The sequence below is a fragment of the Streptomyces cyslabdanicus genome, assembly GCF_052663305.1.
In genome coordinates this window covers 1-56200 of sequence record NZ_JBQRUW010000030.1, presented here as the reverse complement: position 1 = coordinate 56200, position 56200 = coordinate 1, and the positions used below count along the sequence as shown (strand labels likewise).

Below are 56200 nucleotides of genomic sequence, written 5' to 3'. Positions count from 1 at the left end.
GCGGCTCGGGCGTCTTCGGCAACGTCAACACCAGCCACGGCTGTGTGGGCCTGCAGGACGCGAAGGGCGCGAACGACCCGAACACCCCGGGCGCGTGGTTCTTCAACAACTCGATCGTCGGCGACGTCGTCGTCGTGCAGAACACCGGCGACAAGACCGTCGCCCCGGACAACGGCCTCAACGGCTGGAACATGAGCTGGGCGCAGTGGAAGGCCGGTTCGTCCTCCTGACTACCGCTCGGCCGTGAAGACCGGTGCCGTCCTTCGGGGCGGCACCGGTCTTCTCATGGTTCTCTCAGGACGGCCTCAAGACCTCATCAGGCTGCGCGTCTACCGTCGGCGCATGTTCTTCACCTACCTGAGGCGCGAGCTGCGCCGCCGCCGGAAGGCGGCCCTCGTCGTCGCCTCCGGCCTCGCGCTGGGCATCGCGCTGGTCATCGTGGTCAACTCCGTGTCCAACGGCATGGGCGCGGCGCAGGAGAAGGTCCTGCAGTCGCTGTACGGGTTGGGCACGGACATGACTGTCACCAAGGCGGCAACCCCGCCCTCCGGTGACGGTGGCTCCGAGCGCCCGCGCTTCCGGTTCGACGCCAAGGACAACGGGTCCGAGGACACCCAGAGCAGTGACCGGGTCATGGTGCAGGGCTTCACCACCCTGTCCGCCTCCACGGTCACCAAGGTGGCGGACCAGAAGGGCGTCTCCTCCGCGGTCGGCGGGCTCAGCCTCAACGTGGTGAAGGTCAGCGGCCAGTTCACCCGCGGCCAGTTCCAGCAGCAGGACGGAGGCGGCCGGATGGGCGGCGGCCCCGGCTCCCAGCCGCAGGGCCGGGTCCAGGGCGGCGGCGCCGACTTCGACGTCAACCAGTACTCGGTCTACGGCACCGACGTCACCAAGCCGGAGCTCGGCCCGCTGACCTCCTCGGAGATCACCAGCGGCCGCACCTTCAAGACCACCGAGACGGACGCGAAGGTCGTCGTCGCCGACTCGGCGTACGCCAAGGAGAAGAAGCTCAAGGTCGGGAGCACCGTCACCGTCAAGGGCGTCAAGTACGAGGTGATCGGCATCGCCACCGCCAGCAGCGGGGACGCGGCGGCCAACCTCTACATCCCGCTGAAGCAGGCGCAGACTCTCAGCGACAACAAGGACAAGGTCACCACGATCTACGTCAAGGCGACCGACTCCCAGCAGATCGACGCCGTCAAGAGCGCTGTCCAGAAGAACGTCTCGGGTACCACGGTCACCACCTCCGCCGACCTGGCCAAGACCGTCTCCGGCTCGCTGTCCACCGCCTCCAGCCTGGCCACCAACGTCGGCAAGTGGCTGTCCATCGCGGTGCTCGTGGCCGCGTTCCTGGTCGCCGGCCTGCTCACCTCCTCCGCCGTCTCCCGGCGGGTGCGCGAGTTCGGCACGCTCAAGGCGCTGGGCTGGAAGTCCGGCCGGGTGACCCGGCAGGTGGTCGGCGAGGCCGTCGTCAACGGCCTGGTCGGTGGCATCCTCGGCATCGCGCTCGGTCTGGCGGGCGCGTACGCGGTGACGGCGATCAGCCCGACGCTCCAGGCCGACCTCGGCGGCTCCGGCGGCGGGATGGCCGGTGGCGGTCCCGGTGGCGGCGGCTTCATGGGCGGCGGGGGCATGGGCGGTCCGGGCCGGCAGGCCGCGAAGTCCCTGGAGGTCGCGCTCACCGCGCCGGTCAGCCTCACCACCATCGTCCTCGCGGTCGGCCTCGCCGTGGCCGGCGGCCTGATCGCCGGCGCGTTCGGCGGCTGGCGCGCCTCCCGCCTGCGTCCGGCGGACGCGCTACGGCGGGTCGAGTAGCGCCCGCCCGGGACCGCGCGGTCCTCCCCTGACCGCGCGGCCCTGCCGCCCACCAGCGGGCCGTCGGCCCAACTCCCGCACGCATTCCAGGAGCTGCTTCACCCATGTACGAACTCACCGGCGTCACCAAGCGCTACACCCGGGGCAAGGGGGTCGTCCAGGCCCTCGACGGGATCGACCTGACCATCGCCGACGGCGACCGCCTGGTCATCCAGGGCCCCACCGGCGGCGGCAAGTCGACGCTGCTGCAGATGCTGGGCGGTCTGGACCGGCCCACCTCCGGCCAGGTCGTCCTCGACGGCACCGACCTGGCGAAGCTGCCCGAGGCCCGGCTCACCCGGGTGCGCAGCGAGAGCATCGGCTTCGTCTTCCAGTCCTTCAACCTGATCCCCACCCTGACCGCGCAGGAGAACGTCGAGACCGCCCTCGTCCCGCTCGGCATCAAGGCCGCCGCACGGCGGGAACGGGCAGCCGAGGCACTGGAGTCGGTCGGGCTCGGCGAACGGCTCGGGCACCTGCCGTCGGAGATGTCCGGCGGCCAGCAGCAGCGCGTCGCCATCGCCCGCGCCCTGGTCAAGCAGCCGAAGGTGCTGCTCGCCGACGAACCCACCGGAAACCTCGACGAGTCCATGCGCGACGAGATCATGGACGTGCTCGAACGGATGTGGAAGGAGCACGGGTTGACGTTCGTCATGGTCACCCACGACTCCGCCATCGCGAAGAAGGCCCCGCGCCTGGCGACCATCCGCAAGGGCCGCATCACAGTGAAGGAGAACGCCGGCGCCTGACACCACCTGGTTGTTGAGCGTGCGTGGCCGCGGCCGCCGCTGCGGCGGCGGCCGCCCGCGTTGCCGCTGCTCTCGCCGGGCGGATGTGCGAGACGGCCATCGCTGGATAGAGTCGTCCCGTTACAACTGGTTGTGGGGACAACCAGAGCGCCTTGGGGAGGGCCCGCAGCACATGAGTCGTCGCTCTAACGGTCTGGTCGGTGTCTGGGCTGAGGCGCAGAGGCAGCAGCAGCGCCGGACGGAGGCCGAAGCCCGGCGGCGGCGACAGGAGGAGCAGCAAGCACGGGCCCAGCAGCGGCGAGCCGCGCAGAGCCACCGCGAGTACCGGCAGGCAGAGGCCCGACGCCGTACCGAGGAACTGGACGCGCAGGTCGAGTCCCTGCGGGGTCTTCTCGCCTCGGGCTGCCGGGCTCCGGCCTTCAGGGCCTCCTCTCTCACGCGCCGTGAGGAGATCGAGCCCTTCGCTCCGGGCCCACTGGCGCAGCCCGTGCCCATGCCGAACTCCGATCACTACCAGGCGCAGGGCGGCTGGACCGCCGGCCGCCGAGCGCAGGCGCAGGCCGAAGCCCGGGCGCGCTTCGAGCGGGACCGGCACGCGGCCCAGACGGCGGAGGCACGGCGGCAGCAGCAACTGGCGTCGTACCAGCGGGAGTACCAGCAGTGGGCCGATGCCCAACGGGCCGAGGTGCGGCGGCACAACGCCGGGATCGCCGAGCTGACCGAGGGAGTGAGGCGCCGCGATCCCGACGCCGTGGTCGAGTACTTCTCCGCCGCTCTCTACGCGTCGACCGCTTGGCCGGAGGATTTCCCACGCCAGGTGGCAGCGGCCTACGACGCGGCGGCCGGGCAGCTGGTGCTGGACTGGGAACTACCCGCCTACAGCGTCGTCCCCGAGTTCAAGTCCGTTCGGTACGTGTCCGCGACGGACGAGGACAAGGAGACCGCCCGGCCGGTGACACAGCGAAGGGCCCTGTACCGGGAGGTCCTGGCGCAGTGCGCGCTGCTCGTCCTGCACGAACTCTTCGCCGCGGACGAGCTGGGCGCGCTGGAATCAGTGACCCTGAACGGGTTCGTGGACGGGCACGACCCGACGACGGGCCGACCGGGCCACATCCACCTGGTCACCGTCATGGCCCCGCGCTCGACCTTCGGCGACCTGCACTTGGCGCAGGTGGACGCCGGAAGCTGCCTGGCCGACGCACTGCACGGACAGCTCTCGGCGCGTCCCGACCAGCTCACCGCGGTGCGGCCCGGTCGCCGGCCGCAGGAGGTGGGGAACCGTGTCGTCACGCATGGCAGCGACGAGGAACCCGACCTGTACGAGATGGACCCGATCGCCTTCGAGGAGCTCGTCGCCGAACTCTTCCGGGCCATGGGGATGCAGGCGGTCACCACCCAGCGCTCGAACGACGGCGGAGTGGACGTCGACGCGCTGGATCCGACACCGATCCGCGGCGGCAAGATCGTCGTGCAGGTCAAGCGCTACCGCAACACGGTGCCGCCCACCGCGGTGCGCGACCTGTACGGGACCGTGCAGGACGTCGGCGCCAACAAGGGCGTGCTCGTGACGACGTCGAGGTTCGGCCCCGGCTCGCACACCTTCGCCAACGGCAAGCCGCTGGAACTGATCCCGGGAACCGAACTCGTCGACCTGCTGCACCGCCACGGGCTGAGCGGACGACTCGGCGACGGCGCCCGCCGGTCCGCGGCTCAGCCGGCACCGACGGTCGCGGACCCCCGGCTGCCCGCCGACCACAACGTCCTGGGCATGTCGTGGGCCGGAGGTGTCGCCCTGGACGTGTGCGCCCTGGTCTGCCGCGGCAACCGCGTCCTCAGCGACGACCACTTCGTCTTCTTCAACAACCCGCGGACCCCGGACGGCTCCGTGCGCGCCCTTCCCGGCAACGCCCCCGACAAAGCCGCCGTCTGCGTCTCCTTCGACGCGCTGCCGGACGAGGCCGACCGGCTCGTCCTCGTGGCCGCCGTCGATCCGGAGGTCAACCCGGACGCCGACCTCTCGGGCTTCACGGACGCCCGCATCCGCCTGCTCGACCCGAGGCTGGCCGAACTGGGACGGCTGGAGGTCTCCGACGGCCGGCCGCACGAGACCGCCTTGGTGCTCGGCTCCTTCCGCCGCAGGCCGAACGGGGACTGGGACTTCGTCCTGGGCGGCAGGGGCTACACGGGCGGCCTGGAAGAGCTCGTCCAGGATTTCGGTATCGAGGTGGAGTAGACGTGATCCACGTCAGTCCGTGCTCCCAGCCCCAGCCCCAGCCCCGGCCCTAGTCGTAGTCCTGGTCCTGGCCGGTGCGCCGGTCCGTGGAGAGCAGCCACCGCCAGCGGTGGCGTTCCGTCACGAGGGTGGCGGCCACGAGGAGAGACACGAGCACGGCCGCGTATCCGGGCCATACCGACCATGCGGCGATCACGGCGGCGGCGAGCTGGAGCAGCACGAGCAGGATCGTGACCGCACCGGGGACGGGGATGACCACCTGCGCCTTGTCCCCCGGAGTGGAGAAGACGGCCGGCAGCCCGATCAGCACCACCACGGCCAGGACGGCGAGCAGCCACGAGTACCTGGACAAGGCCCACGGGGTGGCCACCCAGGCGACGAGTTCCGAGGCGAAGCGCAGCGCGGATGCGATGCGGTCGTCCGGTTTTTCCATGTTCGCCCCCCACAGGCCGTGTGGACCGCCGGCGGAAGATTTTACGACGCATCACGCGAGACCGGGAGCTCGGACGCGACACCGGGAGCTCGGCGGGACGCCGGGATGCGGCATCACCCTGATGGACCAGAGCAGGACGTTCCGTCGAAACCCCCGACATGCTTCCCCCCGCCCGCGGACGCGTGCGACCAGGGGGCCGACAACGCCGTGACCGCGGGGCGCCGGCGCGTTCCATGGCGGCCGGCGGCCGCCATGCGCGTCCACCCGGGCGATGCGACGATCGCCGGTAACCGGCGGCCGACCGCACGGGCCCGAGCCCGCCGAGGGTCCCGGCTGGGAGGCCACTGGTGCCGTGCTCCGATGACCTGAGCCGAGGTGAGAAGCCCAGTGATCAGCAGGAGGCTCGTCCTTCAGGCCACTCTGGCAGGCGGAACGTCACTCGTTTCCGCTGCCGGTACGGCGACGCCGCGGGCTTCGCCGACGGAAGCAGAAGTCCTTGATCCGGCGACGATACGGAAGTACGTGGCCGAACTCGAGATACCGCCCGTCATGCCACTGGACAGCGGGGCCGACCGGGACGTCTACACGATCGGGGTCCGCCGGTTCCGCCAGCAGGTGCTCCCCCCGGGCATGCCGGCCACAACGGTGTTCGGATACGGCGCGACCGGCCACCCCGAGACGTTCCACTACCCCGCCTGCACCGTCGAAGCCCGGTACGGACGGGCGGTCCAGGTCAGGTGGGTCAACCAACTGGTCGACACGAACGGCGGATATCTGCCGCACCTGCTGCCGGTCGATCCCACGCTCCACTGGGCGAACCCACCGGGCGGGACCGAGCGGCGGGACTCCCACCCCATGTTCACCTCGACACCCGGGCCGTACGACGGACCGGTTCCCATCGTCACCCACCTGCACGGCGCGGCGAACACGGAGGAGAACGACGGATACGCCGAGGCCTGGTACCTGCCCGACGCGAAGGACATCCCCCGCGGCTACGCCCGAGTCGGCTCCTTCTACGAGGAGTTCGCGAAGAAGTCCGCGGCGACGGGCGGGGTGTCCGGGGGCCCGGGCGAGGCCGTCTACCACTACGCCAACCGCGACCGGGCGGCCACCCTGTGGTTCCACGACCACACCCTGGGCATCACCCGGCTGAACGTGTACGCCGGAATGGCCGGCTTCTACCTGCTGCGCGGCGGACCGTCGGACCTGGGGGAAGGCGTCCTGCCCGGACCCGCGCCGAGGCTCGGCGACCCGCCCGGCACGCGGTACCACGAGATTCCGGTCCTCGTCCAGGACCGCTCGTTCCGCAGCGACGGGACCCTGTACTACCCGGCGAGCCGGGCGCTCTCCGACGGTTTCAAGGGCCCGTACGTGCCCGGCAGCGACATCCCGCCGATCTGGAACCCGGAGTACTTCGGCAACGTGATGCTCGCCAACGGCAGGGCCTGGCCTGTGCTGCCCGTCGAGCCGCGCCGCTACCGGTTCAGGTTCCTCAACGGCTGCAACGCACGTGCCCTGATCATGAAGATCGTCGCCGACCCGCTGGCCCGCAGGCCGGTACCGGCACGACTCGCCCTGTGGCAGGTCGGGAGCGACGGAGGCTTCCTGCCCGCCCCCGTTCGGCGCGACCAACTGCTGCTCGCGCCGGCCGAACGCGCCGATGTCGTCGTCGACTTCTCCTCGGTCCCGGTCGGCACGGAGCTGTACCTGATCAACGAGGGACCGGACGCCGTGTTCGCGGGGGGAACGGTCGGCACAAGCTTCCCCGCGGCGAACCCGAGAACCACCGGGCAGGTCATGAAGTTCGTGATCGAACCGCTCGTCGCGCCGGACACGTCGACGCCTCCCGCACGGCTCACGCTGCCCCCCTTCGAGCCCCTGGGCGCGGCGGACCGCACCCGGCAGCTCAGTCTCGGCGAGGAGGCCTCGGCCCGCGTACCGGGCGTGAGTCCCCGCGAAGTCCTGCTCGGCGTCATCGGCCCGAACGGCAAGCCGAGACTACTGAGATGGGCTGATCCCGTCACGGAGAACCCCACTGTGGGGTCGACGGAGATCTGGGAGATCCACAACCTGACGAATGACGCCCACCCCATTCACATCCACGAAGTGCAGTTCCAGGTCGTCGACCGGCAATCGCTCCCGGCCGGCGCCCCACGCCTCCCGGAGGCGTGGGAACGCGGCTTCAAGGACACGGTCCTCGCCTATCCGCAGGAGACGACCCGGGTCAAGGTGCGCTTCGGCCAGGCAGGCCGGTACATGTGGCACTGCCACCTCCTGGAACACGAGGACAACGAAATGATGCGCCCCCTGCACGTCGGCCCGGCCTGACACGCTTGGCTCGCGGCCTCGGCGAGCGGCATCGTCAGGCAGGACTGATACTGGGGAATATGCCCAAAATGGATAAGTCGTCTCGTGGTCCTTCGGAGGAGCACGAGACCGCGGTGGATGTCCTGGTGGTCGGAGCCGGCCCGACCGGGCTCCTGCTCGCCGGCGATCTCGCCAGGTCCGACGTGGCTGTCACCGTGTTGGAGCGACGCGATCACGCATCCAACCTGAGCCGCGCGTTCAGCGTTCACGCGCGAACCATGGAGGAGCTCGACGCCCGAGGTGTGGCCGACGAACTGCTCAGGACCGGCGCACCGGTCAGGTCGTTGCATCCGTTCGGCGGTGTCACCATCGACTTCTCCGGACTCCGTACGCGCTTTCCCTTCATGCTCATCACCCCCCAGTGGCAGGTCGAGCGGCTTCTGCTGCGCCGGGCCGAGAAGGAGGGGGCCACGATGGTGCGGGGCGCGCGGGTCACAGGGATACGGCAGGACCCGAGCGGTGTCGACGTGGATGTGGCCTGTACGGACGGTGCCACGGACACGCTTCGGGCCCGCTACGTGGTCGGTACCGACGGGGTGCGCAGCATCGTCCGGCGGAGCCTGGGCATGCCGTTCCCCGGCAGGTCGGCCATCAGCTCCCTGATGCTGGCCGACGTGCTGCTCGACCGCGCGCCCGACGAGCCTCTCAACTTCGCCTCCAACGAACACGGCTTCACGTTCTTCGCGCCCTTCGGGGACGGCTGGTACCGGATCATCGCCTGGGACCGGCGGCGTCAGCTGCCCGACGACGCACCGGTCACACTGGAGGAAGTCCGGGACCTCACGAGGCGCACCGTCGGTGATGACCTCGGGATGCACGACGCGCGTTGGGTCTCCCGCTTCCACAGTGACGAACGGCAGGTACCCCACTACCGGCAGGGACGGGTCTTCCTCGCGGGCGACGCCGCACACGTCCACTCGCCGGCCGGCGGCATGGGGATGAACACCGGGATGCAGGACGCCGCCAACCTCGGCTGGAAACTGGCAGCCGTTGTGCACGGTTGGGCCTCCGACGCACTGCTGGACAGCTATGACACCGAACGCCACCCGGTGGGGCGAAGGGTGCTGCGTGTCAGTCACGCACTCCTCACGGCCATCATCACCGAGTCGCCTGTGGCCCGGGCGTTGCGGGGCTCGATGGCCACGGTCGCTCATCGGCTGGGTGTGCCGGAGACGCGTGCGGCACGCGGCATATCCGGCATCGCGATCAGCTACCGCGCGCCCTGGGGCTCTCATCCGCTCACCGGGCGCCGCGTGCCGGACCTCCGTCTGGCAGGGCAGCCGTCTCGGCTGTACGAGGCCCTGCGTGAGGGCAAGTTCGTGCTGGTGGGCCAGGACGTCGCCGCGGTCGCCGCGCCTTGGGCGGGGCGAGTGGTGACCGTCTCCCCGGCGACCGGTCTGCGCTCGACACTGCTGGTCCGGCCCGACGGTTACGCCGCTTGGGCGGCCGAGGAGCCCGACCCGGACGAGCTGGGCAAGGCCCTGACGCGATGGTTGGGCGGGGCGAGCCACCGCGCGGCGTGAGATCCCCCGCCTTCGTGCCCCGGCCGCAGCGGTGCATCGTCCACAGGAACGACGGCTTGATCCACGTCAGGCCTCACTCACAGCCCTTTCTCGGACGCCCGCAGTGGGCATCCCGTGCCGACGCGCGCGGCCAGGTCGGTCCGTAGGGCGGCGAGTTCGGCGATACGGGTGTCGATGACGTGGATCTTCTCCTCGAAGAGCGCGGACAGCGCCATCGCGGTGTCCGGTGCCTCTCGCAGTCTCTCGCCGTTCCGTGCGATCTCCGACAGGGAGAATCCGAGCGCCTGCGCGGTGCGGACGTATTGCAGCCAGACCACCGTTTCTGGCGGGAAGTCGCGATATCCGTTGGGCAGACGCCGGCCTTCGACGAGGCCGACCTTCTCGTAGAACCGGATCGTGTCTCTGGTCATGCCTGCCTGCGCGGCAAGCTCCCCGATGCGCATGCCCCTCCATCGGATGCCGGGCTTGACCTTGGAGCGTACTCCACTGTTTAGCGTGAGGCATCGCTGCCGCCGGACCAGCAGGAGCCTCGTCGTGAGTCGTCTTCGCACCCCCGCGCATCCCACCTACCTCCGCGTCGTACGCGCGAGCGCCTGGTACGACCTGGCCGTCACGACGGGATTCGCAACTCCGTGGACCTACGCGCTGGTACACGACGCGCTGTCATCGTGCGGCAGGGCTCTCGGGCTTGGCGCTCTGCCGGAACTCGACCTGTGGCAGACCCTGTTCGCCAACCTGATGGGCTCGGTGGTGGTCGTCTGGGCCGTTCTGCGCATCGTCAGGCCACTGCCGGAGCACGGGTTGCTCGACGGCATCGCCCGGACCCTGTTCGCGACGTGGCAGGCGTACGCACTGGTCCACGGCGCGTCGCGGCTCCTGTGGCTGTTCTTCGGCGTCGAGGTGGCGTTCGGCATTCTCCAGCTTGCGCCGTGGCGGTGGGGCCGGAACGTAGACCTCGTAGGCAACGACGCAGGCACGGCCGACGCACGCCGATGAGCGAGGTGAGCCTCGGCAAGAATCATGAGATGAACCATCGATTCGCCGGTGTCCCGGAGTTGACGGACACACCGCGTGTAGCAGTCGTCATCGATGTGATGCGGGCCTTCACTGTGGCCGCTTGGGCGTTCGCGCGAGGCGCCGAGAGGATTGTGCTGGCCTCGTCGGAGGATGAGGCGTTGGCCTTGAAAGGAAGCCGTTCGGGATGGCTTGCTCTGAAGGACGGCGCTCCAGTCCCCGGCTTTGACGCGGTGAACTCACCAGGTCTGGTCAGATCGTCCGATCTGGCCGGTCGCACGCTGGTGCAGAAGACGACGGCGGGAACCGTGGGCGCGCTGGCCGTCGCGAGCGCGTCGCTGGTCCTGTGCGCGAGCTTCGTGGTGGCGGGCGCAACAGCGCGGTTTCTGCAACCCAACGGTTCCGGTCCGGTGACGTTCGTCGTCACCGGCGAGGGAGGCCGAGCTGTGGAGGACCTGGCCTGCGCCGAATACATCGGCCGACGTGTCGGCGGAGGCGATGCCGAGGCTGCCCCGTATCTCCACCGAGCGAGGACTTCCCGGGCAGCCGCCGACCTCGCCGAAGGGCTGCGACGCGGATACCGAGGAGTGCATCGGGACGACGTCGATCTCTGTCTGGAGGTGGACCGGTTCTCCTTCGCGATGGTGGCCCGCCAGGAAGACCGTTTGACGGTGCTGCGTCCTGTGCCGGTGCCTGACGACACAGCCGACGCCCGATGACCAGCTGGGTCGTGGTCCGTCACGCGTGTCCACAAGGAGACGTCAGGAAATCAATGGCCGACGGAGATCCGTCGGCCTCACCCTGTACGCCATGGAAGAACCGCACCACAGAATCCGCGCGCTCCACACGGCATCCACGGTCACCGTCTATCAGGCGTACTCCCCTGAGATCGGTATTCCCGCGATGCGCGAGGGCCGTTTCCCCGCCGCGTGGAAGCGGGACCGGATGACGTGGATCAAGCCGTCGTTCACATGGATGATGTACCGCTGCGGCTGGGGCACGAAGCCGGGACAAGAGACCGTCCTGGCTGTCGAGATCACCCGCGACGGCTTCGAGTGGGCGCTGCGCAACGCGTGCCTGTCCAGTTACGTACGGGGACTGCACCCCGACCGCAGCACCTGGCAACGTGAGGTGAAGCGTGCACCGGCCCGCGTCCAGTGGGACCCCGAGCGCGATCTGCACCTCCAACCCCTGCCGTACCGCTCGCTGCAACTCGGGCTCTCCGGTGAGGCGGTACGACGCTACGCGGACGAGTGGACGGTCTCCATCAGCGACGTGACGCCGCTCGCCCACGAGATCCACGCACTCGTGAGCAGCGGTGACCTGGACTCAGCGATTCGGCTGCTGCCCAAGGAACGGCCCTATCGGGCCGAAGGCGAACTCCTGGCACACCTGCGCGCCTGACCGAGCACGCTCTCGGACGGTCACCGGACTGGCGAGGGCGGCCTGGGTCCGCGCCCGTCAGTCGACCGAGTCCATGAAACCCAGCATCCGGCGGTTGACCTCGTCCGCGTGGTCGATCTGCGGTCCGTGACCGGTGTTCGAGACGATCTCGGCCCGTGCACCCGGTATCAGCCGCGGAACGCGCTCCACTTGCCGCTTCGGATGCACGAGGAGGCTTCGCTTGCCGAGCACCAGATAGAGCGGGGTGCGGACAGTGGACAGTTCCTCCTCGGACAAGGGCAGGGGAGCCGGGCGGCGAATGCGGAACGCGCGCACGCCCGTTCTGATCATCGTGCGCAGTCGCGGCACGACGAGGACCGGCTGCTCCAGCCAGGCCGCCAGCCGAGGGCGCAGCGCCTTGGGCGCGAAGGTGGCGAAGAGGCCGGCGAAGATCCAGACGAAGAAGCGCAGGCCGACCTTCTCCAGGCCGCCGGGGTCGAGCAGGGTGACCGAGGCGATGCGTCCGGGCCTGCGGTGCGCCTGGTTCAGAGTGAGCCATCCTCCGTAGGAGGAGCCCACCAGGTGGACGCGGTCGAGGTCGAGTCCGGCGAGTGTCTCGTCCAGCCACTGAGCGGCACGTTCTGGCTGGTGAATCGGTTCACGCTGAACACTGCGGCCGGGGTCTCCGGGTGTGTCGATCGCGTAGACGGGGCGCTCCGCACTGAGCGCCGGAGTGTTGGGGTACCACATGGCGGAGCAACTACCGGCGCCATGCACCAGGACCACCGGCGTTCGAGAGGCGCCGGCCGGGTCGTCGGGGCCGTATCGGTAGACGTGCGTCGTCCCGGAGCTGGTCTCCACCTCCTCCTGCGCGACAGCCGACGCACCCATGGCGTAGACGGAGTCACATGCGGAGAAGTAGCGCTCACGCAGGGCGTCGCTCACATATCGCCCTACGTCGGGCCGAGTTCGTTCGCGGGTCGTGGGCTCAGACACGGAAGGCCACCTCCAGATGCAATGACTCGTTCGTGGTACGACCGTACCATCAACTTGATACAGCTGTACCATGAACAGGGTTCGGGGCGGGACCGAGCAACCAGTACGGACGGTGGACGAGAGGCGTGACCGATGCCGAAGCGCGTGGACCACGCACAACGACGAACCGAGATCGCCGAGGCACTCGTCAGGGCTGCGGGGCAGCGCGGGCTGCATGCCGTGGGGATGCGCGATGTGGCAGCAGAGGCGGGCGTGTCACTGCGCCTGGTCCAGTACTACTTCGAGACCAAGGAGAAGCTGTTGCTCTTCGGGCTGCAGCATCTGGCGGAGAGGTTCGGGGAGCGGGTCGCCGCCCGGGTCCGAGCCGCCGGTGACGGTCCTGGCCCGCGCGCCGTGATCGAGGCACTTCTGATGGCGGCGCTGCCGACCGATGACGAAAGCCGCACCTTCCACTTCCTCTACACGTCGTACGCCGTCCTGGCCGTGACCGACGAGGCACTTGCCGCCCAGCCCTTCATCGCGGACCCCGACGCCGCCGAGGAGACACTCACCGGACTCCTGGAGCAGGCACGGGAGGCGAATCTCACCGGGCCCGGAATCGATGCAGGGCGCGAAGCAGCCGGCCTGCTCGCCATGTCGGCCGGACTCGGCACCAGCATCCTGGTCGGCCAGCGCAGCCCCGAGTCCGCAACCGCGGTTCTGAACCATCACCTGGACCGGATCTTCCAGGCCGATGGAGAGGCTCGCTGACGGGACAGGCAGGTAAGGGTGATCGAGAAGCCGGGCACGCTCCGACAGCAGTGCCCGCCTGGGTAGGGACAACCCCCTGTCGAAGACACCGGTCCACCGCAGTGCACAGGCCCCTGTGCACAGACGACTGTGTACGCATGGCACAGGAACCCGGCACTCCCGGACCACACGCGCCCGCCGGGCAGGCCCCGGCGCTGCCGCCCGATCCGGTCGAACTCTCCGACCTCGCCACCTTGAAGGCGCTCGCGCATCCGCGTCGGCAGCGCATGCTGCAGCACCTCACCCTGCAGGGCCCCGCGACCTCCGCGACGCTCGCCCGGGCGCTGGGGCTGAACACCGGCTCCACCAGCTACCACCTGCGGGAACTCGCGCGGCACGGCTTCGTGGAGGAGACGGCGAAGGCGCAGGGGACGAAGGAGGCGGGCGGGGCCACCGGCCGGGAGCGCTGGTGGCGGGCGATCCCCGGTGACCGACGGTTCCCGCCGCGCAGCCGGCAGAGCCCTGAGATGCGGCTCGTCATGGACGAACTCAACCACCACGCCTACGCGGCCGACCTGCAACTCTTCGAGCAGGTTCAGCAGGACACCGCCGCCGACGATCCCTGGGCGGACGCCTTCCCGTACTCGCGCGGCAGCATACGGCTGACGCTGCCCGAACTCCACACGTTCTTCGAGGAGTACATCGCCCTGCTCAACCGCTACAAACGTCCCGAGGCCGGCACCCCGTCCGGTGCACGCACCGTGCTTACCCGAATGCTCGCCTTCCCCGCACCCGCCGTCGACGGCCGTGACGGCCGCGGCGGCCGAGACCCCCGTGCCGCGCACACCACGAATCCGCCCACGACGAAGAGGACCGAGCCCTCATGATGCTGCGCTATGCCCTGAAGTCGGTCCGTGCCCGCAAGGCCGGATTCCTCGGTGCCTTCCTCGCTCTGATGTGCGCGGCGGCCCTGATCACCGCCTGCGGCACCCTCCTGGAAACGGGCCTGCGCGGGACGATCCGCACCGAGCGCTACGCCGCCACCCCCGTCGTGGTCTCGGCCGACCAGAGCGTCCACCAGACCACCGTCAAACACAAGAAGGGCAAGACCAAGATCAAGCACAAGGCGAAGCCCATCGCCGAGCGAGCCTGGCTCCCACAGAGCCTGGAAGGCACCCTCGCATACGCCGCAGGCGTCGCCCGGGTCGTGCCCGAACTCACCTTCCTCGCAGAGCCGTTGGCGCCGGGCGAGACGGGCGGCCGTCCTGCCTACGGGCATGCCTGGGACTCCGCCGCCCTTACGCCCTACAGGCTGACCGCGGGCAACGCACCCAAGGCCGCGACCGACCTCGTCGTCGACTCCTGGCTCGCCGGGCGGGCCCACCTGAAGGTCGGCGACCGGCTCACCGTCCAGTCGACGCAGGCACCGCGCAGCTACCGCATTTCCGGAATTGCCACGCCTCCTGCGGACGTACGGCACCAGACGTCGCTGTTCTTCTCCGCAGCGGAAGCACGCAGGCTGGCCGCGCACCCCGGGAAGGTCACCGCCTTCGGCGTGCTCCCCGACCGGGGCACGGACACCGGACGGCTGCGCCAAGCCGTGGTGCAGGCGCTGCGCGGCACCGACGCGCAGGTCAGCAGCGGGGACGCCCGCGGAACCGCGGAGTTCCTGGACGCCGCCGCGGCCCGCACCAGGCTGGTCAGCATCGGCGGCGCCATGGGCGGCACCTCGCTGCTCGTGGCGGTGCTCGTGGTCGTCGGCACCTTCGCGCTGACCGTGCAGCAGCGGTACCGTGAACTCGCCCTGCTCCGCGCCATCGCCGCCGGCTCAGGACAGATCCGCGGTCTTCTGGGCCGTGAGGCGCTGATCGTCGGCGCGGTCGCCGGCATCGCAGGTGCTCTGCTCGGGCTGCCCTTGGGCGGCTGGCTGCACAGCAGGTTCGTCGCCATGGGAGCAGTCCCCGCAACACTCCAGCACACCGTCAGCGTCTTCCCTGCGTTCGCCGGCGTCGCCGCGACTCTGGTCGGAGCCTGGGCCTCCGCCCGGGTCGCTTCCCGCCGGATCGCCCGGATCCGTCCGGCCGAGGCGCTCGCCGAGTCCCACACCGAGCCCGCGCGGCCTCCGCGGGGACGCGTCCTTGCCGGACTCCTGCTGCTGGCCGGCGGCACGGTCCTCGTCGTCCTCCTCGCCTCTCTGCACACCGAGGCCGCGTCGACACCCGTTACCTTCTTGGCAGTTGTCGTCCTGTCCACCTCTGTCGCCCTGCTGGGGCCGCTCCTGGTGAAGGCGGCCACGCTGCTCCTCGGCGGCCCGCTGCGACTCACCGGGCCGGGCAGCAGGCTGGCCACGGCCAACCTGCGCGGCAACGCCGCCCGTATGGCCTCCGTGGTCACCCCTCTCACCCTCCTCATCGGCATGACCTGCACGGTCCTGTTCGTCCAGCCCACCCTCGGCAACGCCGCCCGCGCCCAGGCCCGCGAGGGCGTGCGCGCCGACTGGGTCGTCGTCTCGGCTGGACCGGGTGTCCCGGCCGAGGTCGCACGGGAGTTCCGTGCGCACCACGACGTGGCCACCGAAGTGGTGCGTACGACCGTCCGGGCCGGCCTCGACAAGTACGCGGCGCAGGGCGTCACCCCCGTCGGGCTCACCCGCACCTGGGACCCGGGCGTCACCGCGGGCTCGCTCGACCGGCTCACCGACCGCACCGTGGCCGTGAGCGAACTGGCCGCCGACCAGCTTCACCTGAAGCCCGGCAGCACCCTGAAGCTCACGCTCGGCGACGGCACGCCCGCCACGTTGACCGTTGCCGCCGTCTACACCAGGGGACTCGGCTTCGGAGACCTCACCCTCACGCACGACCTGGTCGCACGCCACGTCGACAATCCCCTCGCCACCTCCGTCCTCGTCAGCACGCCCCGTACGCGGACGCAGATCTCGACCGCGCTCCGTGATTTCCCCGGGGTCCGTGTCGTCTCCCCACAGACCGCCGACCACCTCCAGGCACAGCAGCAGCAGGCGAACGCGGAGGTCAACTACCTCGCCATGGGACTTGTCCTGGCCTTCACCGCCATCGCCGTCGTCAACACGCTCGCCATGTCGGTCTCCGAACGAGTCCGCGAATTCGCACTGCTCCGACTCGCGGGGGCCACACGCCGACAGGTGCTGCGCATGCTGCGCACCGAGGCGTTGTCGGTGCTGCTCTTCGCCACCGTGCTCGGCAGCGGCATCGCCCTCGCAGTCCTGACCGCGTTCAGCGTCGGCATGACCGGCCGCGCCGCTCCGGCCGTCACTCCGCTGCTGTACGTCGCCGTTGTGGCCGTCGCCGGACTCCTCGCCCTCGTCGCCACCGCCCTGCCAGGACGCGCGGCACTCCGGGTGCGCGCGGTGACGGTGGCCACCGCCAAGGAGTAGCGCCAGGAAGCTGACGGGCGGACACCGCACACATGGTCGGCCTGCGTGTCGGAGAACTCCCCTACGAGTGGTGAACTGGGCCGGACTCAGACCGACCTGCTCCGGAAGCAGGGCTCGCGACAGGTTCAGTCCGGCTCGGTCGGGCTTCAGCGCTGCTGCTGTGGCCATGGTCCGTCTTGCGTGTCCACAGGGACAGATCGCTGCTCGTCGCGATGGCAAGGGTCTGCCCGGAGGGGGAGAAACCGAAGGCGCGAAGCTCGGAGTAGTAGGAGTGGAAGATGTGCCACCATCGCTCTCTGTGTGGACCCGAGTGATTGCCCCTCCGGCGCCGCCTTCTCGGTGCCGTCCGGCTGGCACATGACGCGGTCTAGGGTGACCGAATGGACGTGGGGGCGGTACTGATTGCGATCACTGGTGTAGCGGGAACTCTCGGCGGTGCGTTGCTCACCCAGCGGGGTGCCGACCGGGCCAAGAAGCGCGAGTTGGAGATGGGGCAAGCCATCCAGGAAGCTCGCGAGAATCGTGAGCTCCGCCGGAACTGCTACACACAACTGCATCGGGATGCCAGGCAGTTCGCCACGGCGCTCAGCCGACACTTGTACGCCATGCGGGATCACACACCCGGGCAGGAGGACGTATCGGCGTTGGAAGGAGCCAAGGACGCCTACCGTGACCGGTGGTCCGAGGCTCTGATGATCGCCCCCGACGCTGTGATTGTTCCGGCTCACGAACTGAACGAAGCGCTGACCGGGGTCTATGGACAGATCAAGCGTCTGGAACAAGGCGACCCCCGGCCGGGGGAAACCCTGCAGTCAGCCGCCGAAGCGCAGCATGCGCTCTGGTCTCTCATAGGCGTCACGAGAGAGGCGATGCGTCGTGATCTGGGCGTCACTGCAGACGCCGGCGAGGAAGCCGCCCGCCACACCACGTTGGCGCCCTCCAGCAACCCCACGGCCTTGACCAGGGACTTCACTGAGTCGCTCGACGGTCCCGGCTCCTAGACCGCTCCCTTTATGAGGAGTGCGCTGACCACATGAAAATCACCGCAACGTGGAGTCCGGCCAGGTAGATAGTGGCGGTCTCGCCCCTGATCGGCCGGCTCGTCCTCCGCGGCAGGATGGCCGGCATGGAGATCATGCCGGGCCCCGGCGTCGAACCGGTCAAGATCGGCGATCAGCGCTCACAGGTCGAAGAACACATCGGGCCACCGCTCTCGGTGGCACGCGCCGGAGTCTGCAAACGCGGCTTGATGATCCACGTCAAGCCTCGTTCACAGCCCCTTTCCCGGCTCTGTCTCCTGGGCCTCGAGAAGTTCGTCACCGTGCTCGATCGCCCAGCGTCCGAGCGCCATCATCGGACCCTCGACCAGGCTCTGCCCCAAGCTGGTCAGGGCGTAGTCGATACGCGGCGGCGCCTCGGCATGTGCGTGCCGCTCGACCAGTGCGCCTGCGAGTAGACGGTGCAAGGAGTCGCTCAGAACCTTGTCGCTGATGCCGCCGATCGCGGCCCGCAGGTCCCGGCGTCGGCGCGGTCCCATGCGAAGCGCCGCCAGCACAACGGGATCCCAGGTATGGGTGAAGAGATCGGTGGCCGCACGCAAACGGCAATCGGCGACCAACTCATAGCAGTGGGCGTCGTGATCAGTCATCTCACAGCCCATCATCGCCCGTCGGCCACGCACCGAATGGTGCGTAACGCCTTCCCTACCGTAGCCACCCGACCAGCCACTGTTTGGAGAGGAACAGACAGATGCGTATCGGAATCCTGGGAACAGGGACCCTGGCGGCGGCTCTGGGTGAGGGCTGGGTGCGTGCGCGACATGAGGTGGCGATCGGTGGACGGTCGCAGGTCAAGGCGGAGAAACTCGCCGAGCGGCTGGGTCACGGGGTGCTCGCGGTCACGCCACGTGTGGCGGCCACCGGGTGCGATGCGGTGCTGCTCGCCGTGTCCTGGGACGGCGTCGAGGACATGCTGGAATTGGTGGGTGCGCCCGACGGCGTGTTTGAAGGGATGCCGTTGATCGATCCCACGAACGCCGTCACCCATGGCGTCGGCGCCCTGCTCACCGAGCGCGGCGAGTCGATGGCCGAGCGGATCACCGGGCTGGCTCCGGGAGCCCGGGTCGTGAAGGCGTTCCACCTCTTTCCCGCCGGCCAGTGGACGACCGCGCCCGGTGGTGGTGCGTCCCGTGTGACGGTGGCGATGTGCGGCGATGATGCGACGGCACTGCACGTCGTCGGCGAACTGGTCCGTGACGTCGGCGGAGTCCCGGCGACCTTGGGGACGCTGGATCGCGCGCGCCAGTTGGAGGAGGTGGCGGGTTTTGTCATCGGTTTGGCCTTCGCAGGCTTCGACCCTGGATCCGCCCTCCCTCACATCCCCTCGAACAGCAGATGAGCCAGCTCACAGAGGTAGCCGTATCTCCCTCACACCCGGTGATCCACCACGGACAGGGTCTGTGAAAACGGCTTGATGACCCACGTCATCCTGTCCCGCTTCCAAGCTGCGGGGCAACGGCCGGGTTGGACCGGCAAGGAATCGCGTCGAAGCCTCGCGCGTTGAGCGCAGTGGGCATGGGATGCCGGTGGTGTGCGAGCCGAGTAGCCCGAGCGGCCGAGCTGACAGATACAGATACAGATACAGATATTGGAGGGGTCGTGATGGCTGCGCAGACGCAGAGGGCAGTGCTGGCCGGCGGATGCTTCTGGGGAATGGAGGAGCTGATCCGCCGGCTCCCGGGCGTGACGGCGACCCGGGTCGGATACACGGGGGGTGACGTGCCGAACGCGACGTATCGCAACCACGGTACGCACGCGGAGGCCATCGAGATCCTTTTCGATCCCGCGAAGACCAACTTCCGCGCGATCCTGGAGTTCTTCTTCCAGATCCACGACCCGAGCACGACGAACCGCCAGGGCAACGACATCGGCCTCAGCTACCGCTCGGCGATCTACTACGTGGACGACGAGCAGAAGCGGATCGCCGAGGACACGATCGCGGATGTGGACGCCTCCGGACTCTGGCCCGGCAAGGTCGTCACCGAGGTGGAGCCGGTCGGCCCCTTCTGGGAGGCCGAGCCCGAGCACCAGGACTACCTGCAGCGTTACCCGGACGGCTACACCTGCCACTTCCCGCGCCCGGGATGGCGGCTGCCCGCCCGCGCGAAGGGCTGACCACGCGGCGGCTCGGCGGAAGGCGGAGGACGACCGGCCGAGGCTCCGCAGAGCCTGGGGCGGGCCCGTCCGTCACAACGGGCCCGTCGTTTCCGCCGCTCCCGCGCACGCGGGCGACGGCATCAAGGACAACGTTCCGGGCGCCGCCGTCATTCCGGCGGGCTCCCCGGCTTCCGCCGCCGCTCAGTGGTGCAGCGTCGCCGGGCTGCCGCCGTTGGCCTCGTAGCCCGCCACGGCCAGGGCCCGGTAGACGGCGAACTCCGCCGCCGGGTCCTCGGACAGGGTCCACGGCACGGCCCCCACATGGCCGTCGACGTGTATCAGCTGGCTCATCGCCTCCGCCCAGCGCTCGGAGCGGACCAGGAAGAAGAGCAGCAGATGGCGGACGTGGGCGAGCATCGGGTCGTCGGGGCGGGCCGCGTGCACCGCGAAGAGCGCGCCGTGGACCGCCCTGGTCACGACCTCGCTCTGGTAGAAGCCCCTGACCAGGTTGACCTCGGGGAGGTGCTCGAAGACCGCGAACAGCGGCAGGGCCGCCAGCAGCGAGCCCCGGGGGGCACGGGCCGCGGCGGCCTCCGCGAAGGAGTAAGCCAGCTCACGCGAGCCGTGCCACTTCTCGCACCAGTACTGCAGGGCCGCGAGATGCGCCCCCGTGTGGCTCGGCGCGCGGTCGAGGATCTTCAGCCACAGCTGCTCGAACTCCGGCCGCGAGTACGCCAGGCCGCGCGCCACGGACAGCTCGACGATGTACGGGACCGGGTCGCCCGGGGCCAGCAGCGCCGCCTGCCCGCACGCCTCCCGGGCCTCCTCCATGATGATCCGGAACTCGTCCGTGCCCGGCGTCGCCGTACGCCACGCCTGCTGCACCAGGAACTCGGCGTGCACCGCCGCGCCGCCCGGGTCCTTGGGCGCCTCGACACGCCAGACCCGCAGCCACTGCCCGCCGGGCGTCTCGCTGACCCCGCCAGGCCGCTGCCGGAGCTCCAGCGAGGCCGCGCCGGCGAAGGCCTGCACACGCTGCCAGCGCAGCTCGCTCTCCTTCTCCGTGCCCGCGAGGAGCTGGGAGGCGGCGCGGTAGTCCTGGGTGCGCTGCACCAGCTCCAGGACGTCCAGCAGGTCCTGGTCAGGACCGGGCATGCGGACGTCGAGCTCCTCCTGCTGGACGAAGCCGTAGTGCGCCGGGTCCGCGGCGTCCGGGTGTCCCGGCGGTACCTGCTCGATGCCGCCACGCCTGCGCCTGAGGAACGGGACCAGCACGAAACCCAGCATGGCCATCGCCATCAGGACCCAGAGAATCTCCATGCGACAAGCGAACCAGACGGCGCCGACACTTGGCCAACCTGTGCGGCGCCCCTGTGGAAAACCCCTCCTCCCGCGCCGTCCGGAACCGCCGTCCCGCACCACCCCCACAAGAGCACTACCCTCGGGCTCATGAGCGACAGGCACATCAGTGAGCACTTCGAGACGCTCGCGATTCACGCGGGCAACACCGCCGACCCCCGGACCGGGGCGGTCGTCCCGCCGATCTACCAGGTCTCGACCTACAAGCAGGACGGCGTGGGCGGTCTGCGCGACGGCTACGAGTACAGCCGCAGCGCCAACCCGACCAGGACCGCCCTGGAGGAGAACCTCGCCGCCCTGGAGGGCGGCCGCCGCGGACTCGCGTTCGCGTCCGGACTGGCGGCCGAGGACTGCCTGTTGCGTACGCTGCTCAGCCCCGGCGACCACGTCGTCATCCCCAACGACGCCTACGGCGGCACCTTCCGGCTGTTCGCCAAGGTCGTCGCCCGGTGGGGCGTGGAGTGGTCGGTAGCGGACACCGCAGACCCGGCCGCGGTACGGGCCGCCATCACCCCGAAGACCAAGGCCGTGTGGGTGGAGACCCCCTCCAACCCGCTGCTCGGTATCACCGACATCGCCGCCGTCGCCCAGGTCGCCCGGGACGCGGGCGCGAAGCTCGTCGTCGACAACACCTTCGCCACGCCCTACCTCCAGCAGCCGCTCGCGCTCGGCGCGGACGTGGTCGTGCACTCGCTGACCAAGTACATGGGCGGTCACTCGGACGTCGTCGGCGGCGCGCTGATCACCGGCGACGCCGGGCTGGGCGAGGAGCTGGCGTTCCACCAGAACGCGATGGGAGCCGTCGCCGGCCCCTTCGACTCCTGGCTGGTGCTGCGCGGCACCAAGACGCTCGCGGTGCGCATGGACCGGCACAGCGAGAACGCGACGAAGGTCGCCGACATGCTCTCCCGGCACGCGCGCGTGACGCAGGTCCTCTACCCGGGACTGCCGGAGCACCCCGGTCACGAGGTGGCCGCCAAGCAGATGAAGGCGTTCGGCGGCATGATCTCCTTCCGGGTCGAGGGCGGCGAGGAGGCGGCCGTCGAGGTCTGCAACCGTGCCAAGGTGTTCACCCTGGGCGAGTCCCTGGGCGGGGTCGAGTCGCTGATCGAGCACCCCGGGCGCATGACGCACGCGTCCGTGGTGGGCTCCGCCCTGGAGGTCCCCGGCGACCTGGTGCGCCTGTCCGTGGGCATCGAGAACGCCGACGACCTGCTCGAGGACCTGAGGCAGGCCCTCGGCTGATCCTGCCGGTCCTGTGGTCCTGCTGGTGTCAGAGGAGTCACCAGCCGGACACGGGTGGAGTCGTCTGCGACGGCGGCTCCACCCAGGGGCGGGCCGTCAGCGCCCACACCGTGAAGGCGACGACCGCCGCGGCCAGCACCAGCCACATCAGCCGGCGGGCGGCCGTGCGGCGGCGCAGCATCCGTCCCCCGCGGCGCACGGCCTCCTCGTACAGTTCCGTGGGCACCTGCGGCGGACGCTGATCGAGGATCCGCCGTGCGGCCGCCTCCCGCTCGGCCCCGTTCACGGCCTCCTCCACTCCTCCGGTCGCCCGCACAGGCCACTTGGGCCGCTCAGTTCGCTCACACCACTCACTCGGCTCATGACGGTGCCGCCTCGGTGTCGCCGACCGCCGGGGCCGGGTTCACGGGCGTGCGGGTGAGTGTGGTGATCGCGCGGTCGCAGATGACGCGGACGCGGTCCGTGGGCAGGCCCATCAGGGCCGCCGCCTGTTCCTCGGCCACCCCCTCGTACAGCCTGAGGACGATGATCAGGCGTTCCTGGGCGGTGAGCACGGCCAGGGCGCCGGGTGGCCTCCGGCGGGTGCGGCCGGATCCACCGCGCTGGTGCCACGCCTCACGGGCGAAGCGGGCGGCCAGTTGCCGGCGGGTGTGGTTGTACGGGTCCTCGCCGCGCAGCCGGTCCCAGCACGCGTACGTGTGCGCCAGGGCACGGGTCAGCAGGTGCCGCGCGCGCGGGTTGGCGCCGGGGGCCTCGGCGGTGAGCAGTGTGGCGGTATGCAGCAGCCGCCCGGCCGCGCCCGCGACGAACGCCTCGAACTCCCGGGCCCGGCGAGCGCCTTGAGCCGCCTGCCGTTCTCGCACCGCGCCTCCCCCCAAGGGCGATCGTGACCGCGGGTCCCGTTTCGTACGGTCGCTTGAACCGTGTACGACGAGCCCGGTCTCATATGAGGGCAGGGGCGGCCCGTCGGTCAAGAGGCGTACTCGCACTCCTCTGCCCGCGCGCCGGGCGCGGCCTCACGAAGCGGGGGGCGTGTCCGTCTGCGGTATGCCCTGGCGGGCGGCGAGTGCGTGGTTGAAGCGGGTCAGAAGTGAGCAGAAGGCCTCGCGCTCCGCCGGCTCCCAGTCGCGGGTCAGCTCGGCCATCAGTTCCCGCCGGGACGAGCGGACCTCCTCCAGCCGGGAGAGCCCGCGCGGGGAGAGCTGGAGCACCACGGCCCGTCCGTCCTCGGGGTGCGAGGTGCGCTTGACGAGGCCGGTGTCGACGAGCGGTGCCACCTGACGGGTGACGGTGGAGGAGTCGATGCCCATGCTCGCGGCGAGCGCCTTGACGCCCATCGGGCCCTCTGTGTCGAGGCGGTTGAGCAGCAGGTACGCGGCGCGGTCCATGGAGTTGCGCACCTGCCCGACACCGCCGAGGCGGGTCTGCTCGGCCCGGCGGGCGAAGACCGCCACCTCGTGCTGGAGGGTGTCGAGGAGACCGGGGTCACCGGCGATCGTCATGTCCGTCGACATGTCGCGTGTTGTGGGCATGGCCGGGGGCTCACTTCTGGAGAGCGGCTGGGTTGGGGGACAGGTTACGCGGCCGGGGGGCAAGTCGTACCGGCACTGCGCCATCCGGTCTCGGAGGATGGTCACAACGGCGTCCGCGGCCCGTGAACTGCGAGACTTGAGGCATGAGCTACAGCACGGCCGGCTCCTCCTGGCCCGTCACCCTGGACGACGTGCGCGGCGCGCAGAAGATGCTGTCCGGGGTGGCGCGGGTGACCGCGATGGAGAGCAGCAGGTACCTGTCCGACCTGGTGGGTGCGCCGGTGCACCTGAAGTGCGAGAACCTCCAGCGGACGGGTTCGTTCAAGCTGCGTGGCGCCTACGTCCGGATCGCGGGGCTGCTGCCGGAGGAGCGTGCCGCCGGGGTGGTGGCCGCGAGCGCCGGCAACCACGCGCAGGGTGTCGCGCTGGCGTCGTCGCTGCTCGGGGTGCGGTCCACGGTGTTCATGCCGAAGGGTGCCCCGCTGCCGAAGATCAGCGCCACCCAGGACTACGGCGCCGAGGTGCGCCTGCACGGCCAGGTGGTCGACGAGACGCTGGCCGCCGCCCAGGAGTACGCGGCCCGGACGGGCGCGGTGTTCATCCACCCGTTCGACCACCCCGACGTCATCGCGGGCCAGGGCACGGTGGGCCTGGAGATCCTGGAGCAGTGCCCGCAGGTGGGCACGATCGTCGTCGGTATCGGCGGCGGCGGGCTCGCGGCCGGCATCGCGGTGGCGGTGAAGTCGCTGCGGCCGGACGTGCGGATCGTCGGGGTGCAGGCGGCGGGCTCGGCGGCGTACCCGCCCTCGCTGGCGGCGGGCCGCCCGGTGACGGTCGGCGCCCCGGCGACGATGGCCGACGGCATCAGAGTCGGGCGGCCGGGCGATGTGCCGTTCGGGATCCTCCGCGAGCTGCTGGACGAGGTGCGCACGGTCACCGAGGACGAGTTGTCCGCCGCGCTGCTGCTGTGCCTGGAGCGGGCCAAGCTGGTGGTCGAGCCGGCCGGGGCGAGCCCGGTCGCCGCGCTGCTGGGCTGTCCCGGCCCCCTGGCCGGTCCGGTGGTGGCGGTGCTGTCCGGCGGGAACGTCGATCCGGTGCTGATGCAGCGGGTGCTGCGGCACGGCATGGCCGCGCAGGGCCGCTATCTGGCGGTCCGGCTGCGGCTGACCGACCGGCCGGGCGCGCTCGCCACGCTGCTGGGGGTGCTGTCGGCGGTCGACGCCAACGTCCTCGACGTCAGCCATGTCCGGACCGACCCCCGGCTCGGGCTCGCCGAGGCGGAGGTGGAGCTGCACCTGGAGACGAAGGGGCCGGTGCACTGCGCCGAGGTCGGCCAGGCCCTGCGCGAGGCCGGCTACACGGTCATCGACTGATCCCGCCCTCCGCCGGGTGGTCGGGCGGCGGGCGGGGGACACGGAGGTCATCAGCCTTTCGTCACTCGTTCGAGTAATCCGTTGAGCAGACGCGATACATCGCGTTATGGTGTGTCGTGTTCCGCGGGCGTGCCCTGCTCGGATGCGGCGCGGGCGACATTCCCCAGCGGGACAGCACCTGCCTCTCCAGGCTTTTCCGACCATCCCCGACGAGGTGGAGACTCACATGCCAGGCGCCATCCATGCCGAAGGTCTCGTGAAGACCTTCGGCGACGTAAGGGCTCTGGACGGCGTCGACCTCGACGTCCCCGAGGGCACGGTGCTGGGACTGCTCGGGCCCAACGGCGCGGGCAAGACCACCACCGTCCGCTGTCTGACCACGCTGCTGCGGCCCGACAGCGGCAAGGCCGTCGTCGCGGGTCTCGACGTGCTCAAGCACCCCAACGAGGTGCGGCGCTCGATCGGCCTGTCCGGTCAGTTCGCCGCGGTCGACGAGTATCTGACCGGCCGCGAGAACCTCGAGATGGTCGGCCGGCTGTACCAGATGCGGGCCGCGGCGGCGAAGGCCAGGGCGGGGGAGCTGCTGGAGCAGTTCAACCTCGCCGACGCCGCGGACCGGCCCGCGAAGACCTACTCCGGAGGCATGCGCCGCCGGCTCGACCTGGCGGCGGCGCTCGTCGTCTCCCCGCCGGTGATGTTCATGGACGAGCCGACGACCGGCCTCGACCCGCGCAACCGCCAGCAGCTGTGGGAGGTCATCAAGCAGCTGGTCTCCGGCGGCACCACCCTGCTGCTCACCACGCAGTACCTGGAGGAGGCCGATCACCTGGCGCACGAGATCGCGGTCGTCGACCACGGCCGGGTCATCGCGCGCGGCACCTCCGACCAGCTCAAGGCCCGCACCGGCGGCGAGCGCGTCGAGGTCGTGGTCCACCAGCGCGAGCACATCCCCACCGCCGCCGAGGTGCTGCGCGGCTTCGGCAAGGGCGAGACCACGGTCGAGGAGCACACCCGCAGGATCACCACGCCCGTCTCCGGCGGGGCGAAGCTCCTCGCCGAGATCATCCGGGAGCTGGACACCCGCGGCATCGAGATCGACGACATCGGTCTGCGCCGCCCGACCCTCGACGACGTGTTCCTGTCCCTGACCGGCCATGTGGCCGAGGCCGGGGAGGAGAACGGCACGAGCGCCGCCCGGGGCGCCGACACCAAGGACCGCCGGCACAAGAAGGAGACCGTCAAGTGAGTGCCGTCACCGACAGCGCGCGGATCGCGCCGCCCGGCAACGTCCTGACCCAGTCCGTCCGCGACTCGATGGTCGTCGCCAAGCGCAACCTGATCCGCATGACCCGGATCCCCGAGATGGTCATCTTCGGGCTCATCCAGCCGATCATGTTCGTGGTGCTGTTCACCTACGTGTTCGGCGGCTCCCTGCAGATCCAGGGCACCACCGACCCCAGCGTCTACAAGAACTTCCTGATGGCGGGCATCTTCGCGCAGACCGTCACCTTCGCCACCGCCAGCTCCGGCGCCGGCATCGCCGACGACATGCACAAGGGCCTCATCGACCGGTTCCGCTCACTGCCCATGGCGCGCGGTGCGGTGCTCACCGGGCGCACCTTCGCCGACCTGGTGCAGACGGCGCTGACCCTGTTCGTCCTCGCCGCCGTCGCCCTGCTCGTCGGCTGGCGCGTCGGGTCCTTCGGCCACACGAACGCCGGCCGGGTGCTGGCCGCCTTCGGCCTGCTGCTCCTGCTCGGCTACGCGTTCACCTGGATCGGCGCCCTGATCGGCCTGTCGGTGCGCACGCCCGAGGCGGCCACCTCCGGCGGTCTGATCTGGCTCTTCCCGGTGACGTTCGTCTCCAACGCGTTCGTCGACTCCGGCAAGATGACGCCGTGGCTGCGCCATGTCGCGGAGTGGAACCCGTTCAGCGCCACCGTCCAGGCCTCCCGCGTGCTCTTCGCCAACCCCGGCCAGTCCACGTCCACCGCGTGGCCGATGCAGCACCCGGTCTGGGCCTCGCTGATCTACTCGGCACTGATCATCCTGGTCTTCCGCACGCTGGCGGTGCGCAAGTACCGCTCGGCCACGGCGTGACCGCGGGCTGCGGCGGCGGAGCCGGCCCACCGGCGGCCGCCGCCCGGACATGACGAAGCCCCCGGGGCTCACGCGGAGCGCCGGGGGCCTCGCCGGAAGCGGTACGGGGACTCAGCCGCTGTACGGCTCCGCCTTGAGGATCTTCACCGAGGCGACCTTGCCGTTCGGCAGCTCGTACTCCGCGTCCTCGCCGACCTTGTGGCCGATCACGCCGGAGCCCAGCGGGGACTGCGGCGAGTAGGTCTCGATCTCGGCGCTCGCGTACTCCCGCGAGGCCAGCAGGAAGGTCAGGGTGTCGTCCTCGTCGCCGTCGAAGGCGATCGTGACGACCATGCCCGGCGCGACCGCACCGTCAGCGGCCGGCGGCTCGCCGACCTGGGCGGTCTCCAGGAGCTGGGTCAGCTGGCGCACGCGAAGCTCCTGCTTGCCCTGCTCCTCCTTGGCCGCGTGGTACCCGCCGTTCTCGCGCAGGTCCCCCTCCTCGCGCGCGGCCGCGATCTTGGCGGCGATCTCCGTGCGCGCAGGACCAGTAAGGTGCGCAAGCTCCTCCTTGAGCTTGTTGTACGCCTCCTGGGTCAGCCAGGTGACGTTCTCGCTGGTCTGGGTCACAGGTGCTCCTCGTCGGTGCTGGGAATACAAAGCATCGCCCTACCCAGAAGAATGTTCCCTCATGGGTGGGCGAAACCACGAGCCTAACAATTCAGGGCTCAAAGGGGGAGGACATAAGCCGTGAGACCTACGTCAACCCAGGTCAGTGACCGCGTATTCCGGTCGGCGCCGACGCGTCACCCCGCGCTGCAGCCCAGCAGCTCGGCCGTCGTGCCCCGGGCCGTCGTCCGCAGGGTGAGCACCTTGTCGATCTGCGAGGCGTGCTCGTCGAAGCGGAAGTCCGCCCGCCCGACCTCGGAGCCGTCGGCCGCCTGCGAGCGCAGCGTGCAGTAGCCGCGGGCGTCGGCGTCCTTGTGGACCTCCAGATGGATCCGCACCGCGTCCTTGGACGCCTCGAAGGTGACGACCTGCGCGCTGATCTTGTTCTGGCCGACGTAGTGGTAGGCGAAGTATCCGACCAGGACGAGCAGGGCCGCCCCCAGGGCGGCGCCCAGGATCTTGAGCTTGCGGTCGGCGCGCTCGTCCGGGGAGCGGCCGTAGCGGCCCTCGGGCAACCGGGTGCTCGCCGTGCTCATGATCGTCCTCTCGGCCGGTGCGGGACGGGCGTCCCGCGGGGGGCTCCCGGAGCCGGGCCCCGGAATTATTCGCCCCCCGATTCGGTCACTATAGAAGCCCCCGCCTGCCCGACCGACCGCCACCCCGGGGCCGATCTTTGTCGCGGGACGGCATCGTTGACTGCCCGCCGAGCCGGGCACCGACTTGACCTGAGGACTGAGCCTTGACTGACCAGCTGCGACTGATGGCCGTGCACGCGCACCCCGACGACGAGTCGAGCAAGGGCGCGGCCACCATGGCCAAGTACGTTTCCGAGGGGGTGGACGTGCTGGTGGTGACCTGCACGGGCGGAGAGCGCGGCTCCATCCTCAACCCCAAGCTCCAGGGCGACGCGTACATCGAGGAGAACATCCACGAGGTGCGCCGGAAGGAGATGGACGAGGCCCGCGAGATCCTCGGCGTGAGCCAGGACTGGCTCGGCTTCGTCGACTCGGGCCTGCCCGAGGGCGACCCGCTGCCCCCGCTGCCCGAGGGCTGCTTCGCCCTGGAGGACCTCGACAAGGCGGCCGGCGAGCTGGTCCGCAGGATCCGCTCCTTCCGCCCCCAGGTGATCACCACCTACGACGAGAACGGCGGCTACCCGCACCCCGACCACATCATGACCCACAAGATCTCGATGGTGGCCTTCGAGGGCGCCGCGGACGCCGAGAAGTACCCGGAGGAGGAGTACGGACCGGCCCACCAGCCGCTGAAGCTGTACTACAACCAGGGCTTCAACCGCCCGCGCACCGAGGCGCTGCACCAGGCCCTGCTCGACCGGGGCCTGGAGTCCCCCTACGGCGAGTGGCTCAAGCGCTGGGAGAACTCGGGCCACAAGGAGCGCACGCTCACCACGCACATCCCCTGCGCCGACTTCTTCGAGATCCGCGACAAGGCGCTGATCGCCCACGCCACGCAGATCGACCCCGACGGCGGCTGGTTCCGGGTGCCGATGGAGATCCAGAAGGAGGTCTGGCCGACGGAGGAGTACGAGCTCGCGAAGTCGCTCGTCGACACCTCGCTCCCGGAGGACGACCTCTTTGCGGGCGTCCGGCAGCCGTGAGGGACAATGCCTGACATGAGTGCAAGCGTGAGCCTGGCAATGACGCACCTGGTCCCTCTCGCCGAGTTCGACAAGAACAAGGTCACCCCCGGCGTCCTCGGCTTCGTCGTCTTCGCGGTGATGGCCGTCGCGGTGTGGGGCCTGATGAAGTCCATGAACCGCCACATGGGCAGGGTCGACTTCAAGGAGGCCCCGGACCGCGCGGCGCAGTCCGGCGCCGCCTCGGGCGAGGCCAAGGCCGAGCGGGGCTGACACCCGGCGGCGCTGCCGCCGTCAGCTCCCGCCGTCCGGCACCGCCACCCCCATCACCTCCCGCGCGTGCCGGCTCGGCACCATGCCCAGGCGCCAGGCCTGCCAGCCCGCTTCCAGGCTCACGCCGCGCTCCAGCAGAAGCCGATAGGCCTCGACGTAGTCGTTCAGCTTCCCGTCCCGCAGCGGATGGCCGCCGCGGGCGAGCTGGTCCAGCTCCTCCTGCGCCACCGCCGTGCCGACCTCCGTGCCGCCGGGGGCCGCGTACGGCAGCAGGGTGCAGCGCAGGAACCGCGCCCAGTCCTCTCCGCGGCGGTCCCCGTAGGCGGCGAACAGGGCGAGCGCCTCGTCGCACAGGGCCAGCGCCTGCTGGGTGCGCGCGTTGCCGGCGTCCACCACGGCCAGCTCCAGACACGTCCACGCCTCGCCGTGCGCGACACCGATGCGCTGGAAGTCGGCGCGGGCGTCGACCAGGAGCTGGCGGGCGAAACCTGAGTTGCGCAGCGAGCCGGTCTGCGCCGCCCGCTGGTCCCGGGTGACCCGGGCCGAGTGATGCCGGGCACACGCCAGTCCGTACACGTCCCGCATCCGGGAGAACATGGTGCGGGCCCGCTCCAGCTCACGCACCGCCTGGTCGAGCCTGCCGGTCTCCTCCAGCGCCTGACCGAGGTAGTACAGCGTCCACGCCTCGCCGCGCGCGTCCTCGTTGTCCCGGTGCCGCCTCGCCGCCCGCCGCAGCTCCTCCACCGCCTCGGCCGTCTCGCCGGCCAGCAGCCGGGCCCGGGCCAGCTGGGTGAGGGCCCAGGCCTCGCCGCGAGCGTCCCGGGTGCGGCGGTAGCGTTCCAGCGCCTGGCGCAGATCCGCCTCGGCGCGCTCCACATCGCCCCTGCGCAGCGCGAGCTGGCCCAGCTGGAAGTGGGCCCAGGCCTCGCCGTGCACCGAACCGCCCTCCCGGTGCAGCACCAGCGACCGGTTCAGCAGCTCCAGCGCCTCGGCCAGGTGCGCCCGGTCCCGCTCCACCGCCGCCAGCGCGTGCATCGTCCAGGCGCGGTCGGTCGCCAGCTCGGGCGCCGCCTGAAGGTCGAGGGCCTCCCGCAGCCGGGCCGCCGCCTCCGTCAGGTTGCCCTGGTGGTGCAGCGTGATGCCGAGCGAGTTGAGCGCGCGGGCGGCGCCCGCGTCGTGGTGGGCCTCCCGGTAGAGGTCGACGACCGAGGCCAGCGTGGTCCGCGCCTTGTCCAGCTCGCCGAGCTGGCGGGCCGCGATACCGGTGCGCCACTGCACCGACCGGACCAGGAGTCCATGGTCGACGGCCTGGGTCAGCTCGCTGATCTCCCCCAGGCGGTACAGGTCCCCGCGCAGCAGGCAGTAGTCGCACAGGGCGCCGAGCAGGTTCAGCACGGCCCCCTGGTTCACGCCCTCCGCGTGTCTGAGGGCCGCCGTGATGAAGCTCGACTCGTCGTCCAGCCAGCGCAGCGCCTCGTCCAGGGAGGTGAAGCCGTGCGGGCTGAAGCGGTCCGAGCGCGTCGACATGTTCCCGTCGACCAGGCGCAGCACCGAGTCGGCCAGCTCGGCGTAGTTCTCGATCAGCCGTTCCTGCGCGGCCGTCCGCTCGGCGGGCTCCTCCTCGTCCAGCAGACGCGCGTGCGCGAAGGCGCGCACCAGGTCGTGCAGCCGGTAGCGGTTGCCCCGCACATGGTCGACCAGACCCGCCCGGGCGAGGGCCGCCAGATGCCGGTTCGCCTCCGCCTCGTCCGTGGCCAGCAGAGCGGCCGCCGCCGCGCCGCCCATCGAGGCGCGTCCGGCCAGTGCGAGCCGTCTCAGCAGCCGGCGGGCCTGCTCCGACTGGTCGGTGTAGCGCAGCCACAGCGCCCGCTCCACCGGTTCCACCGGACCGTACGCGCCCAGGTCCGTGGCCAGTTGGCGGGGTGAGCGCGGGCCGAGACCGGAGCCCGCGATGTGCAGCGCCAGCGGCAGTCCGCCGCACAACTGCGCGATCCGGTCGGTGGATTCCGCGTCGTAGGGTCCCGAGGTGTCCTGCGCGGCGGCGGTCAGCAGTTCCTCCGCGCCCACCGCGTCCAGGGCCTGGACGGGCAGCTGGTGCACCCAGGCCGGCAGGTCGGCGGGCAGCCGCAGCGGCTCGCGGGCGGTGACCAGGACCAGACTGTCGGACCGCTCGGGCACCAGGGCGCGGACCTGCTCGGCGTCCGAGGCGTCGTCCAGCACGATCGATACCGGCAGGCCCGTCAGATGCTGGTGGTACAGCTCGCCGAGCCGCTTGAGCTGCTGCTCGGGGGAGGAGCGTTCGCGGAACAGCAGCTGCTCGCGGGGCGCGCCGAGCCGGTTCAGCAGGTGCAGCAGGGCGTCGCGGGTGGGCAGCGGCGGCTCGTCCTGGCTGTCGCCGCGCAGGTCGACCACGACCGCGCCCCGGAACTGGTCCTTCAGGTCGTGGGCCGCGCGCACCGCCAGCGTGCTGCGGCCGGAGCCCGGCGCTCCGTGCAGGACCACGACGGTCGGCCGGGTCTGGGTGGACGCGCGGGCCGCCTGCACCCACTGCCGGATCCGGGCCACCTCCTGGCGTCGCCCCGCGAACACACCGACCGGCTCCGGCAGTTGGCCGAAGGACTGCTCGAGGACACTGCGCCTGCGGGCCGCCGCGCTCTTGTCCGTGCCGCGCAGCCGGGGCGCCGCCTTCTTCGGCGCGGTGGACGCGCTCAGCACGCGCTGCTGGTCGAGGAACGGACGGATGCCGCGCACCTCCAGGGCGGTCAGCCACTGAAGTCGCAGCTGCTCGGGCCCGCCCGGCTGGCCGGCCGCCCCGGCCCGGCGGTGGGCGGCGGGCAGATGGGTGGCGGTCACCTTCACGACGGTGGCGGCGGCGCCCACCACCCCGGCGGTGACGCCCGCGCCGACGGCGGTGCCGCCGTCGGTGCCCAGCGCCAGGTCGGCCACGACGGCGGCGAGTCCCGCAACCGCCGCGACGAGCAGTGGGGTTCCGCCGCTCTCGCGGGCGTAGCGCTGGGCGAACGTGAGCTGCCCGGCCGCCGCCTCGTCCAGCGCCCGCGTGTAGGCCTCGTACTCCTCCACCGCGGTCTCGGCCATGGTGTCCAGCGCGCCACGCGCCCGGGACAGCAGCACGCCCGCGTCCACCCGGCCGCCCGAGCGGCGAACCTCCTCCTCCACGGCCCGAGTCAGCAGCCGCTCGGCGTCCGCCCGATGGCCATCCCGCATGTCCCGTCCCCCTCCGGCGGCAACTCCCTTTCCTACGAGTGTCCTTCGGCTCGGCCGGGAGCGCGAGGGGGCGGCGATCACCGATGGCCCCGAGCGGGCGCCGACCGCCCGGCGGGAAGGGCTGGGGTACACGGGCAGTCGCGGGGCGATCACCTTCCGCGTCCGGTGGGGCCGGGTGAGGCAGGATGGGGGTATGCCGAACCGACTGGCCGACGAGACGTCCCCGTACCTGCTCCAGCACGCCGACAACCCGGTCGACTGGTGGCCGTGGTCGGCGGAGGCCTTCGCGGAGGCCCGGCGCCGCGACGTCCCCGTGCTGCTGAGTGTCGGGTACAGCAGCTGCCACTGGTGTCACGTCATGGCGCACGAGTCGTTCGAGGGCGACGACACCGCCGCGTACATGAACGAGCACTTCGTGTCCGTCAAGGTGGACCGCGAGGAGCGCCCCGACGTCGACGCCGTGTACATGGAGGCCGTGCAGGCGGCCACCGGGCAGGGCGGGTGGCCGATGACCGTGTTCCTCACGCCCGACGCCGAGCCGTTCTACTTCGGCACGTACTTCCCGCCCGAGCCCCGGCACGGCATGCCCTCCTTCGGGCAGGTCCTCGAAGGGGTGCGGCAGGCTTGGCGGACCCGGCGGGACGAAGTCGCCGATGTCGCCGGGAAGATCGTGCGGGACCTGGCACAGCGGGAGATCGGTCACGGCACCGCTCGGCCCCCGGGCGAGGAGGAACTGGCGCAGGCGCTGCTCGCGCTGACCCGCGAGTACGACGCCCGGCGCGGCGGGTTCGGCGGGGCCCCGAAGTTCCCGCCGTCGATGGTGATCGAGTTCCTGCTGCGGCACCACGCCCGCACCGGCTCCGAGGGCGCCCTCCAGATGGCGGCGGACACCTGCGAGCGGATGGCCCGCGGCGGCATCCACGACCAGCTCGGCGGCGGCTTCGCCCGGTACTCCGTCGACCGCGACTGGGTGGTGCCCCACTTCGAGAAGATGCTGTATGACAACGCCCTGCTGTGCCGGGTCTACGCCCACCTGTGGAGGGCCACCGGATCCGACTTCGCCCGCCGGGTCGCCCTGGCGACCGCCGACTTCATGGTGCGCGAACTGCGTACCGCCGAAGGCGGGTTCGCCTCGGCGCTGGACGCCGACAGCGAAGACAGGACGGGCCGGCACGTCGAGGGCGCCTACTACGTCTGGACCCCCGCCCAGCTGCGTGAGGCGCTCGGCGACGAGGACGCCGAGCTCGCCGCCCGCTGTTTCGGCGTGACCGAGGAGGGCACCTTCGAGCACGGCTCGTCCGTCCTGCAACTTCCCGTGCAGGAGGGCGTGTTCGACGCCGACCGGGTCGAGTCCGTCCGGCGCCGGCTGCTGGCGAGGCGGGCCGAGCGTCCGGCGCCCGGCCGGGACGACAAGGTCGTCGCCGCGTGGAACGGGCTGGCGATCGCCGCCCTCGCCGAGACCGGCGCCTACTTCGACCGCCCGGACCTGGTCGAGGCCGCGGTCGGCGCCGCCGATCTCCTCGTCCGGCTTCACATGGACGAGCACGCCGGGCTCCGCCGCACCAGCAAGGACGGCCGGGCCGGAGCCAACGCCGGGGTGCTGGAGGACTACGCCGACGTCGCCGAGGGCTTCCTCGCCCTCGCCTCCGTCACCGGTGAGGGCGTCTGGCTGGACTTCGCCGGGCTGCTCCTCGGGCATGTGCTCACCCGGTTCGCCGACCCGGAGTCGGGCTCCCTGTACGACACGGCCGTCGACGCCGAGCGGTTGATCCGCCGACCGCAGGACCCCACCGACAACGCCACCCCCTCCGGCTGGTCGGCGGCCGCCGGCGCGCTGCTCGGCTATGCGGCCCACACGGGTTCCGAGGCCCACCGCACCGCCGCCGAGCGGGCGTTGGGCGTGGTGAGCGCCCTCGGCCCGCGCGCCCCGCGCTTCATGGGCTGGGGTCTCGCCGTCGCCGAGGCCCTGCTGGACGGTCCCCGCGAGGTCGCGGTCGTCGGCCCGTCCCTCGACGACGCGGCGGCAAGGGACCTGCACCGTACGGCACTTCTCGGCACAGCCCCCGGGGCGGTCGTCGCGTACGGCACCCCGGACAGCGGGGAGTTCCCCCTGCTCGCCGACCGCCCCCTCGCCCACGGCGTGGCGACCGCCTACGTCTGCCGCGACTTCACCTGCGACGCCCCCACGACCGACCCGGACCACCTGCGCACCGCCCTGGGCGGCTGAGCCGGGCCCCGCCGCCGGCCCCGGGACGAGCCCCGGACGTCGGCCGGAAGCCGGGTGGACGTCAGCTTCGTTCGGTGTATCCGGTCAGGGCGCGTTCCACGATGGCCTCCAACTGGTCGTGGTGGGCGCCCTTCCAGTAGGCGCGGCCGCAGTCGGGGCAGCGGGCGAAGACGTCGTACGTGCGGTGCGTGCCGTGTTCGAGCTGGTCGGCCACCTCGTCCTTCGTGGCGTCCCGCAGCAGGCCGTTGCAGGCGGTGCAGCGGGTCCACGGGCGCAGATCGGGGCGGAACCGGTCGAGGACGTCCTGGAGTTGGTCGTCGGGGCGGGTGCTGTAGACGTAGGCGCCCGCCCACAGTTCGCGCCGGCGCAGCAGGCCCCGGTCGCGGCTGAGCAGGACCCGCTTCTCGGCGGCCGAGCGGGTGGCGAGCGCGGGGTCGCCGATGTCCGTGGACTCGTAGGCCGTGTCGACGCCCAGCAGGCGCAGCCGGCGGGCGAGGGTGCCGAGGTGCACGTCGAGGAGGAAGCGCAGCGGGGCGCCGGGGACCTGCTGGGGGCGGGCGACGGCACGTACCTGGACCGTCTCGTTCGCCCGCGGCACGTGCGACACCGGCACCTCGCGGCCGTCCACCACCAGCGCGCCGGCCTCGGTGAGCGGCACGCCCAGGGACTCCACGACGTGGCCGAGCGTCGAGACGCCGTCCGTGACGACCGCGGTGGCGCCTCGGCGCCGGGTGTGCGGGACGAACAGGTGCAGGCCGGGGGCGAACTCGATGCGGATCTCGGGACCGTTCACCCGGACAGGATGGCACGGACGGCGGCCCGCATCTCAGGCGCTTTTCGTGGGCAGGCCGTCCGCCAGGACGGTGAGGGCACGGTCGACGAGGTCCGCGAGGTTCTCCCGGTGGCCGTTCTCGGCCCAGTACAGGGAGGTCTCCAGCAGCCCGCCGATCAGGGACATGGCCCAGACCCGTACCTCCAGGTCGTCCGGGTCGCGGCCGGTGCGCTCGGCGATGACGGTGCAGAGCATGCGGCCGGTGACCGACATGGACTCCATCATCCGCGAGCGCACCGCGGGCACCTCGACCATCAGCCGGGTACGCAGCCGCGACGCCTCGGGGTCGGCGTCGACGCCCCAGCCGACGGCCTTGCGCATCACGTGGCGCAGGGAGTCCGTCCACGGTTCGTCGGCGGGCCGGGCACGCAGCTCCTCCAGCAGGACCGGGTCGTACTCGTCGGTGAGGACGATGTCCTCCTTGGTGGGGAAGTACCGGAAGACGGTCGACGGCGACACCTCGGCACGTTCGGCGATCTGCTCGATGGTCGTGGCGTCGTAGCCCTGTTCCGCGACCAGCGCGTACGTCGCCGTGCGGATCGCCTCGCGGGTCTTGATCTTCTTTCGTTCCCGCAGCCCCATCGGCGGGCGGTCGGCGGGGGGCGTGGTACGTGCGGCCGTCATGTAGTTCATTGTCCGGCATCCGGTTCGGGGGCGATCACGGACCGGGACCGCTCCGGCTCGTCCCGTACGGCGGCGGTGCCGGCGCCCGGCAGGAACACCGCGGCCGGCAGCGCGGCCACCAGCGAGGCGACGCCGCACACCAGCAGTACCAGGCTCATGGCGTGCACGTACGCTCCGTTCGCGGAGGCCGCCAGGTGTGCCGAGCCCGACTTCTCAGCGGCGGGGGTCACGCCGCGTGTCTTCCGCATTGATGAGAGCAGCAATGAAATGACAGTAGCTATCAAAATGTAGGCACTGTCGATCGCTAGGGGCTCTCGGGCATGAAAAAGGCCACGGCTCGTGCGAGCCGTGGCCGGGCGGACCGGATGGAGGCGGACCGGATGGACAGGGGGGCGGGCTAGGCGTGCTGGTACGCCACCAGGGAGATCCCCACGTAGTGCACCACGAACGCGGCCAGTGTGAAGGAGTGGAAGACCTCGTGGAAGCCGAACCAGCTCGGTGACGGGTTCGGCCGCTTGATGCCGTAGACGACGCCGCCCGCGCTGTAGAGCAGCCCGCCGACGACGACCAGGATCAGGACCGCGATGCCGCCGGTGCGCAGGAAGTCCGGCAGGAAGAAGACAGCCGCCCAGCCCATCGCGATGTAGCAGGGGGTGTAGAGCCAGCGCGGGGCGCCGACCCAGAAGACGCGGAAGACGATGCCGGCGGCGGCCGCGGCCCATATGCCCCACAGCAGCCACTGCCCCTTGGTGCCGGGCAGGAGCAGCAGGGTGAGCGGCGTGTACGTGCCCGCGATGATCAGGAAGATGTTGGCGTGGTCGAGCCTGCGCAGCACACCGCCCATGCGCGGCCCCCAGTTGCCCCGGTGGTACAGCGCGCTGACGCCGAACAGCAGGCAGGCGGTGAGGACGTAGATCCCGCAGGCGATCCGTCCGCGGGTGGAGCCGGCCAGCGCGGTGAGTGCGAGCCCCGCCACGAGCACGGCCGGGAACATGCCGAGATGCAGCCAGCCGCGCAGCTTCGGCTTGATCGGGTGCGGCAGGGCGGGCGCGACCGGACCGCGGCCGGCGACCGGCGTGTCCAGAGGCGCGTCGGAGGCGGACGCAGTCATGCGCGCATCGTACCTACGGCACCGTAAGTCGTGTGTCAGTGCCGGACGGTGAGCACCGGCAATCGGGCCGAACGCAAAAAGACCTTCAGTCGAACCCAACGTGGACGCAAAGAATCCCGGGCATCGTGGCGTTTCTCACGCCGCTCACCTGTGACGCCCCCTGGACAGATGCGCACTCTCGTCGGATGATCAAATGAGTGCGGTCGGCACCGGATGAGCGGCTACGAAGCGTCCGGGTCGCAGCCCCCACGGGGCGACAAGACAAGAAACCCCTCATTTAGGAGCGATCGTGGCGCGCGACATCGCGGCTCCCCCCGTCATCCCCACCCACCACAAGGAACTGGTCTCGTGGGTCCATGAGATCGCCGAACTGACGCAGCCGGACAGCGTGGTCTGGTGTGACGGATCCGAGGCCGAGTACGAGCGACTGTGCGAGGAGCTCGTCCGGAAGGGCACCTTCCGGAAACTCGACCCGATCAAGCGCCCCAACTCCTACTACGCGGCGTCGGACCCCTCCGACGTGGCCCGCGTGGAGGACCGGACGTTCATCTGTTCCGAGAAGGAGGAGGACGCCGGCCCGACCAACCACTGGAAGGCGCCCGCCGAGATGCGGGAGATCTTCCAGGGGGCCGACGGCAAGGGAGGTGTCTTCCGCGGCTCGATGAAGGGCCGGACGATGTACGTCGTCCCGTTCTGCATGGGCCCGCTGGGCTCGCCGCTGTCCGCGATAGGCGTCGAGATCACCGACTCCGCCTACGTCGCGGTGTCCATGCGCACCATGACCCGCATGGGACAGCCGGTGCTGGACGAGCTCGGTGACGACGGCTTCTTCGTCAAGGCCGTCCACACCCTGGGCGCCCCGCTGGAGCCGGGCCAGGAGGACGTCCCCTGGCCGTGCAACTCCACCAAGTACATCTCGCACTTCCCCGAGACCCGCGAGATCTGGTCCTACGGCTCCGGCTACGGCGGCAACGCGCTGCTCGGCAAGAAGTGCTACGCCCTGCGCATCGCCTCCGTCATGGCGCGCGACGAGGGCTGGCTGGCCGAGCACATGCTGATCCTCAAGCTCACCCCGCCCACCGGTGAGGCCAAGTACGTCGCCGCCGCCTTCCCGAGCGCCTGCGGCAAGACCAACCTCGCCATGCTGGAGCCGACGATCTCCGGCTGGACCGTCGAGACCATCGGTGACGACATCGCGTGGATGCGGTTCGGTGAGGACGGCCGGCTGTACGCGATCAACCCCGAGGCCGGCTTCTTCGGCGTCGCGCCCGGCACCGGCGAGCACACCAACGCCAACGCCATGAAGACGCTGTGGGGCAACTCGGTCTTCACCAACGTCGCCCTCACCGACGACGGCGACGTGTGGTGGGAGGGCATGACGCAGGAGACCCCGGCGCACCTCACCGACTGGAAGGGCAACTCCTGGACCCCCGCGTCCGAGACGCCCGCCGCGCATCCCAACGCCCGCTTCACCACGCCCGCCGCGCAGTGCCCGATCATCGCGCCGGAGTGGGAGGACCCCAAGGGCGTGCCGATCTCGGCGATCCTCTTCGGCGGCCGCCGCGCCTCCGCGGTGCCGCTGGTGACGGAGTCCTTCGACTGGAACCACGGCGTCTTCCTCGGTGCCAACGTCGCCTCCGAGAAGACGGCCGCCGCCGAGGGCAAGGTCGGCGAGCTGCGCCGCGACCCGTTCGCCATGCTGCCGTTCTGCGGCTACAACATGGGCGACTACATGGGCCACTGGATCGAGGTCGGCAAGGCCGCCGAGCAGCGTGACGGCGACCAGTCCAAGCTGCCGAAGATCTACTACGTCAACTGGTTCCGCAAGAACGACGAGGGCAAGTTCGTCTGGCCCGGCTTCGGCGAGAACAGCCGTGTGCTGAAGTGGATCGTGGAGCGCCTGAACGGCAGGGCCGAGGGTGTCGAGACCCCGATCGGCGTCCTGCCGACCAGGGCGGCCCTGGACACCGACGGCCTCGAACTGTCCGAGTCCGACCTGGAGTTCCTGCTCACGGTCGACAAGGACGTCTGGCGCGAGGAGGCCGCCCTGGTCCCCGAGCACCTGAACACCTTCGGCGACCACACGCCCAAGGAGCTGTGGGACGAGTACCGCGGGCTCGTCGAGCGCCTGGGCTGAAGCGGCATCGGGCTTCGGCCCCTGAGCTCCGCGGCCGGCTGACCGACCTGCCCTGACCTGCAACGTCGCTCCGGCCGGCCGCGGCGACGATCCCGGGAGGCCGGGTGCGCACAACGGCGTGCGCACCCGGCCTCTCCATGTACCTGCGGCAAGCCGCGTCCAAAAGCCGCATTCATGGGCAATTCGCCTATGGTGATGCCATGCGCGGAATCCTGTTGGCCGGGGGCACCGGCTCGCGACTGTGGCCGCTGACCCGCACGGTGTCGAAGCAGCTCCTGCCGGTCTTCGACAAGCCCATGGTCTATTACCCGCTTTCCACACTGGTGATGGCCGGAATCCGCGAGATTCTGATCATCACCACCCCGGAAGACCAGCGGCAGTTCCGCCGATTGCTCGGCGACGGAAGCCAACTCGGCCTGCGGTTCGAGTACATGGTGCAGGAGCGCCCGGAGGGGATCGCCCAGGCCTTCCTGCTGGGGGCCGACTTCATCGGCGGCCGGCCGGTCTGCCTGATCCTGGGCGACAACATCTTCCACGGCAGCGGCCTCGGCACCCGGCTGGCCCGCAACGCGGACCTGACGGGCGGCAGGGTGTTCGCCTACCCGGTGGCCAACCCCTCGGCCTACGGCGTCGTGGAGTTCGACGAACTGGGCCGGGCGCTGTCCATCGAGGAGAAGCCGGCCCACCCCAGGTCCCGGTACGCCGTGCCCGGACTGTACTTCTACGACCATCAGGTCGTCGAGATCGCCCGGAGCCTGCGGCCCAGCGCCCGCGGCGAGTTGGAGATCACCGACCTCAACCGCGCGTACCTGGGGTCCGGGAGCCTGCACGTCGTCCGGCTCGACCGGGGCACCGCATGGCTGGACACCGGGACGTTCGCCTCCATGGTCCAGGCCTCGGAGTACGTCCGGGTGGTCGAGGAACGCCAGGGCTTCAAGATCGGCTGCGTCGAGGAGGCGGCCTGGCGGGCCGGCCTGATCGACGACGCCCGGCTCCGCGCACTGGCCCAGCCGCTGCTCAAGAGCGGATACGGCCACTATCTGCTGAGTCTGCTGGAGGATCCCCGGCCCGCCGTCATGCCCCAGCCGGGCGGCGGAGTGCGCCGGGAGGAACTGCTGCGCACCGGGCCGGGCGTGCCCGCGTGACGGCCCCGTCGGAAAGGAGTTGTGCGTGAGACCGCTTCGCATCGAGGGGGCCTGGGTGGACGAGCCCCGGGTGTTCACGGACGGCAGAGGGCGATTCCACGAGTGGTTCAAGGACGAGAGCTTTCAGGATTCCACCGGCCAGGGACTCAGGCTCGCTCAGGCCAACTGCTCGCGCTCCGTCCGCGGAACGCTCCGCGGCATCCACTTCGCGTCGGTTCCGCCGGGGCAGGCCAAGTACGTCACCTGTGTCAGTGGCGCGATCCTCGACGTGGTGGTCGACATCCGTACCGGCTCTCCGACTTTCGGGGAATGGGAAGCGGTCCGGCTCGACGACGCCACACACGGCTGCCTCTACCTCTCGGAGGGCCTTGGCCACGCCTTCATGGCGGTGGAGGACGACTCCACGGTCGTATATCTGTGTTCGCAGGGGTATGCGCCCCAACGCGAACACGGCATCAATCCGCTCGACCCAGGACTGGCTATTTCCTGGCCCGACGGCCTGGCGCCGGTCCTGTCCGAAAAGGACGCTGCGGCGCCCACCTTGGAGGAGGCCGAGCAGCAGGGTCTGCTGCCTTCCTTCGAGGACTGCGCCGTCTATCGCCGAGGCCTCGTGAGTAATTCCTGAGGCGGTGTGCCCGGCGGAATTCAGCCCCGCACGAAAGCGGTGCGGAGAATCGGTGCCGGGGAACAGCCGGTAATCCGCGCCGGGAAATCCGCGCGTATTGAGGCTGCTCGGGTGATTCCCTGACCACGCACTGTGTTCACTCCGCGTATTTCTCTTCACCGTGAGTAAACAATGTCTCGTCCGTGGCCAAGGGCACGTGACACGCATGCGAACGCAGCGCGGAGAGTGCGCTGCGCTTGCGGTTTGGTCCCTCCCAGTTCCTGAGGAAGGTTCTCTTGAACCGTAGAACGATCCGAAGTTCACGTCTGAGGTCGGCCACGCTCGTTTCGGCGGGCGCGCTGGCCATGGCGCTCAACGTTGCCCCGAGCACGGCTGCCATCGCCCACGCGATCGAGAGGTCCAGCGATCGCAGCGCGGCGGTGACCACCGGTTCGAACGACCCGTGGGCGGACAGAGGACGCCACCACGACCGCGGTCCGCGGGGCCAGCGGGGCGAGCGGGGTCCGCAGGGCCCGCAGGGCAAGGAAGGCAAGCGCGGCCCGAAGGGCGACAAGGGCAACAAGGGCGACCGCGGTTCCCACGGTCCCCGGGGCCATCAGGGTCCGTCGGGCGGCCCCCAGGGACCGCAGGGCCCCCAGGGTGTCCCCGGTGACACGGGTCCGCAGGGTGTGCCTGGTGACCAGGGCGTGCCGGGTGACCAGGGTGTGCCGGGTGTTCAGGGTCCACAGGGTGACATCGGCTTGACCGGTGACACGGGTCCGCAGGGTGTGACCGGTGAGCAGGGCGTGGCCGGTGCCACCGGTCCGCAGGGCGACACCGGTGCCACGGGTGCCACGGGCTCGACCGGCCCGACGGGTCCGCAGGGCGAGACCGGTGCGACCGGCCTGACCGGAGCCACCGGCCCGCAGGGCGACCCGGGTGCGACCGGTGCGACCGGCGGCACCGGTCCGCAGGGTCCGCAGGGCGACGTCGGTGTGACCGGTGACACGGGTCCGCAAGGTGTTCCTGGTGACCAGGGTGTGCCGGGTGTTCAGGGCCCGCAGGGTGACATCGGTGTGACCGGTGACACGGGTCCGCAGGGTGTTCCTGGTGAGCAGGGTGTGCCGGGTGTTCAGGGTCCGCAGGGTGACATCGGTTTGACCGGCCTGACCGGTGACACCGGTCCGCAGGGCGACCCGGGTGTCACCGGCCCACAGGGTGACCCGGGTGTGACCGGTGCGACCGGTGACACGGGTCCGCAGGGTCCGCAGGGCGAGACCGGTGCGACCGGCCTGACCGGTGCCACCGGTCCGCAGGGTGACCCGGGTGTCATCGGCGCGACCGGTGACACGGGTCCGCAGGGTCCGCAGGGCGACACCGGTGCCACGGGTACCACGGGTGCGACCGGTCCGACGGGTCCCCAGGGCGAGACCGGTGCGACCGGCCTGACCGGTGCCACCGGTCCGCAGGGTGACCCGGGTGTGACCGGTGCGACCGGTGACACGGGTCCGCAGGGCGCTCAGGGCGACATCGGCGACACAGGGCCGCAGGGTGCCACCGGGGACACCGGTCCGCAGGGCGCCCAGGGCGCGGTGGAAACCACCGTCGTGACCGGAGCCGCCGGTCCGCAGTCGACGGCCACCTGCCCCGCCGGCCAGTCGGCCGTCAGCGGTGGTTTCGAGGACGTCTCCGGCACCTCCGCCGCGAGCCAGAGCGCGCCGGTCGGCGGCTCCCCCGCCACGGGGTGGCAGGCCACCAGCGACGACGGCACCGACGTCACGGCCTTCGCGATCTGCAGCCCGTGACCCGTGGGTGAGCGGCGGTACGGCGCAGTCGCCGGCCGCCCGCCCCACCACGGAAGGAGTGACGGTGCCCCGAGGCCTCGGCCTCGCGGGCACCGTCCGCCATGTCACGCCGCATTCGACACCATCAGCCTCGACGGGCCGGCCTGTGGTTTCCGGACGCCGGCCTGCGACACACTCGGAGAACCATGCGCATCCTTGTGACCGGCGGCGCCGGATTCATCGGTTCGGAATACGTCCGGCGGCGGTTGGCCTCCGATCCGGCGGCGCGGATCACCGTCCTCGACGCACTCACGTACTCCGGGGTCGAGGCCAACCTGGCGCCGGTGGCGGACCACCCGGGGTACACCTTCGTCCGGGGCGACATCTGCGACCCGGACGTGGTCGGCCAGGTCATGGCGGGCCAGGACGCGGTGGTCCACTTCGCCGCCGAGTCGCACGTGGACCGCTCGATCCACGGGGCGGGCCCCTTCGTCCGCACCAACGTGACGGGCACCCAGGTGCTCCTGGACGCGGCCCACCGCCACCGCGTCGGCCGTTTCGTGCACGTGTCCACCGACGAGGTCTACGGCTCGATCGGCGAAGGATCGTGGACCGAGCAGAGCCCGCTCGCCCCGAACTCCCCGTACTCCGCCTCCAAGGCGGGCTCCGACCTGCTGGCCCTCACCTACCACCGCACCCACGGCCTGGACGTGGTTGTCACCCGGTGCACCAACAACTACGGGCCCCACCAGTTCCCCGAGAAGGTCGTCCCGCTCTTCATCACCCGCCTGCTCGACGGGAAGAAGGTCCCCCTGTACGGCGACGGCCGCAACGTCCGCGACTGGTTGCACGTCTCCGACCACTGCCGGGGCATCGACCTGGTCCTGCACGGCGGCAGGGCCGGGGAGGTCTACCACATCGGCGGCGGCACGGAGCTGACCAACCACAAGCTCACCGGCCTGCTGCTGGACGCGGTCGGCGCGGACTGGTACCGGGTCGAGCACGTCGCCGACCGCAAGGGCCACGACCTGCGCTACTCGCTGGACGACGGCAAGATCCGCGAACAGCTCGGCTACGCCCCGCTGACGGACCTCGCCGAAGGCCTGGCCACCACGGTCGCCTGGTACCGGGCACACCGCGCCTGGTGGGAGCCGCTCAGGGAGAGGGCCGGGCTGTGATGAGCACCACATGGCTGGTGACCGGTGCGCACGGGCTGCTCGGACACGAGATGCTGGCCGAACTCGCCACCGACCCGGACGCCGAGGTGACCGGACTGAGCCGGGAGCGGCTGGACATCACCGATCCGGCCGCCGTGCGCGACGCCGTCCGGGGCCACCGTGTGGTCGTCAACTGCGCCGCCTGGACGGACGTCGACGGCGCCGAGCGGTCCGAGGCGGCGTCAACGGCCGTCAACGGCACGGGCGTACGCCACCTGGCCCGGGCCTGCGCGGATTCCGGCGCGCTGCTGTTGCACGTCTCCACCGACTACGTGTTCCCGGGCGATCGCCGCGACCCCTGCCCCGAGGACGCGCCCACGGCACCCGTCAACGCCTACGGGCGCGGCAAACTGGCGGGCGAACGAGCCGTTGCCGAACTGCTGCCGCACGGCGGCTATGTGGTGCGTACCGCCTGGCTCTACGGGGCGCACGGCCGCAACTTCGTGTCCACCATGCTCGAACTCGCCGCCCGGCGGGAGACCCTGGACGTGGTGGCCGACCAGCACGGCCAGCCCACCTGGTCCCGGGTGCTCGCCCGGCGGCTCGCGGTCCTCGGCCGTGCGGCCCTGTCCGGGCGGGCACCGGCCGGCACGTACCACGGCACGGCGGCCGGCCACACCACGTGGTACGACCTGGCGCGGGAGACCTTCCGCCTCGCGGGCCTCGATCCGCAGCGGATCCGCCCGGTCGGCTCGGACAAGTTCCCGCGCCCGGCGGCCCGTCCGGCGTTCGGCGTGCTCGGGCACGACAACTGGGCCCGCTGCGGGCTGCCGCCCCTCGAGCGGTGGGACGACCAGCTGACCGCGGCCCTCGCCGAGCCGTCGTTCGCGGCCCTGGCCGCCGCGGCGCGCGCGAACCTCGCACGCCTTCGGACCTGAACGCCCGTGCGGGCCCTGGGATCTCGGAAAGCCTGCGGACAAGAAGAGGCGCCCCGGCGGTACCTGACGGTCCGCCGGGGCGCCTTCGCGTGCGGGTCCTAGACCCGCAGCGGTCCTCCGCACCGCTCGGCGCCGTCCTTCATCGCGATGAGGTTGGCGACGACGTAGGAGATGTTGTTCCGGGAATGCCACTCGCTGGGGAAGTAGGTGACCAGCCGCGAGGACTGGAACCTGGCCTGGATCTCGGGCACGAAGGTGCGGTACTGGTTGTCCGTGTAGTACCAGAACGAGTTCTCGTTGTAGTAGGCCACGTGGGTCGGGTCCTGGTACGCGCCACGGCCGTCGGAGCTGGGCGTCATGGTGAGGAGCATGCCGCCGGGCGCCAGCAGCCGGTACAGCTCGTTGATCAGCGGCACCTTCGCGGGCACGTGCTCGAGGAAGTCCACCGCCCGCATCAGGCCGACGGAGTTGTCGGGCAGGTCCAGCTTCCCGGGCAGGGTCGCGACGATGTCGACGCCGTCTCCCGGGTACTGGTCCACGCCCAGGTAGCCCGGCGGCTTGCGGTGGGCCGCGCCGAGGTCCAGGGCGAGCAGGCCGCGACGCCCGCTCCAGGCCAGGGCGTTGGCCTCGATGTACTTGTCGTACAGGGCGACCGTCTCGCGCTGGATGTGCGCGTTGATCTCCGGGTCGCGCTGGGTGTTCGCCGGGTGCATCCGCTGGAGGTAGAGGCAGCGGTTGACGTGGTGGAAGTCGCCGACGTGGAACAGCCGGCACATCAGGTCCTGGTCGTCGAGCACGGTGCGGGAGGCGTCGTACCCGCCGGCCTTCTCGTAGCTCTCCTTGCGGAACGCCCGTACGTGGTTCGGCGCGTACCAGATGTAGGAGACGTTGTGCGGCGTGGACTCCATGGAGACGGCCTGGAGCAGCTTGCGGCCGTCGACCCGCACCTCCTCGAACTTCCAGCCGTGCGCCTCGTTGAAGCGGGAGTTGTCCCGCTTGCCGTCCTCGGTGATCTGCGCGGTGTTGGAGTAGACGAGGACGGCCTCGGGGTGTGCGTCGAACGCCTTGCCCAGCTCGGCCAGGCAGGCCTTCGCCATGAGGTCGTCGTGGTCGAGTTCGACGAGGATCTCTCCGCGGGCCAGCTCACAGGCCCTGCGCTTGGCCGCCCCGACGCCGCTCATGTCGTCCGCGATCTCCACACGGATCCGGTCGTCGTGCTGCTCGGGCCGCCACCGGGCGCCGTTGTTGAGCAGGACGATCCACTCCCAGTCCGAACAGGTCTGCGCCTGAAGCGTGGTGAGGCACTCATCGAGGAAACGGGGCTGGTGGCTGGGGGTGAAGACGGAGAACCTCGGTGTCGCAGTCGACGTCATCTGGTGGCACCTGCCTGACTCGATGTCGGTGGTGGGCTTACCTTGTCCCGGAACCGCTCCGGGACCGCGGAGTGCAGCGAGGGGTCCGCCGCGACGGCCCGGCCGAACTCCTTCTCGGCCTCGTCGTCGCGGTCCTTCTGGGCCAGGATCAGGCCGAGTTGGAGATGGGCCGTGGCGGCCCCGGGCGTGGCGGCGATGGCGCGGTGCAGGAGTCCGACGGCCTGGCCGGGGTCGTGCGGCTTCACCAGGACCGCTTTGTTGTAGAGGGCCGGGGCGTACTTCGGGTCGATCTTCAGCGCCTCGTCGTAGGCCTGGTGGGCACTGCCCGCCCTGCCTTCCTGCTGGGCGATGACACCGAGGTCGTACCAGGCGACCTTGTTGCGCGGATCGAGTTCCAGCACGCGCCGGAAGGTCCGGGTCGCCCCGACGAAGTCGCGGTACTGCACCTGGAGTTTGCCGGCTTGCAGAAGCGCGGCCGCCTCCTGCGCCTGGTGGCCGTGCACGGCCTTGGATTCCGGGGCGGTCGCGGTCATCGGGTGGGACGCGATCGCCCAGGAGGTCACCCCGGTGGCAACTGCGCCCACGCCGACGAGCGTCACCAACAATCGCCTACGTTTCACTTTGTCACATTTCGTGGAATAGTGAAGGACGGACTGAGGCGGCTCTTCTCGTGCGGCCGGAACCGGAGCGCGGGTCTACCGGGTCCACCGGTGCCGACGGGCTGGAGTCCGAACCACCGTCATGTGCGCCGACGTTACGAGGCCGACTTGTCGGCGTCGCCGTTCGGCAGGCGGGTGGGGCGTACAGACCACTCGAATGTACGCAGGAAAGGTGGCGCGACGACGTGCGCGTTCATGGCGCCCGGTCCGCGCGTCGCTGCGGGTGCGCGCGGACCGGGGCCGGTCGAGGGGCCCCGATCGGGTGGTGCTAGTGCCGCGGCGGGCAACGTTTGCCCGTCAAGGAGCGGCGTCCGGTGCGTGCTCTGGGGGTCCCCCCTGCTCGAAGAGCTTGGGGGAGTGCCGGCCGGAAGCCCTCGTACTGGATGTACTCGGGCTTTCGGCCGGTGCGGCGAGAGGGCGTGCCGGGCGTCGCGACGGGGCAAACGTTGCCTGTCGCGGCACTAGCCGGCGGCGGTCAGCTTCCGCGGCTCGCCCTGCGCGGCCGCGTGCGCGTCCATCCGCTCGGCCGCCAGGATCGCCGCCCTGGTGTCCGCCCGGGAGGCGGCGACGACCAGTGCGCGGCCGGCGAGCGCGTGCGCCCGCTGGTGCAGCGCCGACGGTTCGCGGGCGGCGGCCGTCGACACGCGGCCCGGAGCCTGACCTCCGCCCAGCCGGGCCACCTGCTCGGCGAGCCGCTCGGCCGCGGTGTCCAGGTCGGGGGAGGGGGCCAGCGCGCGCAGCTCGTCCGTGACGGCGAGCAGTGCCGCGAGATGGCCCGTGAGCTGGATGTCCAGCTCCTCCTCGCGGGAGCGATGGGGGAAGTCGGAGGTGGCGCCGGCCATCGGGCCCTGGACGGACCTGCCGGAAGGCCCGGTGCGGTGCGGTTCGTACATGGGATGGCCTCCTGTGCTCTGACAGAAGGCATCCTAGCTTAGAATCCGTCTAAAGTTGAGTCGGTTCGCGGAACCGGTTCGTAGGGGCACCGAACGTGAGCGTCAGGCCTGGCCGTAGCCGTCCAGGAAGGCCCCGATCCGCCCCACCGCTTCCCGCAGGTCGCCGACCGAGGGCAGGGTGACGACCCGGAAGTGGTCCGGCTCGGGCCAGTTGAAGCCGGTGCCGTGCACGACCATGATCTTCTCGCGGCGCAGCAGGTCCAGGACCATCTGCCGGTCGTCCTTGATCTTGAAGACGGCGGGGTCCAGGCGCGGGAAGAGGTACAGCGCGCCCTTCGGCCGCACGCACGTCACACCCGGGATCTGCGTGAGCAGCTCGTAGGCGACGTCCATCTGTTCCTTCAGGCGCCCGCCCGGCAGGATCAGGTCGTTGATGCTCTGCCGCCCGCTGAGCGCCGCCACCACACCGTGCTGACCCGGCATGTTCGCGCACAGGCGCATGTTCGCCAGGATCGTCAGGCCCTCGAGGTAGGAGTCGGCGTGCGCGCGAGGGCCGGAGACGGACATCCAGCCCACCCGGTAGCCGGCCACCCGGTACGCCTTGGACATGCCGTTGAACGTCAGGGTCAGCAGGTCCGGCGCGACCGACGCGGTCGGGGTGTGCGTGGCGCCGTCGTAGAGGATCTTGTCGTAGATCTCGTCGGAGCAGACCAGCAGGTTGTGCCGGCGGGCGATGTCGGTCAGCCCCTTGAGCACCGCCCGGTCGTAGACCGCGCCGGTGGGGTTGTTGGGGTTGATGATGACGATCGCCTTGGTGCGGTCGGTGACCTTGCGCTCCACGTCGGCGAGGTCGGGCATCCAGTCGGACTGCTCGTCGCAGCGGTAGTGGACGGCGGTGCCGCCGGACAGGGAGACGGCGGCCGTCCACAGGGGGTAGTCCGGCGCCGGCACGAGGACCTCGTCGCCGTCGTCCAGCAGTCCCTGCATGGCCATCACGATCAGTTCGGAGACGCCGTTGCCGATGAAGACGTGCTCGACGTCCGTCTCGATCCCGAGGGTCTGGTTGTGCATGACGACCGCGCGCCGGGCGGCCAGCAGGCCCTTGGCGTCGCCGTAGCCGTGGGCCGTCGAGACGTTGCGGAGGATGTCCTCCAGGATCTCCGGCGGGCACTCGAAGCCGAACGCCGCCGGGTTGCCCGTGTTCAGCTTCAGGATGCGGTGACCAGCTGCCTCCAGGCGCATCGCCTCCTCGAGCACCGGGCCCCGGATCTCGTAACAGACGTTGGCGAGCTTGGTCGACTGGATCACCTGCATGCCAAGGAGCTTACGGCCGCGTATCGCCCTATGGCGCGTGTTATCCGCCACGTGAGACATCCGCGTGTCGGCCCGTGCCGCCGCGGCAGGGCAGGGAAAGCCCTCGGCCCCGTACCGCTCCCTTGTTGCGTCACCCCTCCGCACTCACAATGCGCATGACAACGCACGGCGGCCGGAGAATGTCCGGCCGCCTCCGTCGCAAGAGGGGACCCCACATGAGAAAGCCTCTCGTCGCCGCGCTGTTCGCCCTGGTGATCGCCGGGGCGGGCGCGGTACCCGCGGTCGCCGCGCCCGCGCCCGAGCCGAACGCCGCCCGGGTGACCGGCGCGGACCGTGCGACGGCCGCCCCCGCCCTGGCGGCCGTCGACTTCGCCGGCACCGTCGCGCTGAGCAACTGCTCCGGATCGGTCGTCCGTCTGCCCGGCTCCGCCGACAGCGACCCGGCGCTCGTGCTCAGCAACGGCCACTGCCTGGAGACGGGCTTCCCGTCGCCCGGCCAGGTGATCGTGGGCCAGTCGTCCAGCCGCACCTTCGGCCTGCTCAACTCGGCCGGCACCCAGGTCGCGACGCTCCGGGCGAACAAGGTCGTCTACTCGACCATGACCGACACGGACGTCACGATCTACCAGCTCACCAGCACCTACGCGCAGATCAAGAGTTCCTACGGCATCGACGCGCTGACCCTGAGCGACACCCACCCTGGTTGCCGGCACCGCCACCAAGACCACTCTTGGTCAGCGAATGACTGTTCGAGTTAATGCTCTCCAGGGTGATGCCGCGGCGCAGAGCCCCGCGCGGGAGTGGTCCCACGTTACTGTTGTCCGGTCTGGCAACGAGATTGGCGGACCTACCGCCGGACGGGCGGAAAGTAACGCCTGTGGAGGCCCATGTAAGACCGTCTCCCGTGAGGGAGGAGGCAGGGGCCTGTGAAGCAGGAACCCGTGGTGGCGCCGAGCAGCGGCGCGGACCGAAATCGCCTGTATGCGGGTGAGGGCGTCAATGGAAGCGGATCTACAGCTGCACACACCCGGATTCGTTTGCCGGGGCGGTCGGTCGCGGCTCAGGTCCGGCGGACCGCCCGTCCCGCCAGGACGCCGGTGCGCCGCCCGTCCTCGATCACGAACCGGCCGTCGATCAGGACGTACGGAATCCCCGTCGGCAGCGCGCGCGGCCGTTCGAAGGTGGCGCCCGGCGCGACCGTGGCCGGGTCGAACAGGACCAGGTCGGCCCGGTACCCCTCGCGGACCACACCCCGGTCCGGCAGCCGCAGCCGGGCCGCCGGGCGCCCGGTGAGGTGCGCGACGCACTCCTCCAGGGACAGCACGCCCAGCTCCCGCACATACCGGCCGAGGTACTGCGGGAAGGTGCCGTAGGCCCGCGGATGCGGCTTGGCGCCCCGCAGGATGCCGTCGGAGCCGCCGGTGTGGACGCGGTGGCGCATGATCGCGCGGACGTTCTCCTCGTGGCCGACGTGCTGGAGCACCGTGGTGCCCAGCCGGTCCTCCCGCAGCAGCCGCCGGGCGGTGGTCCAGGGTTCCTCGCCGCGCCGGGCCGCGGCCTCCCGGACCGTCAGGCCGACGTACTCGGCGAGCGCGGGGACGGCGACCCCGGAGATCTCGACCGTCTCCCACTCCACCGGGACCCCGTGGCAGCCGTCCGAGCCGGTCACCTCCAGGTGGTGGCGGATCCGCTCCGCGGTGTCCTCGTCGGCCAGCCGCCCGAGGACCGCCTCCGGGCCGCCCTCGCCCGCCCAGCTCGGCAAGAGGGCCACCAGGGTGGTGCAGCCGGGGGTGTAGGGGTAGGTGTCCAGGGTGATGTCGGCGCCCGCGGCCAGCGCCTCGTCGAGGAGGGCCAGCAGCTCGCCGGCGCGGCCCTGGTTCGGGCCGAAGTTCAAGGTGGCGTGCGCCAGGTGCAGCGGGCAGTCCGCCGCACGCGCGAGCCGGACCATCTCCGCGTACGCCTCGAGGGCCCCGGCGCCGTAACTGCGGTGGTGCGGGCAGTAGTAGCCGCCGTGCGCCGCCACCACCCGGCACAGTTCGGCCAGTTCGGCGTCCTGTGCGTACATCCCCGGGGTGTAGGTCAGGCCGGAGGACATGCCGACCGCGCCCTGCCGCATGCCCTCGGCGACCAACTGCCGCATCCGGGCCAGCTCTTCGGGCGTGGCCGGACGGTCCTCCCAGCCGACGGCGAGCGCGCGGACCGTGCCCTGCGGAACCAGGTAGGCGGCGTTGACGGCGATGCCCTCGCCGCCGAAGCCGTGGTCGAGCCGGTCCAGGTACTCACCCACCGAACGCCAGGTGAAGTCGAGGTCGTCGCCGTCGCCGTTCCAGCCGCTGATCGCCCGGCGCACCTCGGCGAGGGTGCGGTCGTCCACCGGCGCGTACGACAGCCCGTCCTGCCCGACGACCTCCAGCGTGACGCCCTGCGCGGCCTTCGCGCTGTGGTCGGGGTCGCGCAGCAGGGCGAGGTCGCTGTGGGCGTGCATGTCGATGAAGCCCGGGGCCAGCACCAGGCCCTCCGCGTCCAGCTCCCGCCGTGCCCGCGGGCGCTGGCAGCCGGCCGCCGCGGCCTCCTTGACGACCGCGACGATCCTGCCCTCCTTCACGGCCACGTCGGCGCGGTAGGAAGGGGCTCCGGTGCCGTCGGCGACGTCCGCGTCCCGGATGACCAGATCGGCGAAATCGGCGAACCCCACCGGATCCATGGCGGCGCCTCCCGGAGCCTCTAGAAGAACGTACGGACGTAGTCGACCACCGTGCCGTCCGCCTCGGCCACCGGGATGAGCGGCCACTTGTCGAAGGACGTGCACGGATGGGAGAGCCCGAGGCCGACCCAGTCACCGACCTCCAGCTCCGCCCCGGGGGCGGTGCTCAGCCACGCGTGCTGGTCGGACAGGCGGGTGACCTCGACCCCCGTCGCGGGGCGCTCGACGCCGCCTTGGCGCACCACCTGGGCGACGGGCAGATCGAGGTCGTGGGCCGCGTCCCGCTTGCCCGCGTTGACGAAGGCCTGGTCGGGGCTGGGGCGGGAGACCACCTGCGCCCAGAGGCGGAAGGCGGGCTCCAGGGTGCCCTCCTCGGGGACGCGGTTGAAGGGCGTGATCCTGCGGTAGTGCCCGTCGTCGTGCGAGACGTACGCGCCCGAGCGCAGCAACTTCAGCACCGGCAGGGACAGTTCGGGGATCTCGGCGAACACCTCCGCCACTGTGTCGAACCAGGCGCTGCCGCCCGCGCTCACCACGATCTCCTGGGCGCCCGCGAACCTCCCCGCCTTGTCGAGGTCCACGGCCAGGCCGACGAGCCGGGTCAGCCACGCCCGCACCCGCTCGGGGTCGGCCCGCGGCACCTCGCCCTCGTAACCGGCGACCCCGACGAGGCGCAGGGTGTCCGTGCCCGCCACCGCCTCGGCGACCGCCAGGCACTCGGCCTCCGTGCGCACACCGGTCCGCGCGCCCTCACCGGCCGCCAGTTCCACCACCACGTCGACCGGGTGGTCGGACCCCTTCAACGCCGCGTCCATCAGCTCCACCCCGCGCACGGAGTCGACATAGCAGACGAAGCGGAAGGACGGATCGGCGGCCAGTTCGGCGGCGACCCAGCGCAGGGCCGCCGGGTCCACCAGCTCGTTGGCCAGGAAGACCCGGCCGATGCCGAACGCCCGGGCCACGCGCACCTGGTGCGGCACCGCCAGCGTGATGCCCCAGGCGCCGTGCTCCAGTTGGCGGTGGAAGAGCTGCGGGGCCATGGAGGTCTTGCCGTGCGGGGCGAAGACCAGGCCGTGGCGGGCCGCGTAGGTCTCCATCAGCTTCAGGTTGTGCTCCAGGCGCTCCGCGGAGAGGGTCAGCACGGGCGTGGTGAAGCCGTCGGTGAAGAGGTTGCGGCGCTCGGCGGCCAGCTCGCCGACGGTCAGGCCGTCCGCGTCCGGCGGGAGGCCCTTGAAACGGTGGTCGACGCGTTCCTCGGCCAGCCGGGCGAGCGCTTCCGTGCTCATCGAGCCTCCTTCGAGGCCGTTGCGGTGTGTGCAACGGCCGTTGCGTGGGATGCTTACCGGTGTCTAGCATCCCGCCGAAGCCGGGTCAATGTCAGCCCCCCGGAAGGGAGGAGGTGCGCACGCCGTGAGTCAGACCGTCGACCGGGCGCTGAGCATCCTGCCGCTGCTCGCGGAGGGCCCCGCCGACCTCGGCCGGGTCGCCGACCGCCTCGGCGTCCACAAGTCCACCGCGCTGCGGTTGCTGCGCACCCTGCATCAGCACGGACTCGTCCACCGCCAGTCCGACCAGCGCTACCGCCTCGGCGCCCGGCTCTTCGCCCTCGCCCAGGAGGCGATGGAGAGCCTCGACGTGCGCGAGATCGCCCACCCCCACCTGCTGCGGCTGAACGAGCAGTGCGGGCACACCGTGCACCTGGCCGTCCACGAGGACGACGAGGTGCTCTACATCGACAAGGTGGACAGCCGCTATCCGGTGCGGATGTACTCACGGATCGGCAAGCCCGTCGCCATCACCGTCGCGGCCGTGGCCAAGCTGCTGCTCGCCGACCTGCCCGAGGCCGAGCGGCGCGCGGTCGCCCAGAGGCTCGACTACCCCCTGTACACGGCCCGTTCGACACCGAACGCCGCCGCCTTCCTGAAGGAGCTGGCGACGGTGCGCGAACAGGGCTGGGCCGCCGACCTCGGCGGCCACGAGGAGTCCATCAACTGCGTCGCCGCGCCCATCCGCGGTGCCGACGGCCGGGTGGCCGCCGCGATGTCGGTCTCCGCGCCGAACGTCGTCGTCACCGCCGAGGACCTCCTCGCCCTGCTCCCGCTGGCGCGCCGTACCGCGGACGCCGTCAGCGACGAGTTCTCCGGCAGAAACCCCTCGGGCACCAACCCAGTGAAGGATCCCGTATGAGCCAGACGACGGCCAAGATCGCCCTCACCCCCGCGACCCACACCACCCCGCCCGCGAAGTTCTCCCACGGGGTGCGCAAGGGCAACATCCTCCAGGTGGCCGGCCAGGTCGGCTTCCTGCCCGCCGAGGAGGGCGTGCCCCCCACGCCGGCCGGTCCGACCCTGCGCGAGCAGACCCTCCAGACCCTCGCCAACGTCAAGGCGATCCTGGAGGAGGGCGGCGCGACCTGGGACGACGTGATGATGATCCGCGTCTACCTCACGGACGTGGACCACTTCGCCGAGATGAACGACCTCTACAACGCGTACTTCGAGGAGCAGGGCCTCACCCAGCCGCCCGCCGCCCGCACCACCGTCTACGTCGGGCTGCCCGCGGGTCTGCTCATCGAGATCGACGCGCTCGCCGTGCTCGGCTGACGCGTCTTGGCCATCTTCGTATAACGAAGTCGGGGCTGGCTGTGTCCCGCACAGGATCGTCGACCATACTGCCCGCTGTGGAGCAGCGCATAGGTTCGAGCAGCCAGCCCCTGAAGGCCGAGCCCGTGAAGGGTGCCGGGTTCGACCCGGCCCACGTCCCCGGGCTCACCGCACCTGCGACGGCGGAACCGGAGGATGCCCGGCCGCGGCCGGCCGAGCAGCCGCCGGAGCCCGAGAAGGCGGTCGCGGACGACACCGGGACCGCCGGGGACACCGGGGACACGGCGCGGCAGGACGACGGGCGGCAGGTGGAGGAGGGGCAGGAAGAGGCCGTCGACGGTCCCGTCTTCGAGGCCGCCGACCGCCGCGCCCGCATCGTCGCCGACCACCAGGGCGTACGCCTCGGCCTGGACGACCAGGAGTGCGAGTTCCGCTGGGACGAGATCGGCGCCGTCGAGACGGCGACCCCCCGTTTCGGCAAGCGGTTCACCATCACCGTCCACACCCCCGACCGGCGCTGGTACCCCATCGAGATCGAGGCCCCGGCCAGGGCACGCTTCGCCGAGTGGGAGACGCGGCTGGACGCGGTCCTGGACGCGTACTTCGACGACGGCACGGCGGACGAGGACGGCGCCGCGGATGAGGACGCGGCGAGCGAGGCCGATGCCGTGGACAAGAACGTGGTGAACGAGGCCGACGGCGCGGACAAGGACTCCGCGGACAAGGACTCCGCGGACCAGGACGCGGCGGACAGGACGCCCGCCGCCGACGCCTGACCTCGCTGACGCCCGGCCCCGTCGATCGGGCCACCCCGCCGATCCCGGCGTCAGCGGTACCGGGGGCAGGGAGCGAGCCAGCGGAGAGACCACATCGGTGGGTGGACCTGCGGGGGGCG

53 protein-coding genes and 2 pseudogenes (1 of these 55 cut by a window edge) are annotated in these 56200 nt (G+C 70.9%); 32 read left to right on the top strand and 23 right to left on the bottom strand.

Annotation, left to right across the window (positions count from 1 at the left end; genetic code table 11):
* The 4 genes from ACTYVM_RS19155 to ACTYVM_RS19140 form a co-directional block, all read left to right on the top strand.
* A protein-coding gene (locus ACTYVM_RS19155; protein WP_445527062.1) for a L,D-transpeptidase crosses the window boundary here: on the top strand, positions 1–230 show its 3' portion. Its footprint begins 1015 nt before the window's first position; 230 of the gene's 1245 nt are visible here — the last part of the coding sequence; the start codon falls outside the window, past its left edge; it ends in the stop codon at positions 228–230.
* A 112-nt stretch (positions 231–342) separates the two neighbouring features.
* Positions 343–1815, top strand: coding sequence for an ABC transporter permease (locus tag ACTYVM_RS19150; RefSeq protein ID WP_445527061.1), 1473 nt, complete (start codon positions 343–345; stop codon positions 1813–1815).
* 104 nt (positions 1816–1919) lie between these two features.
* Positions 1920–2603 (top strand): ABC transporter ATP-binding protein, encoded by a 684-nt coding sequence (locus ACTYVM_RS19145; RefSeq protein WP_445527060.1) that lies wholly within the window; start codon positions 1920–1922, stop codon positions 2601–2603.
* 172 nt (positions 2604–2775) lie between these two features.
* The gene (locus ACTYVM_RS19140; protein ID WP_445527059.1) at positions 2776–4836 is read left to right on the top strand and encodes a restriction endonuclease; all 2061 of its coding nucleotides are present in this window, start codon (positions 2776–2778) and stop codon (positions 4834–4836) included.
* A 49-nt stretch (positions 4837–4885) separates the two neighbouring features.
* Here ACTYVM_RS19140 and ACTYVM_RS19135 read toward each other — a convergent pair whose 3' ends face one another.
* Positions 4886–5269, bottom strand: coding sequence for a hypothetical protein (locus tag ACTYVM_RS19135; RefSeq protein WP_445527058.1), 384 nt, complete (start codon positions 5267–5269; stop codon positions 4886–4888).
* Between the two features lie 522 nt (positions 5270–5791).
* Between ACTYVM_RS19135 and ACTYVM_RS19130 the strand changes: the two genes are divergently transcribed.
* Both ACTYVM_RS19130 and ACTYVM_RS19125 read left to right on the top strand, forming a co-directional pair.
* Positions 5792–7597 (top strand): multicopper oxidase family protein, encoded by a 1806-nt coding sequence (locus ACTYVM_RS19130; protein ID WP_445527057.1) that lies wholly within the window; start codon positions 5792–5794, stop codon positions 7595–7597.
* Between the two features lie 59 nt (positions 7598–7656).
* A complete protein-coding gene (locus ACTYVM_RS19125; RefSeq protein ID WP_445527056.1) occupies positions 7657–9159 on the top strand; it encodes an FAD-dependent monooxygenase in 1503 nt (500 codons plus the stop codon).
* Between the two features lie 10 nt (positions 9160–9169).
* Here the strand turns inward: ACTYVM_RS19125 and ACTYVM_RS19120 are convergent.
* Together ACTYVM_RS19120 and ACTYVM_RS19115 are read right to left on the bottom strand one after the other, a co-directional pair.
* Positions 9170–9229: pseudogene (locus ACTYVM_RS19120) on the bottom strand (DUF4291 family protein); the annotation flags it as partial.
* Between the two features lie 7 nt (positions 9230–9236).
* Entirely contained in the window at positions 9237–9602 is a 366-nt protein-coding gene (locus ACTYVM_RS19115; RefSeq protein ID WP_445527055.1) for a MerR family transcriptional regulator, read from the bottom strand.
* Between the two features lie 91 nt (positions 9603–9693).
* Between ACTYVM_RS19115 and ACTYVM_RS19110 the strand changes: the two genes are divergently transcribed.
* From ACTYVM_RS19110 to ACTYVM_RS19100, 3 genes are all read left to right on the top strand, one after another.
* Positions 9694–10155 carry a hypothetical protein gene (locus ACTYVM_RS19110; RefSeq protein ID WP_445527054.1) on the top strand — a complete coding sequence of 154 codons (462 nt, stop codon included), beginning with the start codon at positions 9694–9696 and terminating at the stop codon, positions 10153–10155.
* A gap of 29 nt (positions 10156–10184) precedes the next feature.
* The gene (locus tag ACTYVM_RS19105; RefSeq protein ID WP_445527089.1) at positions 10185–10892 is read left to right on the top strand and encodes a 2-phosphosulfolactate phosphatase; all 708 of its coding nucleotides are present in this window, start codon (positions 10185–10187) and stop codon (positions 10890–10892) included.
* A 91-nt stretch (positions 10893–10983) separates the two neighbouring features.
* Entirely contained in the window at positions 10984–11577 is a 594-nt protein-coding gene (locus ACTYVM_RS19100) for a DUF4291 domain-containing protein (RefSeq protein WP_445527053.1), read from the top strand.
* A 57-nt stretch (positions 11578–11634) separates the two neighbouring features.
* On the opposite strand, the gene ACTYVM_RS19095 is transcribed toward ACTYVM_RS19100, so the two are convergent.
* On the bottom strand, positions 11635–12501 hold the full coding sequence (locus ACTYVM_RS19095; protein WP_445527052.1) for an alpha/beta fold hydrolase: 867 nt from the start codon (positions 12499–12501) through the stop codon (positions 11635–11637).
* A 183-nt stretch (positions 12502–12684) separates the two neighbouring features.
* Between ACTYVM_RS19095 and ACTYVM_RS19090 the strand changes: the two genes are divergently transcribed.
* From ACTYVM_RS19090 to ACTYVM_RS19075, 4 genes are all read left to right on the top strand, one after another.
* Entirely contained in the window at positions 12685–13302 is a 618-nt protein-coding gene (locus ACTYVM_RS19090; protein ID WP_445527051.1) for a TetR/AcrR family transcriptional regulator, read from the top strand.
* Between the two features lie 137 nt (positions 13303–13439).
* Positions 13440–14168: an ArsR/SmtB family transcription factor gene (locus ACTYVM_RS19085; RefSeq protein WP_445527050.1), complete on the top strand. Its 729-nt coding sequence runs from the start codon at positions 13440–13442 to the stop codon at positions 14166–14168.
* Positions 14165–16693, top strand: a complete 2529-nt coding sequence (locus ACTYVM_RS19080; RefSeq protein WP_445527049.1) for an FtsX-like permease family protein — start codon at positions 14165–14167, stop codon at positions 16691–16693. The genes ACTYVM_RS19085 and ACTYVM_RS19080 overlap by 4 nt, the downstream gene beginning before the upstream one ends.
* A 380-nt stretch (positions 16694–17073) precedes the next feature.
* The gene (locus tag ACTYVM_RS19075; RefSeq protein WP_445527048.1) at positions 17074–17694 is read left to right on the top strand and encodes a hypothetical protein; all 621 of its coding nucleotides are present in this window, start codon (positions 17074–17076) and stop codon (positions 17692–17694) included.
* A gap of 269 nt (positions 17695–17963) precedes the next feature.
* Here the strand turns inward: ACTYVM_RS19075 and ACTYVM_RS19070 are convergent, their stop codons facing one another.
* Entirely contained in the window at positions 17964–18341 is a 378-nt protein-coding gene (locus tag ACTYVM_RS19070; protein ID WP_445527047.1) for a winged helix-turn-helix transcriptional regulator, read from the bottom strand.
* A 101-nt stretch (positions 18342–18442) separates the two neighbouring features.
* Here ACTYVM_RS19070 and ACTYVM_RS19065 point away from each other — a divergent pair, with 101 nt between their 5' ends.
* Together ACTYVM_RS19065 and msrA are read left to right on the top strand one after the other, a co-directional pair.
* Positions 18443–19090 carry an NADPH-dependent F420 reductase gene (locus ACTYVM_RS19065; protein ID WP_445527046.1) on the top strand — a complete coding sequence of 216 codons (648 nt, stop codon included), beginning with the start codon at positions 18443–18445 and terminating at the stop codon, positions 19088–19090.
* A gap of 263 nt (positions 19091–19353) precedes the next feature.
* Positions 19354–19866 (top strand): peptide-methionine (S)-S-oxide reductase MsrA, encoded by a 513-nt coding sequence (msrA, locus tag ACTYVM_RS19060; RefSeq protein WP_445527045.1) that lies wholly within the window; start codon positions 19354–19356, stop codon positions 19864–19866.
* 183 nt (positions 19867–20049) lie between these two features.
* Here the strand turns inward: msrA and ACTYVM_RS19055 are convergent, their stop codons facing one another.
* On the bottom strand, positions 20050–21168 hold the full coding sequence (locus ACTYVM_RS19055) for a hypothetical protein (RefSeq protein WP_445527044.1): 1119 nt from the start codon (positions 21166–21168) through the stop codon (positions 20050–20052).
* A 129-nt stretch (positions 21169–21297) separates the two neighbouring features.
* Between ACTYVM_RS19055 and ACTYVM_RS19050 the strand changes: the two genes are divergently transcribed.
* Positions 21298–22452 carry a cystathionine gamma-synthase gene (locus ACTYVM_RS19050; protein ID WP_400028804.1) on the top strand — a complete coding sequence of 385 codons (1155 nt, stop codon included), beginning with the start codon at positions 21298–21300 and terminating at the stop codon, positions 22450–22452.
* Positions 22453–22489: 37 nt separating this feature from the next.
* Here the strand turns inward: ACTYVM_RS19050 and ACTYVM_RS19045 are convergent, their stop codons facing one another.
* From ACTYVM_RS19045 to ACTYVM_RS19035, 3 genes are all read right to left on the bottom strand, one after another.
* A complete protein-coding gene (locus ACTYVM_RS19045; protein ID WP_400028805.1) occupies positions 22490–22738 on the bottom strand; it encodes a hypothetical protein in 249 nt (82 codons plus the stop codon).
* Positions 22739–22811: 73 nt separating this feature from the next.
* On the bottom strand, positions 22812–23315 hold the full coding sequence (locus ACTYVM_RS19040; protein WP_445527043.1) for a sigma factor-like helix-turn-helix DNA-binding protein: 504 nt from the start codon (positions 23313–23315) through the stop codon (positions 22812–22814).
* Positions 23316–23468: 153 nt separating this feature from the next.
* A complete protein-coding gene (locus ACTYVM_RS19035; protein WP_445527088.1) occupies positions 23469–23966 on the bottom strand; it encodes a MarR family winged helix-turn-helix transcriptional regulator in 498 nt (165 codons plus the stop codon).
* Between the two features lie 161 nt (positions 23967–24127).
* On the opposite strand from ACTYVM_RS19035, the gene ilvA reads away from it, so the two are divergent.
* From ilvA to ACTYVM_RS19020, 3 genes are all read left to right on the top strand, one after another.
* Entirely contained in the window at positions 24128–25357 is a 1230-nt protein-coding gene (gene ilvA / locus ACTYVM_RS19030; RefSeq protein WP_400028808.1) for a threonine ammonia-lyase, read from the top strand.
* Between the two features lie 226 nt (positions 25358–25583).
* The gene (locus ACTYVM_RS19025; RefSeq protein WP_445527042.1) at positions 25584–26603 is read left to right on the top strand and encodes an ATP-binding cassette domain-containing protein; all 1020 of its coding nucleotides are present in this window, start codon (positions 25584–25586) and stop codon (positions 26601–26603) included.
* Positions 26600–27457 (top strand): ABC transporter permease, encoded by an 858-nt coding sequence (locus tag ACTYVM_RS19020; protein ID WP_445527041.1) that lies wholly within the window; start codon positions 26600–26602, stop codon positions 27455–27457. Before ACTYVM_RS19025 ends, ACTYVM_RS19020 begins: the two co-directional genes overlap by 4 nt.
* Positions 27458–27568: 111 nt before the next feature.
* On the opposite strand, the gene greA is transcribed toward ACTYVM_RS19020, so the two are convergent.
* Positions 27569–28066 carry a transcription elongation factor GreA gene (greA, locus tag ACTYVM_RS19015; protein WP_400028811.1) on the bottom strand — a complete coding sequence of 166 codons (498 nt, stop codon included), beginning with the start codon at positions 28064–28066 and terminating at the stop codon, positions 27569–27571.
* A 176-nt stretch (positions 28067–28242) separates the two neighbouring features.
* The gene (locus ACTYVM_RS19010) at positions 28243–28641 is read right to left on the bottom strand and encodes a DUF4307 domain-containing protein (protein ID WP_445527040.1); all 399 of its coding nucleotides are present in this window, start codon (positions 28639–28641) and stop codon (positions 28243–28245) included.
* Between the two features lie 203 nt (positions 28642–28844).
* Between ACTYVM_RS19010 and mca the strand changes: the two genes are divergently transcribed.
* A complete protein-coding gene (gene mca / locus ACTYVM_RS19005; protein WP_400028813.1) occupies positions 28845–29723 on the top strand; it encodes a mycothiol conjugate amidase Mca in 879 nt (292 codons plus the stop codon).
* Positions 29724–29729: 6 nt separating this feature from the next.
* Positions 29730–29975, top strand: a complete 246-nt coding sequence (locus ACTYVM_RS19000; protein ID WP_445527039.1) for a hypothetical protein — start codon at positions 29730–29732, stop codon at positions 29973–29975.
* A 21-nt stretch (positions 29976–29996) separates the two neighbouring features.
* Here ACTYVM_RS19000 and ACTYVM_RS18995 read toward each other — a convergent pair whose 3' ends face one another.
* Entirely contained in the window at positions 29997–33200 is a 3204-nt protein-coding gene (locus tag ACTYVM_RS18995; protein ID WP_445527038.1) for a tetratricopeptide repeat protein, read from the bottom strand.
* A gap of 193 nt (positions 33201–33393) precedes the next feature.
* Between ACTYVM_RS18995 and ACTYVM_RS18990 the strand changes: the two genes are divergently transcribed.
* Positions 33394–35427: a thioredoxin domain-containing protein gene (locus ACTYVM_RS18990; RefSeq protein ID WP_445527037.1), complete on the top strand. Its 2034-nt coding sequence runs from the start codon at positions 33394–33396 to the stop codon at positions 35425–35427.
* A gap of 61 nt (positions 35428–35488) precedes the next feature.
* Here ACTYVM_RS18990 and ACTYVM_RS18985 read toward each other — a convergent pair whose 3' ends face one another.
* From ACTYVM_RS18985 to trhA, 4 genes are all read right to left on the bottom strand, one after another.
* Positions 35489–36220 (bottom strand): Mut7-C RNAse domain-containing protein, encoded by a 732-nt coding sequence (locus ACTYVM_RS18985; protein ID WP_445527036.1) that lies wholly within the window; start codon positions 36218–36220, stop codon positions 35489–35491.
* Between the two features lie 33 nt (positions 36221–36253).
* Positions 36254–36883 (bottom strand): TetR/AcrR family transcriptional regulator, encoded by a 630-nt coding sequence (locus tag ACTYVM_RS18980; RefSeq protein WP_445527035.1) that lies wholly within the window; start codon positions 36881–36883, stop codon positions 36254–36256.
* A 5-nt stretch (positions 36884–36888) separates the two neighbouring features.
* On the bottom strand, positions 36889–37113 hold the full coding sequence (locus ACTYVM_RS18975; protein WP_445527034.1) for a hypothetical protein: 225 nt from the start codon (positions 37111–37113) through the stop codon (positions 36889–36891).
* A gap of 167 nt (positions 37114–37280) precedes the next feature.
* Positions 37281–37994: a PAQR family membrane homeostasis protein TrhA gene (gene trhA, locus ACTYVM_RS18970; protein ID WP_445527033.1), complete on the bottom strand. Its 714-nt coding sequence runs from the start codon at positions 37992–37994 to the stop codon at positions 37281–37283.
* A gap of 289 nt (positions 37995–38283) precedes the next feature.
* On the opposite strand from trhA, the gene ACTYVM_RS18965 reads away from it, so the two are divergent.
* The 3 genes from ACTYVM_RS18965 to rfbC all read left to right on the top strand — a co-directional run bounded on the left by ACTYVM_RS18965 (position 38284) and on the right by rfbC (position 41901).
* Positions 38284–40131 carry a phosphoenolpyruvate carboxykinase (GTP) gene (locus ACTYVM_RS18965; RefSeq protein ID WP_445527032.1) on the top strand — a complete coding sequence of 616 codons (1848 nt, stop codon included), beginning with the start codon at positions 38284–38286 and terminating at the stop codon, positions 40129–40131.
* Between the two features lie 200 nt (positions 40132–40331).
* Positions 40332–41276 carry a glucose-1-phosphate thymidylyltransferase RfbA gene (gene rfbA / locus ACTYVM_RS18960; RefSeq protein ID WP_445527031.1) on the top strand — a complete coding sequence of 315 codons (945 nt, stop codon included), beginning with the start codon at positions 40332–40334 and terminating at the stop codon, positions 41274–41276.
* Positions 41277–41301: 25 nt separating this feature from the next.
* On the top strand, positions 41302–41901 hold the full coding sequence (gene rfbC, locus ACTYVM_RS18955; protein ID WP_445527030.1) for a dTDP-4-dehydrorhamnose 3,5-epimerase: 600 nt from the start codon (positions 41302–41304) through the stop codon (positions 41899–41901).
* A gap of 136 nt (positions 41902–42037) precedes the next feature.
* Here the strand turns inward: rfbC and ACTYVM_RS18950 are convergent, their stop codons facing one another.
* Positions 42038–42328, bottom strand: coding sequence for a hypothetical protein (locus ACTYVM_RS18950; protein ID WP_445527029.1), 291 nt, complete (start codon positions 42326–42328; stop codon positions 42038–42040).
* A gap of 313 nt (positions 42329–42641) precedes the next feature.
* On the opposite strand from ACTYVM_RS18950, the gene ACTYVM_RS18945 reads away from it, so the two are divergent.
* The 3 genes from ACTYVM_RS18945 to rfbD all read left to right on the top strand — a co-directional run bounded on the left by ACTYVM_RS18945 (position 42642) and on the right by rfbD (position 45759).
* Positions 42642–43685, top strand: a complete 1044-nt coding sequence (locus ACTYVM_RS18945) for a hypothetical protein (protein ID WP_445527028.1) — start codon at positions 42642–42644, stop codon at positions 43683–43685.
* Positions 43686–43870: 185 nt separating this feature from the next.
* On the top strand, positions 43871–44842 hold the full coding sequence (rfbB, locus tag ACTYVM_RS18940) for a dTDP-glucose 4,6-dehydratase (RefSeq protein ID WP_445527027.1): 972 nt from the start codon (positions 43871–43873) through the stop codon (positions 44840–44842).
* Positions 44842–45759 (top strand): dTDP-4-dehydrorhamnose reductase, encoded by a 918-nt coding sequence (gene rfbD, locus ACTYVM_RS18935; RefSeq protein ID WP_445527026.1) that lies wholly within the window; start codon positions 44842–44844, stop codon positions 45757–45759. The genes rfbB and rfbD overlap by 1 nt, the downstream gene beginning before the upstream one ends.
* A 98-nt stretch (positions 45760–45857) precedes the next feature.
* Here rfbD and ACTYVM_RS18930 read toward each other — a convergent pair whose 3' ends face one another.
* The 4 genes from ACTYVM_RS18930 to ACTYVM_RS18915 form a co-directional block, all read right to left on the bottom strand.
* On the bottom strand, positions 45858–47132 hold the full coding sequence (locus ACTYVM_RS18930; protein WP_445527025.1) for a glycosyltransferase: 1275 nt from the start codon (positions 47130–47132) through the stop codon (positions 45858–45860).
* Complete coding sequence (locus ACTYVM_RS18925) at positions 47129–47716, bottom strand: tetratricopeptide repeat protein (RefSeq protein WP_445527024.1); 588 nt, start codon at positions 47714–47716, stop codon at positions 47129–47131. Before ACTYVM_RS18925 ends, ACTYVM_RS18930 begins: the two co-directional genes overlap by 4 nt.
* Before the next feature lie 536 nt (positions 47717–48252).
* Entirely contained in the window at positions 48253–48684 is a 432-nt protein-coding gene (locus tag ACTYVM_RS18920) for an SCO4983 family protein (RefSeq protein ID WP_400028829.1), read from the bottom strand.
* 102 nt (positions 48685–48786) lie between these two features.
* Positions 48787–49998: a pyridoxal phosphate-dependent aminotransferase gene (locus tag ACTYVM_RS18915; protein ID WP_400028830.1), complete on the bottom strand. Its 1212-nt coding sequence runs from the start codon at positions 49996–49998 to the stop codon at positions 48787–48789.
* A 215-nt stretch (positions 49999–50213) separates the two neighbouring features.
* On the opposite strand from ACTYVM_RS18915, the pseudogene ACTYVM_RS18910 reads away from it, so the two are divergent.
* Positions 50214–50725, top strand: a pseudogene (locus ACTYVM_RS18910) (serine protease); the annotation flags it as partial.
* Positions 50726–51058: 333 nt separating this feature from the next.
* On the opposite strand, the gene ACTYVM_RS18905 reads toward ACTYVM_RS18910, so the two are convergent.
* Together ACTYVM_RS18905 and ACTYVM_RS18900 are read right to left on the bottom strand one after the other, a co-directional pair.
* Complete coding sequence (locus ACTYVM_RS18905) at positions 51059–52702, bottom strand: N-acyl-D-amino-acid deacylase family protein (protein WP_445527023.1); 1644 nt, start codon at positions 52700–52702, stop codon at positions 51059–51061.
* A gap of 20 nt (positions 52703–52722) precedes the next feature.
* Positions 52723–53988, bottom strand: a complete 1266-nt coding sequence (locus tag ACTYVM_RS18900) for an amino acid deaminase (protein WP_445527022.1) — start codon at positions 53986–53988, stop codon at positions 52723–52725.
* A 124-nt stretch (positions 53989–54112) separates the two neighbouring features.
* Here ACTYVM_RS18900 and ACTYVM_RS18895 point away from each other — a divergent pair, with 124 nt between their 5' ends.
* The 3 genes from ACTYVM_RS18895 (at position 54113) to ACTYVM_RS18885 (ending at position 56081) form a co-directional block, all read left to right on the top strand.
* On the top strand, positions 54113–54889 hold the full coding sequence (locus ACTYVM_RS18895) for an IclR family transcriptional regulator (protein WP_445527021.1): 777 nt from the start codon (positions 54113–54115) through the stop codon (positions 54887–54889).
* Entirely contained in the window at positions 54886–55305 is a 420-nt protein-coding gene (locus tag ACTYVM_RS18890; RefSeq protein ID WP_445527020.1) for a RidA family protein, read from the top strand. Before ACTYVM_RS18895 ends, ACTYVM_RS18890 begins: the two co-directional genes overlap by 4 nt.
* Positions 55306–55382: 77 nt before the next feature.
* A complete protein-coding gene (locus ACTYVM_RS18885; protein WP_445527019.1) occupies positions 55383–56081 on the top strand; it encodes a hypothetical protein in 699 nt (232 codons plus the stop codon).
* Positions 56082–56200: the final 119 nt, after the last annotated feature.

Excerpts from the sequence above, each read along its gene's own strand:
- ACTYVM_RS19150 (WP_445527061.1), top strand. The coding sequence starts at position 343 with ATGTTCTTCACCTACCTGAGGCGCGAGCTGCGCCGCCGCCGGAAGGCG.
- ACTYVM_RS19145 (WP_445527060.1), top strand. The coding sequence starts at position 1,920 with ATGTACGAACTCACCGGCGTCACCAAGCGCTACACCCGGGGCAAGGGG.
- ACTYVM_RS19140 (WP_445527059.1), top strand. The coding sequence starts at position 2,776 with ATGAGTCGTCGCTCTAACGGTCTGGTCGGTGTCTGGGCTGAGGCGCAG.
- ACTYVM_RS19135 (WP_445527058.1), bottom strand. The coding sequence starts at position 5,269 with ATGGAAAAACCGGACGACCGCATCGCATCCGCGCTGCGCTTCGCCTCG.
- ACTYVM_RS19125 (WP_445527056.1), top strand. The coding sequence starts at position 7,657 with ATGCCCAAAATGGATAAGTCGTCTCGTGGTCCTTCGGAGGAGCACGAG.
- ACTYVM_RS19115 (WP_445527055.1), bottom strand. The coding sequence starts at position 9,602 with ATGCGCATCGGGGAGCTTGCCGCGCAGGCAGGCATGACCAGAGACACG.
- ACTYVM_RS19105 (WP_445527089.1), top strand. The coding sequence starts at position 10,185 with ATGAACCATCGATTCGCCGGTGTCCCGGAGTTGACGGACACACCGCGT.
- ACTYVM_RS19100 (WP_445527053.1), top strand. The coding sequence starts at position 10,984 with ATGGAAGAACCGCACCACAGAATCCGCGCGCTCCACACGGCATCCACG.
- ACTYVM_RS19090 (WP_445527051.1), top strand. The coding sequence starts at position 12,685 with ATGCCGAAGCGCGTGGACCACGCACAACGACGAACCGAGATCGCCGAG.
- ACTYVM_RS19085 (WP_445527050.1), top strand. The coding sequence starts at position 13,440 with ATGGCACAGGAACCCGGCACTCCCGGACCACACGCGCCCGCCGGGCAG.
- ACTYVM_RS19080 (WP_445527049.1), top strand. The coding sequence starts at position 14,165 with ATGATGCTGCGCTATGCCCTGAAGTCGGTCCGTGCCCGCAAGGCCGGA.
- ACTYVM_RS19075 (WP_445527048.1), top strand. The coding sequence starts at position 17,074 with ATGGACGTGGGGGCGGTACTGATTGCGATCACTGGTGTAGCGGGAACT.
- ACTYVM_RS19070 (WP_445527047.1), bottom strand. The coding sequence starts at position 18,341 with ATGACTGATCACGACGCCCACTGCTATGAGTTGGTCGCCGATTGCCGT.
- ACTYVM_RS19065 (WP_445527046.1), top strand. The coding sequence starts at position 18,443 with ATGCGTATCGGAATCCTGGGAACAGGGACCCTGGCGGCGGCTCTGGGT.
- msrA (WP_445527045.1), top strand. The coding sequence starts at position 19,354 with ATGGCTGCGCAGACGCAGAGGGCAGTGCTGGCCGGCGGATGCTTCTGG.
- ACTYVM_RS19055 (WP_445527044.1), bottom strand. The coding sequence starts at position 21,168 with ATGGAGATTCTCTGGGTCCTGATGGCGATGGCCATGCTGGGTTTCGTG.
- ACTYVM_RS19050 (WP_400028804.1), top strand. The coding sequence starts at position 21,298 with ATGAGCGACAGGCACATCAGTGAGCACTTCGAGACGCTCGCGATTCAC.
- ACTYVM_RS19035 (WP_445527088.1), bottom strand. The coding sequence starts at position 23,966 with ATGTCGACGGACATGACGATCGCCGGTGACCCCGGTCTCCTCGACACC.
- ilvA (WP_400028808.1), top strand. The coding sequence starts at position 24,128 with ATGAGCTACAGCACGGCCGGCTCCTCCTGGCCCGTCACCCTGGACGAC.
- ACTYVM_RS19025 (WP_445527042.1), top strand. The coding sequence starts at position 25,584 with ATGCCAGGCGCCATCCATGCCGAAGGTCTCGTGAAGACCTTCGGCGAC.
- ACTYVM_RS19010 (WP_445527040.1), bottom strand. The coding sequence starts at position 28,641 with ATGAGCACGGCGAGCACCCGGTTGCCCGAGGGCCGCTACGGCCGCTCC.
- ACTYVM_RS19000 (WP_445527039.1), top strand. The coding sequence starts at position 29,730 with ATGCCTGACATGAGTGCAAGCGTGAGCCTGGCAATGACGCACCTGGTC.
- ACTYVM_RS18995 (WP_445527038.1), bottom strand. The coding sequence starts at position 33,200 with ATGCGGGATGGCCATCGGGCGGACGCCGAGCGGCTGCTGACTCGGGCC.
- ACTYVM_RS18990 (WP_445527037.1), top strand. The coding sequence starts at position 33,394 with ATGCCGAACCGACTGGCCGACGAGACGTCCCCGTACCTGCTCCAGCAC.
- ACTYVM_RS18980 (WP_445527035.1), bottom strand. The coding sequence starts at position 36,883 with ATGACGGCCGCACGTACCACGCCCCCCGCCGACCGCCCGCCGATGGGG.
- trhA (WP_445527033.1), bottom strand. The coding sequence starts at position 37,994 with ATGACTGCGTCCGCCTCCGACGCGCCTCTGGACACGCCGGTCGCCGGC.
- rfbA (WP_445527031.1), top strand. The coding sequence starts at position 40,332 with ATGCGCGGAATCCTGTTGGCCGGGGGCACCGGCTCGCGACTGTGGCCG.
- rfbB (WP_445527027.1), top strand. The coding sequence starts at position 43,871 with ATGCGCATCCTTGTGACCGGCGGCGCCGGATTCATCGGTTCGGAATAC.
- rfbD (WP_445527026.1), top strand. The coding sequence starts at position 44,842 with ATGAGCACCACATGGCTGGTGACCGGTGCGCACGGGCTGCTCGGACAC.
- ACTYVM_RS18930 (WP_445527025.1), bottom strand. The coding sequence starts at position 47,132 with ATGACGTCGACTGCGACACCGAGGTTCTCCGTCTTCACCCCCAGCCAC.
- ACTYVM_RS18920 (WP_400028829.1), bottom strand. The coding sequence starts at position 48,684 with ATGTACGAACCGCACCGCACCGGGCCTTCCGGCAGGTCCGTCCAGGGC.
- ACTYVM_RS18915 (WP_400028830.1), bottom strand. The coding sequence starts at position 49,998 with ATGCAGGTGATCCAGTCGACCAAGCTCGCCAACGTCTGTTACGAGATC.
- ACTYVM_RS18905 (WP_445527023.1), bottom strand. The coding sequence starts at position 52,702 with ATGGATCCGGTGGGGTTCGCCGATTTCGCCGATCTGGTCATCCGGGAC.
- ACTYVM_RS18900 (WP_445527022.1), bottom strand. The coding sequence starts at position 53,988 with ATGAGCACGGAAGCGCTCGCCCGGCTGGCCGAGGAACGCGTCGACCAC.
- ACTYVM_RS18890 (WP_445527020.1), top strand. The coding sequence starts at position 54,886 with ATGAGCCAGACGACGGCCAAGATCGCCCTCACCCCCGCGACCCACACC.